Genomic DNA, 55,297 nt, shown 5'->3' with positions numbered 1-55,297 from the left:
CTCGATCTTGCGGGTATTGGTGACGATGGTGGCGCCCAGCGCCAGGCAGGCGGCGGGATAATCCGCGGCCGGGTCGTTATTGGCGACGGAGCCGCCGATCGTGCCGCGATGCCGGACATGCGGGTCGCCGATATGCGAGGCGAGCCAGGCGAGGCCCGGAATCGCCTCCCGCACCTCGGCCGAGGCCGCGACTTCGGCATGGGTCGTCATGGCGCCGATGACGATGGTCCGGCCCTTGCGGGTGATGCCCTTGAGGTCGGCGCAGCCGGCGAGATCGACCAGATGCGCCGGCGAGGCGAGCCGCTGCTTCATCGTCGGCAGCAGGGTATGGCCGCCCGCCAGCAGCTTGGCGTCCTCCTTCTTCGACAGGAGTCCGGCCGCCTGACGGGCCGTGGCGGGGCGATGGTAGTTGAAGGCGTACATGACTTGTCTCCCTGAACCTCGTCTGCAACAGGCATTCGGCAGTCGGAGCGGGCGCGGGCCAAAACGGCTCCCGACCCTCGGCTCCGGGCAGCGCTTCCAGCGGAAGCGCGCCTCGGAGCCTGTTCCGCAGCGGGCCGGATCATCCTTCGGGACGGCGCGGCGCCCCGGGGATGGCCGGCCTCCTCACTCCGCCGCCTGCCTCCTCACACTCTTCTGCGCCGCCCGCCACACGGCCTGCGGCGTCGCCGGCATGGCGATGTCCTCATGGCCGAGCGCGTCGGTGATGGCGTTGATCACGGCGGGCGGCGCGGCGATGGCGCCGGCCTCCCCGCAGCCCTTGATGCCGAGCGGATTGGACGGGCATGGCGTCACGGTCATGCCGACGTCGAATGACGGCAGGTCGTCGGCGCGCGGCATGCAGTAATCCATGAAGCTCGCCGTCACCAGCTGGCCGTCAGAATTGTATTTGGCGCCTTCAAGCAGCGCCTGCCCGACCCCCTGGGCGATGCCGCCATGGACCTGGCCCTCGACGATCATCGGATTGATCACCACGCCGAAATCATCCACCGCCGCCCAGCGCTGGATTTTTGTGACGCCGGTATCGGGGTCGATCTCGAGCTCGCAGATATGGACGCCGGCCGGGAAGGTGAAATTGGTCGGGTCGTAGAACGCCCCCTCCTTCAGCCCCGGCTCGAGATCCTGGCCGCTGAACTTGTGCGCGACATAGGCCTGCAGCGCGCATGAGCCGAAATCGAGCTTGCGATCGGTGCCCTTCACCGAGAAATGGCCGTCGGCGAAGTCGATATCCGCCTCGTCGGCCTCCAGCACATAGGCCGCGACCTTCTTGCCCTTGGCGATCACCTTGTCGACCGCCTTGAAGATCGCCGACATGCCGACCGCACCCGAGCGCGAGCCATAGGTGCCCATGCCCATCTGCACCTTGTCGGTGTCGCCATGGACGATCGAGACGTTCTCGATCGGGATGCCGAGCCGGTCGGAGACCAGCTGGGCGAAGGTCGTCTCATGGCCCTGGCCATGGCTGTGCGAACCGGTCAGCACCTCGACCGTACCGACCGGATTGACCCGGACCTCCGCCGATTCCCACAGCCCGACACCGGCCCCGAGCGAGCCGACCGCCGCCGAGGGCGCGATGCCGCAGGCCTCGATATAGGAGGAGAAGCCGATGCCGCGCAGCTTGCCGTTGCGGGCGGATTCGCGCTTGCGCTTGCCGAAGCCCTTATAGTCGATGATCTCCAGCGCCTTCTTCATCGAGGCCGCATAGTTGCCGGTGTCGTACATCATGATCACCGGCGTCTGGTGCGGGAACTTCCGGACGTAGTTCTGCATCCGGAACTTCGCCGGGTCGCGCCCCAGCTCGCGCGCCGCGACCTCGACCAGCCGCTCGACGACGAAGGTCGCTTCCGGCCGCCCGGCGCCGCGATAGGCGTCGACCGGGGCGGTGTTGGTATAGACCGCGTCGACCTCGGCATAGATCGCCGGGATATCGTAGGAGCCGGAGAGCAGCGGCGCGTAGAGATAGGTCGGCACCGAGGAGGAGAAGGTCGAGAGATAGGCGCCGAGATTGGCCGTGGTCTTGACCCTGAGCCCGGTGATCCGGCCCTCGGCATTGGTCGCGAGCTCGGCATGGGTGACGTGGTCGCGCCCATGCGCATCGGCCAGGAAGGCCTCGGTGCGGTCGGAATTCCACTTCACCGGCCGGCCGACCTTCTTCGCCGCCCAGACGCAGACCGTCTCCTCGGCATAGATGAAGATCTTCGAGCCGAAGCCGCCGCCGACATCGGGCGCGATCACGCGCAGCTTGTTCTCCGGCGCGATGCCGATGAAGGCCGAGAGCACCAGCCGCGCGACATGCGGGTTCTGGCTCGTCGTGTAGAGCGTGAAGGCGCCCTCGCCCTGGTCGTAATCGCCGACGGCCGCGCGCGGCTCCATCGGGTTCGGCACCAGCCGGTTGTTGACGATGTCGAGCCTGGTGACATGCGCCGCCTCGCGGAAGGCGCGCTCCGTCTCGTCCTTGTTGCCGAGATGCCAATTGTAGACGGTGTTGTCGGGCGCCTCCGCATGGATCACGGTCTCGGTGCCGGCCGCGCTGGCGGTATAGACCACCGCCGGCAGCACCTCGTAATCGACGATCACCGCCTCGGAGGCGTCGCGCGCCTGCGCCAGCGTCTCGGCGATGATCACCGCGACATGGTCGCCGACATAGCGCACCTTGCCCTGGGCCAGCGCCGGATGCGCGCCGGCGCGCATCGGCGAGCCGTCCTTGTTGTGGATCATCCAGCCGCAGATCAGCCCGCCGACCTTGTCGGCCGCCAGATCATCCCCGGTGAAGATGCCGATGACGCCCGGCATGGCGCGCGCGGCGGCGGTGTCGATGCCGCGGATGGCCGCATGCGCATGCGGCGAGCGCAGGAAATAGGCATGGGCCTGGCCGGGCCGGTTGATGTCGTCGGTGTAGCGTCCCTGGCCGGTGATGTAGCGGTGGTCTTCCTTGCGGCGGACTGGCGCGCCGATGCCTGTTGCGGTCATGTTTCCCCTCCTCGCACGGCGCCTCTCCGGGCGCGTCATGGCTCGAGAAAAAGCCCGCGCGGGATAGCGCGGGCTGAAAACTCATTCGGCGGCCTGGCGGGGCGGTTCGCGATCGGCGGCCGACCCGCCCGCCATGGCCGTCGCACCGGCGGCGATCGCCTTGACGATGTTGTGGTAGCCGGTGCAGCGGCAGATATTGCCGTCGAGATCCTCGCGGATCGTCTTCTCGTCGAGGTCGTTGCCGCGACGGTTCACGATGTCGACGGCGGCCATGATCATGCCGGGCGTGCAATAGCCGCACTGCAGGCCGTGATGCTCGCGGAACGCCTCCTGCATCGGATGCAGCCGGCCATCCGTCGCCAGCCCCTCGATCGTCGTCACCTCGGCGCCCTCGAGCGAGATGGCCAGGGCGGTGCAGGATTTCACGGCGACCCCGTCGACATGGACCACGCAGGCGCCGCATTGGCTGGTGTCGCAGCCGACATGGGTGCCGGTCAGCCGCAGATTCTCGCGCAGGAACTGCACCAGCAGCGTGCGGGGGTCGATGACGCCGGTGACGGCTTTGCCGTTCACCGTCATGGATACGGTGGCCATGGGCATTCCTCCTGTAATCCCCGGGTCTCGCGCCCGGCTTGAGACATCGCGTCGGCCGTTGCGCCCAGGGGCTTCCGCGGAGACGGCTCCGCGCTGGCAGCTTTTCCTTGGAACAGCTCGAAATCCAATGTGGACCTGCATATTTCAGCGGTCAAGCGTCATCTGCTTTGGAAAACAGCGCTGTTTCGACCGGTTTGAGCCCGTTTTTGCAGATGTGATCACGGCCCTGCACGTTCTGCGACGCAAGCCGTTCCGAGGGCAGGGATTTTTAACCGGACCGGCCTACGTTACGGCAGTTTCGCAACATTGGGCGCAGGCACATCGTGGTCGACCTCGGCGAGCAGTTGAAGATGCGTCTGGACGCGCTGGAGTTCGACCAGCACATGCGGGCGGTCCTGCGCAGCCACAAGCCGCTGGTCGCGCGCCTGCTGCCGCCCCTCATCCTGCGCAGCCTGGAGCGCTTGCGGCTCATCGATCCCTCTGCCGATGCCGCGACGCCGGAGCTGATCGCGCAGCTCGCCGCCGCCGAGGAGGCGCATTTCCTCCTGCTCTTCGACGGCGATTTCGCCGACGCCTATATTCGCTCGCACCAGAACCTCCACCTGCTGGAGAAGCAGACCGGCCTCGGCGTTCGCGCGCGTGTGGCCGTGGCGGCGGCACTCATCCCCGCGATCGCGATCCGGACCCGTCTCCGGCACCTGCTCCGGCCCCGCCGCTTCGCGCAGGATCTGGAGCTGATCCACGAGGTGCTGGCGCTGGAAGGCGGCCTCGCGCTCGCCCATGTCAATTATGCCCTGCTGCGCGAGCACAGGCAGCACGGCGCGGCCCTCGACCAGGCGACGGTCACGCTGAAAACGCGGATCGGCTCGCTCGACCAGGCGATCAGCGGCGCCGTGGAGCAGTTCATCGAAACCGCCGACGAGACCACCCGCGCCACCACCTTCATCGGCGAGCAGATCGCCGGCATGACGCGGGCGGCGGGGCTGATGCAGGAGCGGGCCATCCAGACGGCTTCCGCGACGGAGCAGATGTCGGCCAATATCGCCGAGATCGAGCAGCGGGCGCGCCAGAGCCTCGGCATCGCCACCCGCGCCGTCGACGATGCCGAGGCGATGAACGCCGCGATCACGCAGCTGCGCGACAGCACCACCAAGATCGGCACGGTGCTGGGGCTGATCGCAGACATAGCGGCGCAGACCAATCTCCTGGCGCTGAACGCGACCATCGAGGCCGCCCGCGCCGGCGAGGCCGGGCGCGGCTTCGCAGTCGTCGCCTCGGAGGTGAAGAGCCTCGCGACCCAGACCGCTCACGCCACGCATGACATCTCGACGCAGATGGCGGAATTCGCCGCCAGCGCCGAGGATTGCAGCCAGCACGCCGCCTCGATCGCGCGGACCGTCGGCGAGATCCGCCTCGATTCCGAGGCGATCTCGGCAGCCGTCGCCCAGCAGAGCCAGGTGACCTCGGCGATCGCCCATGACGCGTCCGATGTCGCGGGCTTCGCGGAACAGGCGCTGTCCAGCGCCCGCGCCGTCGATGACAGCCTGGAGCGCACCGCCAAGGCGCTGAACCACGCCAACCGCGTGGCGTCGCAGATGGCGCTCAGGGTCGGCGAGGCGGAGGCGACCGTCAGCTCGACGCTATCGGCGCTGCGCAACGCCTCCTGAGCGGCGAGAGGCCGATCAGCCGGCGCTGACGGCCTTGGCGAAATTGGCGAAGAACTCGTCGGCGAGCTTCTTCGAGACGGAATCGATCAGGCGCGAACCTAGCTGCATCAGCTTGCCGCCGACCTGCGCCTCGACATCGTAGCGCAGCACCGTCTGGCCCTCGGCGGCGTCGCTGAGCGCCACCTTGGCGCCGCCCTTGGCGAAACCGGCGATCCCGCCCTCGCCTTCGCCCTGGATGCGGTAGCCGTTCGGCGGATCGAGATCGACGAGCTCGACCTTGCCGCGGAACGTCGCCTTCACCGGCCCGAGCTTGACCTTCACCACCGCGGAGAAATGCGTCTCGTCATCCTTGTTGAGCTGGTCGCAGCCCGGAATGCAGGCCTTCAGCACCTCGGGATCATTGAGTTTCGCCCAGACCACATCCTTCGAGGCCGGCAGCGTGACCTCGCCGCTCATCGTCATCGCCATGGCTCTTCCTCCGTTCCCAGCCGCAACGCACCGGCTCCTGTTGCAGCCGGACCTGCCTCGGGTCTATCCAAGGCAGGAGCGGCTATCCATGAGCGGAAAGCGCCGGGCGATTCAAGAGGATGAAACGCGATGATGCACCGGAGCAGCCGCATGCCGCCTGCCGGCCAGTGCCGCGCCGGCCGATGAGCGACGCGGCCTGCGGGCTCCATGGCGAACTCTTCGCCGATGCGCAGATGGACAGCCTGTTTTCGGACGGCGCGACGCTGCAGGCGATGCTGGATTTCGAGGCCGCCCTCGCCGCCGCCCAGGCGCGCTGCGGCCTCCTCCCGGCCGAGGCGGCGACGCTCATCGCCGCGCAATGCGACGCCTCCCTCTACGACCCCGGCGCGATCGGCCGCGCCGCGACCTTGGCCGGCAACCCGGCGATCCCGCTCGTCAAGGCGCTGACCGAGAGGGTGGCGGGGCAGGATCGGGAGGCGGCGAAATGGGTGCATTTCGGCGCGACCAGCCAGGACGTCATCGATTCCGGCGCCGCGTTGCAGTACCGCGCCGCGCAGCAGCTGCTGGCGGGCCGCGCCCGGCGCCTGGCCGATGCGCTGGCGGCGCTCGCTTGCGCTCATCGCGACACGCCGATGATCGGGCGCACCTTCCTGCAGCACGCCGTGCCGATCAGCTTCGGCGTCAAGGCGGCGCAATGGCTGGAGCCGGTGCTCGACATCGCGGAGACATGGCGGCGCCAGCCTCCCCTCCCGGTCCAGCTGGGCGGTGCGGCGGGGACGCTGGCCTCGCTCGGAGACGACGCCGCGGCGGTGCGCAGCGCGCTGGGCGCCACCGGCATACCGAGCCATACCAGCCGCGGCGCGCTGGCCCGCAGCGCCGCCGAACTCGGCATACTGACCGGGCATCTCGGCAAGATCGCCCTCGATATCGGGCTGATGGCGCAGACCGAGATCGGCGAGCTGGCGGAGCCGGAGGCGCCTGGCAAGGGCGGCTCCTCTGCCATGCCGCACAAGCGCAACCCGGTGCTGTGCACGCTGATCCTGGCGGCGGCGAAACGCGCTCCGGGCCTGGTCGCCACCATGCTGGCCTGCCTGCCGCAGGAGCATGAGCGCGCGCTCGGCGGCTGGCATCCGGAATGGCGCAGCATGGCGGAGCTGTACAGGATCGGCGGCGCGGCGCTGGCGCAGACGCTGACGCTGATCGAGGGGCTGCAAGTCTTTCCCGAGCGGATGCGCGCCAATCTCGATTTGACCCACGGCCTCGTCATGGCCGAGCGGGTCTCGCTCGCGCTCGCTCCGCGGCTCGGCCGCGAACAGGCGCATCACCTGCTGGAAGAGGCGAGCCGGCGCTGCCTCGCCCAGGGCCGCCATCTCAGGCTGGAGCTGGAAGCGATGCCCGAAATCGCCGCGGCTCTGGGCGCCGCGGAGCTCGAGACGCTGTTCGACCCCGCGAGTTACCGCGGCGCCAGCGATGCGATCATCGACGCGGTGCTCGCCCGCCACCGGCGCCAGGGGAGCCCCGCCGATGCTTGAGCTGACCGCCGAGGAAGCCGCCATCGCGGCGGGCAGCGAGGGGCCGGGTGCCGCGATGGCCATGCGCATCGTCGCCGAGACCGCGCGGCTGATGGGGGCGCCGCGGCTGCTGCCCGTCGCCTCCGCCCATATCGACGGCGCGCTCTACCATGGCGATTCCGGCACGCTCTTCGCCGAGAAACTGGTGGAGGGCGGCGCGCGCGTCGCCATCCGTTCGACCCTGAACGTCGGGGCGCTGAGCCCCGCCGGCTGCGCCGCCATCCGCCTGCCGCCGCATCAGCGCGACATGGCCGCGAGGATGATGCGCGCCTATGAGGCGATGGGTTGCGAACCCTCCTGGACCTGCGCCCCCTATCAGGCCGGCCACCGCCCGGCCCTCGGCAGCGACGTCGCCTGGGGCGAATCCAACGCCGTGGTCTTCTGCAATTCGGTGCTCGGCGCCCGCACCAACCGCTATGGCGATTTCCTCGACATTGCCTGCGCGATCGCCGGGCGCGCCCCCGATTACGGGCTGCATCGCCCGGAGAACCGCGTCGCGACCCTGCTGATCGACGCCAGACCGCTGTCGCAGGCGCTGCGCGCCTCGGATGTGTTCTACCCCGTGCTGGGGACGCTGCTCGGCCGCTTCGCCGGCACCGCCGTCGCCGTGATCGAGGGGCTGCAGGGCTGCACCACCGAGGACCGGCTGAAGGCGCTGGGCGCGGCATCGGCGTCGGCCGGCGGCGTCGGCCTGTTCCACATCGCCGGCGTCACCCCGGAAGCACCGGATGCGCTGACCGCCCTCGCCGGGCTCGCGCCGCGGGAGACTCTGGTGCTGACCCCGGACCGGGTCGGGGATGCGCTCGCCGGGCTCTCCACCGCGGGCGAGACCGACAGGGTCGACGCCGTCGCGATCGGCTCGCCGCATCTCTCTTTGGCCGAAATCACCGAGGTCGAGCAGCGTCTGGCCGGGCGCCGGCTCGCCGTGCCGCTCTACGTCAATACGGGACGGCACGTCGTCGGGCCGCTGGAGCAGCAGGGCCGCCGCGCCGCGCTGGAGCAAGCCGGCATCGTCTTCGTCGTCGACACCTGCGTCGTCGTCACCCCGATCCTGCCCGAGATCGACGGCGCGGTGCTGATGACCAATTCCGGGAAATTCGCGCATTACGCGCCGGGCAACACCGGCTATGCCGTCACCTATGGCTCGCTGGCCGAATGCGTCGAGAGCGCGGCCGCCGGCCGGCTGGTCAGGGAGCCGCGCGCATGGTGCTGAAGGCGGAGATCCTCATCCCCGGCGCAGCCGCGAGCGGGCGCTGCCTGGCGCTGACCGCGCCGATCAGCTTCTGGGGCGGCGTCGATCCGCGCAGCGGCGCGATTATCGACGCCCGTCATCCGGAGCGTGGGCAGAGCATCGCCGGCACGGTGCTGGCCCTGCCCGGCACGATCGGCTCCTCCTCCGCCTCGGCCGTGCTGCTCGAACTCGTCCATGCCGGCCATGCGCCGGCCGCGCTGCTGCTCGATGCGCCGGACGCGATCCTGCTGCTCGGGCTGATCGTCGCGCGCGAGATGGGCTGGCCGGTACCTCCCGCCTTCCGGCTCGCCGCACGAGACCAGATTGCCCTCGCCGGACGCGAGCTCGCTGTCTCCAGCGACGGGCTGATCACCGCAAACTGACATCGGAGCGACCAGGAATGCCGATCGAGACCATCAGGGGCGAGCCCTTCAACATCCGCATCGACGGGCCGGAGGATGCGCCCGCTCTGCTCCTGTCGAACTCGCTCGGCACCAATCTCTCGATGTGGGAGCCGCAGATCCCGGAGTGGTCGCGGCGCTTCCGCGTCATCCGCTACGATTCCCGCGGCCATGGCCAGTCCGTCGCCGACGATACGGCTTTCTCGATCGCGCAGCTCGGCCGCGACGCCCTGGCGATCCTCGACCATCTCGGCATCGAACGCGCCCATTGGTGCGGCCTGTCGAAGGGCGGCATGGTCGGGCAATGCGTCGCGACCCATGCCCGCGAGCGCTTCGACCGCATCGTGCTCGCCAATACGGCCGCGCGCATGGGGCCGCCCGATCTCTGGAACGGTCGCATCCGCACCGTCCGCAGCCAGGGCATGGCCGGGCTGGTGCAGCCGACGCTGGAGCGCTGGTTCAGCACCGGCTTCCGCGAGAGCCGGCCCGACATCGTCGCCCGCGTCTCCGGCATGCTCGAGACGACGCCGGCCATCGGCTACGCCACATGCTGTGCCGCGATCCGCGACATGGACCAGCGCTGGGCGATCCGCGGCATCGCGAACCCGGTGCTGGTGATCATCGGCGCCGGCGATCCCGCGACCCCTCCCGCCGCCGGCCATCTCATCGCCGACGCCATCCCCGGCGCGCGGCGGCTCGAGCTCGACGCCGCCCATCTCTCCAATCTCGAGCAGCCGGAGGCCTTCACCAGGGCCGTGCTCGACTTCCTGACGGGTTGAGGACAGCGTGATGGACGAGACCGAGCGATATCAGAACGGCATGGCGACGCGCCGCGCCGTGCTGGGCGAAGCCTATGTCGACAAAGCGAATGCGGCGGTGACGCCGTTCAACAGCGACTTCCAGGAATTCATCACCCGCATCGCCTGGAACGATATCTGGAACCGGCCGGGGCTCGACCGGCGCGCGCGCTCGATCATCGTGCTCTCGATCGCCACCGCGCTCGGTGCCTGGGGCGAGTTCCGCATCCATGTCCGCGGCGCCCTCAATAACGGGCTCTCGCGCGACGAGATCAAGGAGGTGCTGATCCAGGCCGGCGTCTATGCCGGCGTGCCGGCCGCCAACCACGCCTTCAAGGAAGCCGCCGGCGTCTTCGCCGAGATCGACGCGGAAGGCTGAACGGATCAGACGCTTTCGAAGCGGCGCCGCCGATAGATCAGCCCGGAGCTGCCGGCCCGGCCGCGCATGCCCACCACCTCGCCGATCAGGATGCGGTGCGTGGCGGCCTGATGCACGCCCTGAAGCCGGCAATCGAAGCAGGCGACCGCGCCCTGCAACGCGGGCGCACCCGTCGTCAACGCGTCCCAGCCGGCGCTGGCGAAGCGCGCCTCGCCGTCGATGCCGCGGCGGCTGGCGAAGATCTCGGCCAGCTCCTGCTGCTCGCCGGTCAGCGTGTTGATGCAGAACACGCCATTGGCGACGATCGCGGCCAAGGTCCGGCTCGCCCCCTCGATGCAGACCAGCACGGTCGGCGGCGCGTCGGAGACCGAGGCCACGGCCGTGGCGGTGAGGCCGGCGCGGCCCTTTTCGCCGATCGTCGTGACGACATGGACGGCGCTGGCGACCTCCGCCATCCTGTCGCGAAAGGCTGGGCCCTCGGGCGCGGCCTGAACGGCCGGCGTGGCGTTGTCTGTCATCTCAGCCTATCGGTCGTCATCTGGGAAGGGATCGGGCCGCCGCCTGCACGCGGCGCTCCCGAACCCGGCCGGCCATCGGGAACACCCCTATCTAGGGGCCCCCGCGGCTCCTGACCAGAAGCAGCCCTCCTCCCGGATCGATCGCGCAGCCCCCGCGAGGAGCCGGCAAAGCGCGTTGATATATCAATATCTCAGTCCCGCCCCAGGGTGGCGAGCAGGCCTTCGCGCAGATGCACCATCAGCGCGTCGCTGGCGGCCATCGCCGAGGGCGGATCGGCGCTGGCGATGGCATGCGCCAGCGCCATGTGGAAATTGCCGGAGGGGATCAGATCGTCATTGCGCTCGAAATAGAACCAGGCGCGCCGGATCAGCGCCTGGAGAGGCTCCAGCGCCCTTGTGGCATAGGGGCTGCGCGCCGCCGTCGCCACGGCGGTATCGAGCTCCTTGTCGAGTCGCATGAAAGCGTTCGCATCGCCGCGATCCGCCGCCGCCCGCATCGCCCGCGCCTTGTCGAGGATGACGATGCGGTCGCTGGGGCCGGCCCGCTTGGCGGCTTCGGAGGCGACGAGTCGCTCCAGCACCTCCCGCGCATCCAGCGCCGCCATGATCTCGATGGCGTTGACATCGGCGACCGCCAGCCCCTTGCGCGGAAGCACTTCCACCAGCCCCTGCTGCGCCAGCCGGATCAAAGCCTCGCGCACCGGCGTCCGCCCCACGCCGACGAGGTCGATCAGCTGGGCCTCCGTCAGAAACGCCCCGGGGCGCAGCGACAGCGTGACGATCGCCTCCTCCAGCCGCCGATAGGCGATCTCGGTCAGGCTGAGCGGGGATTGCGACGGCGCCGCCGCGCCGACCTCCAGGGCGGTCTGGAACGCATCCGCGGCGCTCATGCTGCGCCCGCCCGGATGCAACGCGCGATTGACGAAGGAGGCTGCATTGATATATCACCAAAGGTAACGGGCTGAATGCGGTCGCGAATAATCTGCCGGCATACGAGACCCGTGCGCAAGGAGGTTCTTCAATGTCCTACTGGTCCGGCGTGCTGCCCGCGGTCACCACCAAATTCACGGCCGATGATCGGCTCGACATCGCGGAGATGGAACGCTGCTTCGCCTTCCAGCTCGACGCCGGCGTCCATGGGCTGATCGTCGCCGGCTCGCTGGGCGAAGCCTCGACGCTCGACCCCGAGGAGAAGATCGCGGTGCTCGAAGTCGCGCTGCGCGTCGCCGCCGGCAAGGTGCCGGTGCTGCTGACCGTCGCGCAGGGCTCGACGCGCCAGGCCTGCAGACTGGCCGAGGCCGGGGCCAGAGCCGGGGCGGCGGGCTTCATGGTGCTGCCAGGCATTCCCTATAAATCCGAGCCGCACGAGACGGCTGCCCATTACCGCGCGGTCGCCAAGGCCGGCGGCCTGCCGGTGATGATCTACAACAACCCGCCCGCCTATGGCGTCGACATCCCGCCCCGGATGCTGCTCGAGCTGGCGGACGAGCCGCTCTTCACCGCGATCAAGGAATCATCCGACGACATCCGGCGCATCAGCGAGATCAAGACGCTCTGCGGCGACCGTTTCAAGGTGCTGACCGGCGTCGACAATCTCGCGCTGGAGAGCCTGGCGATGGGGGCCGATGGCTGGGTCGCCGGGCTGGTGGTCGCCTATCCCCGCGAGACAGTGGCGATCTACGAGCTGGCCCGCGCCGGCCGGATGGCGGAGGCGATCGCGATCTATCGCTGGTTCCGCCCGCTGCTCGACCTCGACGTCTCGGCCCGGCTCGTCCAGAACATCAAGCTTGTGGAGGCGCTGGCGATCGGCTCCAATGACCGCTGCCGCGCGCCCCGCATGGCCCTGAGCGGCCCGGAACGGGCGCGTATCGAGGCGGTCGTCAAGGCGGCGGAAGCCGGGCGCCCGACCCTGCCCTCCTTCTGACGGGAACCGCGATGGCCTTCGCCTGCACCACGCCCGCCATCCCGACCGTCCAGCAGGATGACGAGGCCATCCGCATCACGCGCTGGGATTTCGAGCCCGGCGCCGTCACCGGCTGGCACAGCCATGGCTGGCCCTATTTCGTGGTGATGCTCACGGCCGGCACGCTGCGCATCCATGACGGCAAGGCCGAGAACGACGTCCCTCTCGCCGAGGGCCAGGCCTATATGCGCCCGGCCGGCGTCGAGCACGACGTGATGAACGGCTCGCCCCACCCGATCGCCTTCGTCGAGATCGAGGTGAAGCAGCCCGGCGCGCTGAAGACCCTGTCCCTGCCATGAGCGTAGACGGGCCGGAGCGCGCATCATGAAGATCGCGATCATCGGGGCCGGCATCGTCGGCTGCGCCATCGCCCATGCCCTGCTGGACGAGGGCCACGAGGTGCTGATCCTCGATCGGGAAGGACCGGCCTTCGGCCCCTCCCGCGGCAATGCCGGCTGGATGGCGCATACCGACATCCTGCCGATCGCCAGCCCCAAGATCCTGCGGCAGGTGCCGAAATTCCTGCTCGATCCGCTCGGCCCGCTCTCGATCCGCCCCGCCTATCTGCCGCGGCTTTTGCCCTGGCTGGTCCGCTTCGTGCTCGCGGCGCGGCCGCAGGCCTATGAGGCTTCGATCCGGGGGATCGGCGCCCTGCAGCAGCGCGCCTTGCCGGCCTGGCTCGCGCGGGCCGAGCGCAGCGGGCTGACGCGGCACATCCACCGCAAGGGCGGGCTCTACGCCTTCACCGATGCGGGCGCCATGGACGAAGCCGCGCGGATCGCCCGCCGCCAGGCCGAGTTCGGCATCCGGGTCGAGATGATCGGTCCCGAGGCGCTGCGCCAATTCGAGCCGGCGCTCAAGGGGGGCTTCGCCGGTGCGGCCTTCCATCCCGATACCGCCCATATCAGCGATCCGCTGCAGCTGACGATGGCGCTGTTCGAAACGGCGCTGGCGCGCGGCGCCACTTTCGAGAAGGCCGAGATCACCGGGATCTCGACCGGCGAGCGCCCTGCCCTGATCGGACGCGACGGCTGGCAGCGCGTGGTCGACCGCGCGGTGATCGCCGCCGGCGCCTGGTCGAAGCCGCTCGCCGCCGCGCTGGGCGACAGCGTCCCGCTCGACACCGAGCGCGGCTATAATGTCAGCTTTCCCGGCATGACCGGGCTGACCAGCCGGCCGATCGGCTTCGAGGGACATGGTTTCGTGGTGACGCCGCTGGATAGCGGCCTGCGCATCGGCGGCGCCGTGGAATTCGGCGGGCTCGCCGCCGCGCCCAATCACGCCCGCACCAAGACGCTCTACGACAAGGCCGCCGGTTTCCTGGATGGGCTGCCGCCTTTCGAGAGCGGCACGCTCTGGATGGGTTTTCGCCCGTCGATGCCCGATTCGCTGCCGGTGATCGGCGCGGCCAGCCGCAATCCGCGGGTGGTCTACGCCTTCGGCCACGGCCATTACGGGATGACGCAGGCGACGGTGACGGCGGAGATCACCGCCGCGCTCCTGGCCGGGCGCGCGCCGGAGCTCGACATCGCGGCCTTCAGCCCGCGGCGCTTCTGATGCGCGCCAGCCACCGGCCCTGCCGCATCCCGCTTGAATCAAACCGCCAACCGACCGAGCCAAGCCCATGACCACTCACACCTTCTTCTGCGTCGACGGCCATACCTGCGGCAATCCTGTGCGCCTGGTCGCCGGCGGGGCCCCGCCGCTGAAGGGCGCGAATATGGTCGAGAAGCGGGCGCATTTCCTGGCCGAGTTCGACTGGATCCGCACCGGCCTGTGCTTCGAGCCGCGCGGCCACGACATGATGTCGGGCGCGATCCTCTACCCGCCGACGCGCGAGGACGCCGACATCGCCTTCCTCTTCATCGAGACCTCGGGCTGCCTGCCGATGTGCGGCCACGGCACCATCGGCACGGTGACCATGGCGCTGGAGCGCGGCCTGGTCATGCCGCGCACGCCCGGAACGCTCAGGATCGACACGCCGGCCGGGCTGGTGACCGCGACGTATGTCCAGAACGGCCCCCATATCGACAGCGTCCGCATCACCAACATCGCCTCCTATCTCCACGCCACCGGGCTGACCGCGGAGGTGGAGGGGCTGGGCGAGGTGACGGTCGACGTCGCCTATGGCGGCAATTTCTATGCGATCGTCGATCCCCAGCCGGCGATCGGCGACATCGCCGCGGTCAACCCCTCCGACCTGCTGCGCTGGAGCCCGAAGCTGCGCGCGGCGCTGAATGCGAAATACCAGTTCGTCCACCCCGAGAACGCGGCGATCAACGGCCTCAGCCACATCCTCTGGACCGGCGCGCCGACCAAGCCGGAGGCCCATGCCCGCAACGCGGTGTTCTATGGCGACAAGGCGCTGGATCGCTCGCCCTGCGGCACCGGCACCTCCTCGCGCATGGCGCAATGGGCGGCGCAGGGCCGGCTGAAGGTGGGCGATGATTTCGTCCATGAGAGCATCATCGGCACGCTGTTCCGCGGCCGGGTCGAGGCCGCCGCCAAGGTCGGGCCGCATGACGCCATCATTCCCTCGATCGAGGGCTGGGCCCGCATGACCGGCTACAACACCATCTTCATCGATGATCGCGATCCGCTCGCCCATGGCTTCCAGCTGGCGGACAAGGCCTGAGGGGCGAGAGAATGCGCGTGGATCGGGCTCGGTCGCCAGGAGTGCGCTTCGCGCAATCATCTTGCGCGAAAAGGCGACATGGCCGTCAAGCCCGCTGCTCAATTCTGCGGCAGGCGATGCCAGATTGCTTTTGACAGAAATATGGCCCGGGGCGATTGTCGGGACCGCAAGCCATTGGTAGCTCTGCAAGCAGCTCGCATCCCGCATGCGCCGGCGTCATGCCGGCGAAAAGAACGGGAGCGGATCAGAGGGGTTAGGCGTCGGCAATGGAAGTGTTTCTCCAGCAGCTCATCAACGGGCTGACCCTGGGGTCGATCTACGGCCTCATCGCCATCGGCTACACGATGGTCTTCGGGATCATCGGCATGGTGAACTTCGCCCATGGCGACGTCTTCATGCTGTCGGCCTTCATCGCCCTGATCTTCTTCATGCTGATCGCCTCCTGGTTCGGCGCGGGGCTGATCGTGCTGGCGCTGATCGTGGTGCTGGTCCTCGCGATGTTCTTCACCTCGCTGTGGAGCTGGACGATCGAGCGGGTCGCCTATCGCCCCCTGCGCGGCTCCTTCCGCCTGGCGCCGCTCATCTCGGCGATCGGCATGTCGATCTTCCTGATGAACTTCGTGCAGGTGGTGCAGGGCCCGCGCAACAAATCGACGCCGCCCATGCTCAACAAGTCGATCACGCTGATCGAGAGCACGACCTACGCGGTGCAGATCTCCTACAAGCAGATCGTCATCATCGCCACCACGGCGGTTCTGCTGGCGATCTTCTGGTACATCGTCCAGAAGACCTCGCTCGGCCGCGCGCAGCGCGCCTGCGAGCAGGACCGCAAGATGGCGGCGCTGCTCGGCATCGACGTCGACCGGACGATCTCTATCACCTTCGTCATGGGCGCCGCGCTCGCCGCCGTCGCCGGCGTGATGTATCTCGTGCTCTACGGCGTGGTCAGCTTCCACGACGGCTTCATCCCCGGGGTCAAGGCCTTCACGGCGGCGGTGCTCGGCGGCATCGGCTCGCTGCCCGGAGCCGTGATCGGCGGCCTGCTGATCGGCCTGATCGAGGTGATGTGGTCGGCCTATTTCACCATCGACTACAAGGATGTCGCGGCCTTCTGCATCCTCGCCATCGTGCTCGTGTTCATGCCCTCCGGCCTGCTCGGTCGGCCTGAAGTCGAGAAGGTCTGACGCCGATGACAGCGCCTCTCGCCAACACGCCGGCCGCCCGCGAACGCGATCTCGTGGCCGCCTTGAAGGAGGCCGCCTTCGCCGGCCTCGTCACCTTCGGCCTGTGCATCCCGATCATCGCCTGGGGCACCCGCCAGAACATGGACAATGTCCTGGTGCTCGATCCGCGCTGGGACGCGGTGGCCTGGGCGGTCGCCATCGTCTTCGTCGGCCGCTTCCTGGTCGCGCTGCGCCAGCAGGGTGCGGCCGACCGGAAATCGCTGGTGCGCTTCCTGCCGCACGGCACCTTCGCCTTCTTCCAGCGGCATTCGCGGACGTTCTCGGCGATCGGACTGGGCTTCCTCGTCACCTTCCCGATCATCGCGATCAACCTCGCGGGCTGGGGCGGCGCGCTGAAATGGATCGATAATTTCGGCATCCAGATCCTGATTTACGTGATGCTCGGCTGGGGGCTGAACATCGTCGTTGGCCTCGCCGGCCTGCTCGACCTCGGCTATGTCGCCTTCTACGCCGTCGGCGCCTATTCCTACGCGCTGCTCGCCAAGAATTTCGGCCTGTCCTTCTGGATCCTGCTGCCGCTCTCGGGGATCCTCGCCGCCTTCTGGGGCATGCTGCTCGGCTTTCCCGTGCTGCGCCTGCGCGGCGACTACCTCGCCATCGTGACGCTCGCCTTCGGCGAGATCATCCGGCTCGTCCTGATCAACTGGGTGGATTTCTCCGGCGGCTATGCCGGCATCTCCGGCATCCCGCGGCCGAGCTTCTTCGGCATCCCGTTCAACGCCAATGACGATGGTTTCGCCGCGGTGTTCGGGCTGGAATTCTCGCCGCTCTACCGGACCATCTTCCTCTACTACCTGATCCTGGCGCTCGCCCTGCTCACCGCCTTCGTCACGCTCAGGCTGCGCCGCCTGCCGGTCGGGCGGGCCTGGGAGGCGCTGCGCGAGGACGAGATCGCCTGCCGCTCGCTCGGCATCAACACCACCAACACCAAGCTCACCGCCTTCTCGATCGGGGCGATGTTCGGCGGCTTCGCCGGCGCCTTCTTCTCGGCGCGGCAGGGCTTCATCTCGCCGGAATCCTTCGTCTTCATGGAATCGGCGATCATCCTGGCGATCGTCGTGCTGGGCGGCATGGGCTCGCTCTGGGGCTGCGCCATCGCGGCCGTGGCGATGATCGGCGGCACCGAGCTGCTGCGCGAGCTGGACTGGCTGAAGCAGGTCTTCGGCAATGATTTCGACCCGACGAAATACCGCATGCTGATCTTCGGCCTGGCGATGGTCGTGATCATGATCTGGAAGCCGCGCGGGCTGATCTCGACCCGCGAGCCGACCGCCTTCCTGAAGGAGAAGAAGGCGATCTCCTCCGACATGGTCCAGGAGGGTCACGGCTGATGACCAGCGTCCCGCACCAGACCCCTCTGCTCCAGGTCGAGCATCTGACGATGCGCTTCGGCGGCCTCACCGCCGTCAACGACCTGTCCTTCGAGGCGCATAAGGGCCAGATCACCGCGCTGATCGGCCCCAACGGCGCCGGCAAGACCACGGTGTTCAACTGCATCACCGGCTTCTACAAGCCGACCGAAGGCATGATGACGCTGACCCAGGACAGCGGCGCCAGCTATCTGCTGGAGCGCATGCCTGATTTCAGCATCTCCTGGAAAGCCCGCGTCGCCCGCACCTTCCAGAACATCCGCCTGTTCGGCGGCATGACGGTGCTGGAGAACCTGCTCGTCGCCCAGCACAATCCGCTGATGGAAGCCTCCGGCTACACCTTCCTGGGCGTGCTCGGCATAGGCGGCTATGCGGCGCGCGAGAAACAGGCGATCGAGAAGGCCAAATTCTGGCTGGAGAAGATCAACCTGATCCACCGCGCCGACGATCCCGCCGCCGACCTGCCCTATGGCGACCAGCGCCGGCTCGAAATCGCGCGCGCCATGTGCACCGACCCGGTGCTGCTCTGCCTCGACGAGCCGGCGGCCGGCCTCAACCCGCGCGAAAGCCTGGAGCTCAACACGCTGCTTTTGTCGATCCGCCGGGACATCGGCACGGCGCTGCTGCTGATCGAGCACGACATGTCGGTGGTGATGGAGATCTCGGACCATGTCGTGGTGCTGGATTACGGCACCAAGATCGCCGACGGCACCCCGGCCGAGATCCAGGCCGATCCGCGGGTGATCGCCGCCTATCTCGGCGTCGATGACGACGAAGTCGAAGCGGCCGAGGCGGAGGTGGGCCTGTGACCATGGAAGCCCCGATCCTCTCGCAGCCCCCCGCAACCCAGCCGCAGGCCGAGCCGGTGCTGACGGTGCGCGGCGTGAAGACCTATTACGGCAAGATCATCGCCCTCAAGGGTGTCGACCTCGATGTCCGCGCCGGGGAGATCGTCACCATGATCGGCGCCAACGGCGCCGGCAAATCCACCCTGATGATGACGATCTTCGGCAATCCGCAGGCGCGCGAGGGCACGATCACCTATGAGGGGCGCGACATCACCAAGATGCCGAGCCACGAGATCGCGCGGCTGGGCATCGCCCAATCGCCGGAAGGCCGGCGCATCTTCCCGCGGATGAGCGTGTTCGAGAATCTGCAGATGGGCGCCTCGGTGCGCGGGCTCGAGCATTTCGACGAGGACCTCGAAAAGATCTGCGTGCTGTTCCCGCGCATCAAGGAGCGGCTGCAGCAGCGCGGCGGCACGCTATCGGGCGGCGAGCAGCAGATGGTGGCGATCGCCCGGGCGCTGATGGCGCGGCCCAAGCTGCTGCTGCTCGACGAGCCCTCGCTCGGGCTGGCCCCGCTGATCGTCAAGCAGATCTTCGAGGCGATCCGCGAGCTCAACCGCACCCAGGGGCTGACCGTCTTCCTGGTCGAGCAGAACGCCTTCCACGCGTTGAAGCTCGCCCATCGCGGCTATGTCATGGTCAATGGCCTGATCACGATGAGCGGGACCGGCCAGGAGCTCCTGGCCAACCCGCAGGTGCGGGCGGCCTATCTCGAAGGCGGGCGGCATTGATGCAAACCCGCCTCCCCCGCGCCCGCATCGGCGAGCCGCGCGCCGGCCGCGTGCAACCGCCGCACAACCAGGGAGCCTGACCGATGCAGGGGATACTCTACGAGGAGCCGACGGTCTGGCTTTTCCTGCTCGTCACCGTCGTCATGGGCGGCTGGCTCGCCTGGATGACCGGGCGCGCCATCGCCGTGACCTGGAAGCCGACCTATCAGCTCGTGATCTACACGCTGGTCCTCGGCCTCGTCGTGCGCTTCATCCATTTCGCCCTGTTCCAGGCGAGCCTGCTGACGCTGCATTACTACATCGTCGACACGATCATCCTGCTCGGCTTCGCCCTGGCGGGCTGGCGCTATCACCGCGCGCGGCAGATGACGACGCAATATCGCTGGCTCTTCGAGCGCACCGGCCCCTTCGGCTGGAAGCCGCGCGAAGGTGTCGAAATCAAGCGTGAACTCGCCTGAAAGGGCACTGAGCTTGACGCGTGACAGAGCGTGGAAAAAGCGCGAGACTGGCTTCCACGGCATCATCACGCGCCGAGACGGGCGGATCATCCAGCCCGTTCAAATGTAAAGACAGGGGAGTCTGATCTCATGAAGAAACTGCTGTTGAGCGGCATTGCGCTCGGCGCGGTCCTCGCCTTCTCCGGCGTGGCCAATGCACAGATCAAGCTCGGCGTCGCCGGGCCGATCACCGGCCCCAACGCGGCCTTCGGCGCGCAGCTGAAGAACGGCGTCGAGCAGGCGGTGGAAGACATCAACGCCGCCGGCGGCGTGCTCGGGCAGAAGATCGCGGTCTCCGTCGGCGACGACGTGTCCGATCCCAAGCAGGGCGTCTCGGTCGCCAATAAATTCGTCGGCGACGGGGTCAAATGGGTCGTCGGCCACTTCAACTCCGGCGTGACCATGCCGGCTTCGGAAGTCTATGCCGAGAACGGCATGCTGATGATCTCGCCCTCGGCCACCAACCCGAAGATCACCGAGCGCGGCCTCTGGAACGTCTTCCGCACCTGCGGCCGTGACGACCAGCAGGGCGACGTCGCGGCGGCCTACATCGCCAAGAACCTCAAGGACAAGAAGATCGCGGTGGTCCATGACAAGACCACCTATGGGCAGGGCCTCGCCGACGAGACCCGCAAGGGCCTCACCAAGGCCGGCGTGAAGGATGTGCTGTATGAGGGCGTGAACGCCGGCGAGAAGGATTTCTCGGCGCTCATCTCCAAGCTGAAATCCGTCGGCGCCGACTACCTCTATTGGGGCGGCCTGCACACCGAAGGCGGCCTGATCGTGCGCCAGATGCGCGACCAGGGCCTGAAGACCGTGCTGATCTCCGGCGACGGCATCACCACCGACGAGTTCGCCACGATCGGCGGCCCCGGTGTCGAAGGCACGCTGATGACCTTCCCGCCCGATCCGCAGAAGCGCCCCGAGGCGGCCGCGGTGATCAAGAAGTTCGAGGCCAAGAAGTTCAAGCCGGAAGCCTATACCCTGTACAGCTACGCGGCCGTCCAGGTCATGGCCGAAGGTGCCAAGCGCGCCAACTCGACCGATCCGAAGAAGGTCGCGGCCGCGCTCCGTGGCGGCGCGCCGGTCGACACCGTGATCGGCAAGCTCGGCTTCGACCAGAAGGGCGACATCACCCGTCCCGACTACACCATGTACACCTGGAAGAAGGGCGCCGACGGCAAGATCACCTATGTCGAGAATTGATCTCGGCTGAGCCGTCGCGCTGAAGCGATCCGCCCCGGTGAAAGCCGGGGCGGTTTTCGTTTGAGCCCGCCGCATCTACCGGCGAAAGCGGGCCGCAGCCCGCGACTTGAGACCGATCCGGCCGGCCCACCCTCACCTCGGGCGAGCTTCAGCCGGCCCGGCCGTCCTGAATCGGTTTCGCAGGGACCGCGGTCAAGCTCCTGAGGAATCCCGCGAAACGCAGCAGCCCATCGGGCCAGGGGCCGTGCCCGGACTGGCTGTTGATATGGCCGCTCTCGCCGGCATCGACGAAATCCGAGCCCCAGGCCTGCGCCAGCTCGCGCGCTTCCTCCAGCGTGCAATAGGGGTCGTCGGCGCTGGCGACGAGCACGCTCGGGAAAGGCAGGCGCTCGCGCCGATGCGCGATGAAATCGGCCTCCATGCCCGGCAGGCTGCGCTTGGCGCGCTCGGCCGCCGGCGCCACCAGAAAGGCCCCCGCCACCTCGCCGGGCTTGAGCAGCGCACCCGCATGGGCGATCGCGCTGACGCCGCAGGAATGCCCGACCAGCACCACCGGCCGCGTCGCCGCCCGCACCGCCTCGACGATGCGGGGCGCCCATAACTGGCGGGACGGCTTGTACCAATCCTCCTGCTCGACCACGCGCGCCGTGGACAGTTTCGCCGCCCAGCGGCTCTGCCAATGATCGGGCCCGGAGCCCGACCAGCCGGGGATGATGAGGATGTCGGTATCGGAGGATTTCATGAGGATCAGGGAACCGTGAGGGCTTTGCGCGGGGGGCGGCGATCAGCCGCCGGGCGACTGCGGCGTTCGGCGCGGCATCACGGCCGCTCCCCCCGCCTGCAATCCGGCCGGACACTTCTCCGAGCCAGGGCTCGCCGCGCCTGCGCCGCCAGGGATCATCCCGTCAATCTGGACCCGTTGCCGAGCCGGTTCAACCCTCCCCGAACACCCGCGCGAAAATCGTCTCGACATGTTTGAAATGGTAGCCCTCGTCGAACATCGCCTCGAGATCGGCGGCCGACAGCCGCGCCGTCACCTCGCGATCCGCCTTGAGGTTGGTGAGGAAATCCTCGCCATGTTCCCAGGTCCGCATCGCATTGCGCTGGACCAGAGCGTAGCTCTCCTCGCGGCTGGCGCCGGCCTGGGTCAGGGCCAGCAGGACGCGCTGCGAATTATGCAGCCCGCCGAGCCGGTCGAGGTTCTTGCGCATGTTGTCGGGGTAGATCAGCAGCTTGTCGATGACGCCCGTCAGCCGCGCCAGCGCGAAATCCAGCGTCACGGTGGCATCGGGGCCGATCATCCGCTCGACCGAGGAATGCGAGATGTCGCGCTCGTGCCAGAGCGCGACGTTCTCCAGCGCCGGCGTCACCATGCCCCGCACCAGCCGCGACAGGCCGGTGAGGTTCTCGGTCAGCACCGGGTTGCGCTTGTGCGGCATCGCCGAGGAGCCCTTCTGGCCGGGCGAGAAGAATTCTTCCGCCTCATAGACCTCGGTGCGCTGCAGATGCCGGATCTCGGTCGCCAGCCGCTCGACACAGGAGGCGACGACGCCGAGCGTGGCGAAATACATCGCATGGCGGTCGCGCGGGATCACCTGGGTCGAGACCGGCTCCACCACGAGGCCCATCTTCTCCGCGACATGGGCCTCCACCGCCGGGTCGATATTGGCGAAGGTGCCGACCGCGCCGGAGATCGCGCAGGTCGCGATCTCGGCCCGCGCCGCGACGAGCCTGTGCCTGCAGCGGTCGAATTCGGCATAGGCCTGCGCCAGCTTCAGCCCGAAGGTCACCGGCTCGGCATGGATGCCATGCGAGCGGCCGATGGTCGGGGTGAATTTGTGCTCGAAGGCCCGGCGCTTGATCGCCGCGAGCAGCGCGTCGACATCGGCGATGAGGATGTCGGTCGCCCGCGCCAGCTGCACCGAGAGCGTGGTGTCCAGAATGTCGGAGGAGGTCATGCCCTGGTGGACGAAGCGCGCCTCCGGACCGACGATCTCGGCGAGATGGGTCAGGAAGGCGATGACGTCGTGCTTGGTGACGCGCTCGATCTCGTCGATGCGGGCGACGTCGAACACCGCGTCGCGCGCCTTGGCCCAGATCGTGGCGGCGGCCTCCTTCGGCACGACGCCGAGCTCCGCCAGCTTGTCGGTGGCGTGCGCCTCGATCTCGAACCAGATCCGGAAGCGCGTCTGCGGCTCCCAGATGGCGACCATGTCGGGGCGGGAATAGCGCGGGATCATCGTCTCGTCCTTGTCACCATACGATCCCCCGGCCCGAGGCGCCGCGAGGCGGCGTCCCGGAGCATGAGGGCGGAATCAAACATCTCACACCCAGTCGCCGCGCGCGGCTTCCGCCGCCTTGCGGATCGCCGCGATATTGCCGGCATAGGCGGATGGCCCGCCCTTGAACACCGCCGAACCGGCGACGAGCACATCGGCCCCCGCCTGCACGGCGAGCGGCGCGGTCTCGGCCGTGGCGCCGCCATCGATCTCCAGCGCGATCGGCCGCTCGCCGATCAGGGCCCTGACCTGCGCGATCTTGGGCAGGACGGAGCGGATGAAGCTCTGGCCGCCGAAACCCGGATTGACCGTCATCAGCAGGATCAGGTCGACGGAGTCCAGCAGGGGCTCGACCAGGCTCGCCGGCGTCCCCGGATTGAGCACGATCCCGGCCTGCTTGCCCTGGGCCCTGATCGCCTGGAGCGTCCGATGCGGATGCCGCCCCGCCTCGACATGGAAGGAGATCAGGTCGGCGCCCGCCTTGGCGAAGGCCTCGACATAGGCGTCGACCGGCGAAATCATCAGATGCACGTCGAAGAACTTGGCGCTGTGCGGGCGGATCGCCTTCAGCACATCCGGGCCGAAGGTGATGTTGGGCACGAAATGCCCGTCCATCACGTCGCAATGGATCCAGTCGGCTCCGGCTTCGTCGATGGCGCGCACCTCCTCCCCGAGTTTCGAGAAATCGGCGGAGAGGATCGAGGGGGCGATGCGGATGGGTGCGGACATGGCGGAGGGTTTAGCCCGCCGCCTTGATCCGGGCAATCGCCTCTCGCGGATCCTGCACGGCCCCGTCCTCGGGGACCGGCCGCGCAGGCTGCGCTCAGGCCGCTTTCACCGGGCAGGAGAGCCGCCGGTCGGCTTCCGCGATCTCGGCAGCGACGCGGGCGAAGGCCGGCCGTTGGCCGAGCCTCTCATACCAGCCGGCGAGACCCGGGAAACCGGTCAGCGCCGGGCCGCCGAGCCGCAGCGAGAACAGTACGCTCATGAACAGCGCGATATCGGCGACGCTGAGATCCCCCGCGAAGAAGCTGCGGCCGGCCAGCCTCGCCTCCAGCGTTTCGTAATGGCGGGCCAGCAGCCCCTCCGCGATCACCGCATCGGCATCCTGCGCGGCGCGGCGCTCGCGATCGGCGATGCGCGGCCCGGTGCGATGCATCAGCGGGCGCAGCGCCGCGAGCATGATCTCGTCGGCGAACAGCTCCTCGAGCCGGCAGCGCGCCCGCGCGACCGGCGTCTTCGGGAAGAGCGCGGGCTCCGGATGCGCCTCGTCAAGATATTCCAGGATGACCGTGGAATCATAGAGCACGAGGCCTTCATCGGTCAGCACCGGCACCTGCCCCTTCGGGTTCAGCGCCAACACTTCGGGATGTTTGGGATCATAGCCCGTGGCCTGGTTGAACGGCACCATGATCCGGTTGAAGGGCAGGCCCTTCTCGCCGAGCGCGATCTCGACCTTGCGGGCGAACAGGCTGAGCGGCGCGCTGTACAAGGTGATCATGGCAGGCTCCGTGCCGATGCGACAAAGCCATCATGGCGGCCGGTTCTGTCAGGCGGCGGCAGCAGCCGCGCCTTGCGCCTCTACGCCCCTGCACAGTCCTGCCGCCGGATCCGCCCGGCGAGACCGCGCAGCAGCCAGGGCAGGAGATAGATCGGGAACTGCGCCAGCGCGAAGAACAGGAAGGTGGTGGGCGGCACGCCGGCGCCGAGCGCCGCCACCAGCAGCCCCATATTCCGCTGGCCGGTGGCATAGCCGATCATGAAGCGCTCAGCGCCGCGCAGGCCGCCGAGCAGCAGGAACCCCGCCGCCAGCCCGCCGAGCGCGACGAGGAAGGCGCATCCCAGGAACAGCAGGACGCGCAGCGGATCGGCCATCGCGGCCTTCGTCACCCCGTCCATCGCGGCGATCGCGAAGACGAAATACATCAGCACGCCGAACCCATCGAGATTGGGCTTCAGCGCCCTGATCCGCTCCGTGCCGAGCCAGCTGCGGATCAGCGTCGCGAGCGTCACGCCGCCCCCGATGAACAGCACGAGGCGGAGCATCAGCGCCGCTCGGTCGAGCGGCACCGCCGCCCCTGCCAGCAGCTCGACCAGCAGCGGCGCGACCACCGGGGCGCAGACCGTGGTGATGATCACGCCCGCGATCAGCAGCGACGGCTCGAACCCATAGATGATCGCGACGGCCGGAGCCGACATCACCGGCGGCGCCGCCGCGAGCAGGGCAAGGCCGAGCAACAGCCCGGGATCCAGCGCCTCGCGGCCGATCAGCAGCAGCGGGGCGCCGATCAGCAGCACCGGCGCGAGGAACAGCCAGGCCACCGCGACCAGCAGCTTAAGCGGGCGGCGCACCAGCCCGCCGATGATGCCGAGATCGGCCCGCATGAACACGACGGTGGTGAAGCAGAAGATCGTGACCGGCAGCAGCGGGCGCGCCGCGGCCGAGAATTGCGGCAGCGCCAGCCCCAGAAAGATCGAGAGCGCGAAACCCTGCGTGCCATAGCGGCCGAGCCAGGCCAGCCCTGCGGCGAGAGGAGCGGCGATGGAGCGGATCATGGCGGCCGGAATCGAGGATCGGAGGCGCGACACTGGCCGATCCCGCACCCCGCGTCATCACCGGCCGCCGCAGCCCCCTCCTGCGCTGGCAGAAAATTGCTCGCGCCCGCCCCTGCAGCAAGCACTTAGGCGGCTTCAGCTCTGGCAGGCGCAAATTTTGCGAAACTTGAGCCTCAAGGTCGCAAAAACGAGCCGCGTCGCTGACTTTGCGACGTGACCGGCTATTTTGACGGGAAGACAGACGGTGGAGGCGGATATGCAGACGGACACGATCGTTCTCGGCGCGGGCATCGTCGGGATTTCCGTCGCGCTCCACCTGCAGAAGGCCGGCCGCTCCGTGCTGCTGGTCGACAAGCGCGCGCCCGGCGAGGAAACCAGCTACGGCAATGCCGGGCTGATCCAGCGCGAGGGGGTCTATCCCTATGGATTCCCCCATGATTTCGGCGCGCTCATCCGCTATGCGATGAACAACACGATCGACGCGCATTATCACTGGAGCGCGATCCCGAAGCTCGCGCCCTTCCTGTTCAGCTATTGGATGCATTCGCGCGCGTCGCATCACGAAGCGATCGCGCATAAATACGCCAAGCTGATCGAGCATTGCGTCACCGAGCACGACGCCCTCGCCAACGAGGCCGGCGCCGCCAATCTGCTGCGCCGCAATGGCTGGATGAAGGTGTTCCGCACGGCCAGGCAGCAGGATGAGCGCCTGGCCGAGGCCGCCCGCTGGAACCGCGAATTCGGCCTGAACTACCGCCCGCTCGACGTCGCGACCCTGCGCAAGGAGGAGCCGCATCTCGACCAGAGCCTGATCGGCGGGCTGCATTGGACCGATCCGGTCACCGTCGTCGATCCCCATGGCCTGTCGAAAGCCTATGTCGCGCGGTTCGAGGCCTTGGGCGGGCGCACGGCGCTCGGCGATGCCGGCACGCTCGCGCAGGACGGCGCCGACGGCTGGAGCGTCGGCCTCGCAGACGGCACCACCGCACGGGCTCGCGACGTCGTCGTCGCGCTCGGCCCCTGGGCCGATGTGCTGACGCGCCGGCTGGGCTATCGCCTGCCGCTCGCCGTCAAGCGCGGCTATCACATGCATTACAAGCCGCTCGGCAACGCCGTGCTGAACCACCCGGTGCTCGACACCGAGCGCGGCTATTTCCTGGCGCCGATGCTGCAGGGCGTCCGGCTGACCACGGGCGCCGAATTCGCCGATAGCGATGCGCCGCAGACGCCGGTGCAGCTGCAGCGCGCCGAGCCGATCGCCAAGACCCTGTTCCCGCTGGGCGAGCGGCTCGATCCGCAGCCCTGGCTCGGGCGCCGCCCCTGCACGCCGGACATGATGCCGATCATCGGTGCCGCGCATCGGCACAAGAACCTCTGGTTCTCCTTCGGCCATGCCCATCACGGGCTGACCCTGGCCGCGGTCACCGGGCGGATGATCGCCGAAATGGTCACCGGGCAGAAGGTGTTCGTCGATCCCGCGCCCTTCTCCCCGGCCCGCTTCGGCTAGGGCGGCGGCGGCGCGGCGTTGATCCGGCGCCTCCTCTGCTTCATGGCGCCCCTGCACCGGGCGCCCTCGCCTCGCGGGCCGCGACCTGCCACGATCCCGCTCCCGATTCCGACCAGAGACAAGCGCCGATGGCCATCGCACCCGCTCCCGTCCAGGACAATGCCTATGCCGCGGCGCTTGCGCTGCTCGACCGCGCGCCCCTGATCGACGGCCACAACGACCTGCCTTATGTGATCCGCAAGGACCGCATGGCGAAGGGCGATGTCGGCCTCTACGACCTGACGAAGGTGCATGCCGAGGTCGATACCGACATTCCGCGGATGAAGGCGGGCAAGCTCGCCGCGCAGTTCTTCGCGGCCTATGTCCCGCCCAACGAGCCGCGGCCGGCCGGCTTCGCCCTCGCCCAGATCGCGCTGATGCGCGACATCCTGCGCCGCCATGCCGATGCCTTCCGGCCCGGCCTCTCCGCCGACGACGTTATGGCCGCCAAGGCCGAGGGTCGAATGGCGCTGTTCATGACGATCGAGAACGGGTCGGCGCTCGATCACCAGCTCGACGCGCTGGACGCCTATTACGATCTCGGCATCCGGCTGATGACGCTGTGCCACAACGACAGCCATGATTGGTGCGATTCGGCGACGGACGCGCCGCGCAATGACGGGCTGAGCGCCTTCGGCAAGCAGGTGATCGGCCGGATGAACCGGCTCGGAATGGTCGTCGACCTCGCCCATGTCTCGCCCAAGGTGATGCACGACACGCTCGACATCACCGGCGCGCCGGTGGTCTGGTCGCATTCCAACGCCTTCACCCTCTGCGACCATCCGCGCAACGTCCCCGACGACGTGCTCGACCGGGTGCCGGCCAATGGCGGGCTGGTGATGGCGACCTTCGTCTCCGACTTCATCAGCCAGGCCTCGCGAGACTGGCACCGGCCGGCCAAGGACCAATATGGCAAAACGCCGGAGGGGCTCGATTACGCCAAGGTCGAGGCCGAGATCCAGAGCCGCATGGGCCCCCGCCCCAAGGCGACGCTGCCCGAATATTGCGACCATCTCGACTATCTCGCCCGCCGCATCGGCCATGACCATGTCGGCATCGGCTCGGATTTCTTCGGCTGGATCAACCCGGACGGGCTCGAGGATACCAGTGTCTTCCCCGCCGTCTTCGCGGAGCTGATCCGCCGCGGCTGGTCGGAGACCGATCTCGAGAAGCTCGCCGGCGGCAACATGCTGCGGGTGCTGCGGGCGGTGGAATCCGCGCGCGGCTGATCAGCGCCCCTCCGGCATCCGCGTCTGCTCGAAGCTGTCGACCCGCGCCTTGCCGGGCGGGCGCGCCCGCGACCAGAGCGAGATCATCACCAGCCCGACGGGGATGGCCGCCAGCACGATCCACATTACGAGGTTTCCGTCCCCGGTCATCGCAGCCTCCATGCCTCGCATCGGCTTGACGCCGAAGCCCGCAGTGGCGAGAGCAGCAGCGCGGCGCCCGACGCCGTGTTGAGGAGAACGGCGTTATCCATGCCCGGTTCCGGCACCGACCGCACCCGCCCCCCGCTCCAGGCGGCCGCGCCCGTCATCATCCTGGTCGAGCCGCAAATGGCCGAGAACATCGGGATGTGCGCCCGCGCCATGGCGAATTTCGGTCTGTCCGAACTGCGCCTCGTCGCGCCCCGCGATGGGTGGCCGACCGGCGGCGGGCTGAAGAAGGGCGCGACCTCGGCGGCCTCCGGCGCCACCCATATCCTCGACAATGCCAGGCTCTATGCCAGCGCCGCCGAAGCCATCGCCGATCTCAACCATGTGCTGGCGACGACGGCGCGCGAGCGCGGCCAGATGAAGCGCGTCGTTACCCCCGCCGAGGCGATGCCGCCGCTCGCGGCGAGGATCGGCGCCGGCGAGCGTGTCGGCATCCTGTTCGGGCGCGAGCGCATCGGCCTGACCAATGAAGAGATCAGCTTCAGCGACGCGATCCTGACCTTTCCCGTCAATCCCGCCTTCGCCTCGCTGAACCTGGCGCAGGCGGTGCTGCTCGCCGGCTATGAATGGTTCAAGGCCACCGGCGGCGACGCGCCCTTCCGCGAGCAGACCCTGTCACCGCCCGCCACCCGGGCGACGATCCTCTCGATGTTCGATTACGTCGAAAGCGAGCTCGAGCATTGCGGCTTCTTCCCGCCGGGCAAGAAGCCGGTGATGACGGCCAATCTCCGCGACATACTGCACCGGCTGAGCCTGACCGAGCAGGAAGCCCGCACCCTGCGCGGCGTCTTCAAATCGCTTGCCGAGGGGCCCCGCCGCCGCAAGCCCGAGCAGGGCTGACCCCACATCCGTCCCGCCCCGGCCGCGCGCCATCCCGATCTCGTGATCGGCCGCACCGCAATTCCGCCACCACATCCCGCTTGAAAACCATCATCATCGCGACACATCCCACGCGGTAGAACGGTCAGGACGGCGATGGTGAACCGCAGACAGATCGTGATGGGGATGGCAGCCATGGCCGCTGGTCTCGGCGGGACGGCGGGCCGGGCCCGCTCCGCCGATGTCGATGTCGTGGTGGTCGGTGCCGGTGCTTCCGGCATCGCCGCCGCCCGCGCCCTGCGCTCGGCCGGCCGCAGCGTGATCGTGCTCGAGGCCCGCGACCGGATCGGCGGGCGCGCCTTCACCGACACCTCGCTCGGCGTGCCCTATGACGCCGGGGCCATGTACATCCATTGGGCGGAGCGCAACCCTTGGGTCCGCATCGCCAGCGAGCTCGGCGTTCCCACCGCCGGCGAATCCTGGGGCGGTGGCTTCCGCGTCTTCGCCGATGGCAAGCCGATGTCGGAGGAGGATCGGCTGAAACGCCGCGGCGCTTTCGGCCAGATCGACCGCCGGCTCGAAACGGTCGATATCGGCAAGCGCGATCTCTCGATCGCCGAGCTGCTGGGCGATCTCGGACCCGATCTCGCACCGGTCGCCGCCTCGGGTCTGCTCCTCTCCATCGGCGAGGAGAGCGACAGGATTTCGGCGCGCGATTACCAGCGGCTCTGGGCCGGCGACGATCTCGTGGTGCCGAGCGGCTATGGCGCCCTCGTCTCCCGTCATGGCCAGGGGCTCGATATCCGCCGGGGACAGGCGGTCAGCGCCATCGACTGGGATGGCGCCGGGGTCCGCGTCACCACCCCCTCCGGCAGCATGCGGGCCAGGGCCTGCATCGTCACCGTCCCGGTCGGCGTGCTGAAGGCGGGAGCGATCCGCTTCACGCCGGAGCTGCCGGCGCGCACGCGCGACGCGCTGAACGGCATCGGCATGGGGGCGCTGACCAAGATCGCCTTCAAGGTCGCGCCCGGAGCGCGCTTCGGCCTGACGCCCGGCACCACCTTCCTGGAGGCCGGATCGCCGCGCGCGCTGATGAATTTCGAGCTGTTCCCCGATGATCGGGACATCATCATCGGCTATTGCGGCGGCGATCACGCGCGCCAGCTCTCGAAGGCCGGGATCGACGAGGCCCGCGCCTATGGCGTCGATCTCCTCGCGAAAATGGTCGGCGGCGGCGTGAGGCAGGCCGTCACGGCCTGTTCCTTCCCGGCCTGGTGGACAGACCCCTTCTCGCTCGGCTCCTATTCCGTCTGCCTGCCGGGACGCGAGANNGAGCCGATCGGCGGGCGGCTCTGGCTGGCGGGAGAGGCGACCGCCGGCGGCGGCGCCATGACCGTCGGCGGCGCGACCCTGGCCGGACAGGCCGCAGCCGCCGCCGTGGCGCGGCTCAAGGCGTAGCGCCTCGCAGATCGAGCTGCCAGCTCTGGCCGACGAGATCCTGTCCGAAGGACTGGTGCCGCTCCTCCGCGACGAGCCTGAACCCCTCCGCCTGGTAGATCGCGCGGGCCGCATGCAGGATGTCGTTGGTCCAGAGCACCATGCGGCGATAGCCGGCACTGCGCGCGAAAGCGATCGCCTCGCGCACCAGCCTCTTGCCGAGCCCCAGCCCCTGCGCCCGCTTGTCCACGAGCACAAGGCGCAGCCGCGCGGTCTCCTCGTCCTCCCGCACCACGATGCTCGACCCCACCGGCTCGCCGCGCCATTCCGCGATGAAGCCCGCCTCCAGCCCCGGCTTGAAATCGCGCAAGAAGGCGCCGGCGATCTCGGCCACCAGCACCTCGAAACTGGCGTCCCAGCCGAATTCCTCCGCATAGAACCGGGCATGGCTGGCGATGATCCAGCCGATATCGCCGGGCCGATGGCGCCGGATGATCGGCGGCGACGGATCGCGCCGCGCCTCGCCATCGCCGAGCAGCGCCTGGACGCGCCCGAGCGCCTGGACCAGCTCCCGCTTCTCGCCCGGCGCCAGCCGCGCCAGCGCCGTCGCGGCCTGCCGCTGCGAGGCCTGGTCGAGGGGGCGGAAGGCGGCGTGCCCCGCCGGCGTCAGCCGCAGGAGGCGCGCACGCCGGTCCACCGGGGCCGTCTCGCGCGTCAGCCAGCCGGCCTGGAGGAAACGCTTCAGGATGCGTGAGAGATAGGCGGGGTCGAGGTCGAGCTCGCGGGAAAGCACGCTGGCCAGCACGCCGTCGCGCTGCGCCAGCTCGTAGAGCACCCGCGCCTCGCTCAGCGCCAGGCCCGACCCGTGCAGGCTGCCGCCGACGGCCCCGACCCAGCGCGTGTGAAACCGGTTGAAGCCGCGAATGGCGGCGATGGCGTCGAGATCCGCGTCCATCGCGGCAGGAGGCGGCAGATACTGGACGGAGTCAACTAAATTGTCAGGGCCCTGCCGCCCATCCTTGACCTCGCCTTAACCGGCCTCTGGCGCAATCGCGCTTTCCTCGTCGCGGAAGCAGCCATGCAGGTCGATCTTCTGGCCGGAACGGTCTACGGCGCTCTCGTCATGCCGCGCCCCAGCCCGCGCATCCTGGTTTTCGATTCCGGCCTCGGCGGTCTCACCGTCCTGGCCCAGACCATCCGCGCGCGGCCCGATGCCCGCATCGTCTACGCCGCCGACGATGCCGGCTTTCCCTATGGCAGGCTCGACCAAGAGTTGCTGGTGGCGCGCGTCCTGGCGGTGATGGAGCGGCTGATCGCGCGCCACCATCCGGATCTGGTGATCATCGCCTGCAACACCGCCTCGACCCTGGTGCTGCCGGCGCTGCGGGCCCGCTTCGGCATGCCCTTCATCGGCACGGTGCCGGCGATCAAACCCGCGGCGGAAACCACGCGCAGCGGGCTGATCTCGGTGCTCGCGACGCCCGGCACCGTCGCCCGCGACTATACGCGCGGCCTGATCGCGACCTATGCCGGCGCCTGCGCCGTCACCCTCGTCGGCTCGACCCGCCTCGCCGGGCTGGCGGAAGCCGTGCTGCGCGGCGAGGACGCCGACGATGCGGCGATCGGCGAGGAGATCGCGCCTTGCTTCGTCACGGCGGAGGGCCGGCGGACCGATGTCGTCACCCTCTCCTGCACGCATTATCCGCTGCTGCTGGAGCGGATGAAGCAGCTGGCGCCCTGGCCCGTCTCCTGGATCGACCCGGCGCCGGCGATCGCCCGGCGCGTCGCCCAGCTGCTCGGGCCCGATCCCGGTTCTGCGCCTTCCGGCCCGCCCGAGGCGGTCGCAGTCTTCACCGCCGGGACCGGGCTGACCGGCCCGCTGCGCATCGCGCTCGCCGGCTATGGGCTGGCCGACATCGCCATCCTGCCGATGCCGCTGGAGCATTGAGCGCCGCCGTCAGGCCCGGCGGCGCGTCCGGCCTGGGCGAAAAGCGAGCCAGCGAATTGACTTGTGATCCCGCATCGGCCTATAGGACCGGCGTCGCGCGGGCCCGAACACGGCCCGCGTGGCTTTTTCCGCACCCGTGATCCGCTCGCCTGCGAGCCGGATCTGTCGCCCCGCACGGGGACAGGAGGGCGCGGTCCTCACCTCGCGAACTCGAGAGGACACGCGAAATGTCGAAGCGCCATGAGGCGAAATACAAGATTGACCGCCGTCTCGGTCAGAACATCTGGGGCCGTCCGAAGTCACCGGTCAACCGCCGCGAATACGGCCCCGGCCAGCACGGCCAGCGCCGCAAGGGCAAGCCCTCGGATTTCGGCACGCAGCTGCGCGCCAAGCAGAAGCTGAAGGGCTATTACGGCTCGATCTCCGAGAAGCAGTTCCGCCGCTATTACGCCGAGGCGATCCGCCTGAAGGGCGATTCGGGCGAGAACCTGATCGGCCTGCTCGAGCGCCGGCTGGATGCGGTGATCTTCCGCGCCAAATTCGTGCCGACGGTTTTCGCGGCCCGCCAGTTCGTCAATCACGGCCATGTCACCGTGAACGGCAAGCGCGTCAACATCGCCTCCTACCAGGTGAAGCCGGGCGACGTGATCGCGGTCAAGGAGAGCTCCCGCCAGCTCGCTCTGGTCATCGAATCCGCCGCTCTCGCCGAGCGTGACGTGCCCGACTACATCGACGCCGACCACGGCAAGTCGACCGCCACCTTCACCCGCACGCCGACCCTGACGGACGTGCCCTATGCGGTGCAGATGGAACCGAACCTGGTCATCGAGTTCTACTCGCGGTAAGCCGTTCGGCGCGGAAGCAAATACCCGTTTATTTTTAAGAACTTGGGGGATGGCCAGATTTTGCCTTCCCCCACACGCCACCCCCCACGTTTTCCCCCTCACACTTTTGGCGGGGGCATCTCTGGTCCGGCTGTTGAGCGTCCGCTCCGGCCCGCCTACGCCCCGCACGCCAACGCGGGATATGCCTAACTGTGCGACACCAACTCACCGGCAATGCTGGCCTCTACCACGTAGCGCGAGAGCTTTCCCGGCGCGGCTGGCACGTGATGCCGACCGTGCGAAATGCCAGAGGCGCTGACCTTTACGCGGCGAGCGACGATGAAACCCGCGTTCTGGCTATCCAATCCAAGGCGCTTTCAAAGCGAGCCCCCGTCCCGCTAGAGGGCTCTCTCGACACCCTGCGCTCGCCTTGGTGGGTCATCACAATCAACGCCAACTCCGACATGCCAACGTGTTTTGTCCTCACCCTGGACGAGGTAAAGGCCGCTTCGCACAAGGGCGTGAACCCCACCGGCAAGCTGTCGTATTGGGTACAGCCGAAAGCCTATGAGGTGGACGCCTACCGGGAAGCATGGAAGCGGCTAGGAAGCCCATTGCTCTCTTCCACTCCCTAGGGGTGCAGCCGACGTATGGAATCGGATCGCAGAAAAATGGCCAAGAGCTTCACATCATCGGCGACGCTCCTTGACGGACTTAGGCAGGACATTCTCTGGCTGCTCATCTTGATCTACGCGCACCGAGAGCGGGCTGTTCTTCCGACTCTTCGTACAATGAGCTATGAGGCTTTGGCCCTTGAGCTCGTGCTATTGGAGAGCGCCACTCGGGACATAATCGCCCGTCTTACTGCGCTTGATGACGACGGCAAAGGATTGCGGTCCTTCCAGTCAGCCTTTTCCGCGATGAAGCGGGAGGGTCTGGAACCTGAACGCACACGCAGTATCGACAAGACCGTCAAGTCCTACCGGCAGTTAGTCAACGGCCTGAAAGTGGGACATCGAAACACCTATATCGCTCATGTGAAGGAAATCGCCGAGGTAACGCCAAGAATAGTGGACAATCCAGTTGAGTTCACTGCCTCTGCTTCGCTTGCAGTCAATCTGCTTGATGAGATGATCGGCAAGCAAGTGCCCTATATGTTTCGGATCGGCTCGGCGATGCCTCCAATCGACCTACGGGAGAAGCTGGCTGGGTCGCCCTAACAACATGGCTGGCGAGGCATTCGGTAGCTCCGCTTGCCCTTACCGGATGGAGGATTTTGAAGGGCCGGAGGGGCAGAGGCACTCCGGCTGGGGGTTCGATGAGGATTTGCGGAAGGTGCCGCTATCCGGGGATTTGGTGGAGTTTGAGATGGATCTGAAGGGGGCCGAGACGGCGTGGCGCTCACGTTCTGAGAGCGGTGATGGACGCAACTTCGCTCGCCACCCAGGGCACTTTCAGGCGGCGAAGTGGGCGCTGCGAAGGTGGGCAAGTGCCCACTCTTGGCCCCGGCAGGCATCGAGAATGTACAGGATGTCTGAAACGAAGCGAATCAGCTCTCTAAGATCTTCTCCGTCAACGGTCTGTTTGACGCCGTGCGCTACTTGATTTCGCTGAGTCACCCACTTCGTCAGGTATTTTCGTGCAGGTTCCGCTAGCGGCAGGTGTTCTGTCTTGATGCCTGCCTTCGAGTGCAGCTCGGGTATCACCTCGCCTAATAACGTCTGCACCGGTGGAGACGGCAACTTCGCGAGCAAGGTCTCACTACCCTTCAGCAAGTAGGCGACATGGGCCTTTAAACCTGTTTCCAGCGCCGAAAAGGCGATTAGCAGCGCACTGCGCGGCGCGTTAGAAGCCAAATGGCCGGCCTCGCGTATAAGCTCGTGCGCGAACGGCTCCGCAGCATTCGCAGCAATCAGGTCAGCCGTCGCAGCTAGTGCGTCGGGCCGAATATCGAAGCCTCGAGGCTGGCGTGCAAAGACCTGATACTCAGTAGGGACATTGTTCCATGTCACGCTGTCGTCTGACCAATAAAACCCCACCATTGCAAAAGGCCGGTGAGCCCCCGACGCTGCTTGTCGCCAGCGCATTGCCCGGATGTACTCAGTCAGCAAATCGGATGCGTCCTTCTTGAGCTCCCGCAGCCATGGCTTGGCACCTTTTGGAAGAAGGCCGAAAGGCACAATCCAGCTGGGCTTTATGTTGCCCTTTTCATCCACGATTAGATCGCCTCCCGCATGGTAAGGGAGACCGTCCTGTAGTGGATCATCCAGTAGTAGGTTCCCCTTCTTCATCTCTTTCAGCGTCTCCGATACACGCACAGGAGGCTGGCGTAGGGAGATAAGATCGACGCACAAATCACTTGCGGAATGATTGCCCTGCTGTGTTTTACGACTCCAGAAAGTGACGATATTCGCACTATCGAGGCGGCATGTTGCGGGGAGTTCGTCCTGGCGCCGAACGTGCATTCCATGGATTGAATAAGTTAGCTTGAAGTACACTTGTCACCTGTAGGTTGCGGAGCGACAAATGCGCATCCTCATTACGCGCTCCGACCTAATATAGTTGCTTCCAACCCCCATATTTGGGAGCCAAAAGCTCAAAGCCGTCCCCTCTCCGGCCGCTTTCCCATCTCCCCTCCGTGGCCCCCTCGCCTTTCCTGTAGGTGACATCACGCACCTTACCGGGGTCCTGGGCGAGGGAGTTCTACGGGCGGTCAGATCGCAGCGTGGGCCTGACTTCTGGCCGTGAACTCGTCATGCGGGCGAAGTTATCAAACAGTCTTTCAATCTCTGCGCGGTCGAAGGTCCTCTTGAACTCAGTTTCGTCGTACTCGAAGACGAACTCAAAGCCATCGTAGCGGGTCAAGAACTCCTCCTTCGATAGGCCGGCGTCACCGAAGAAAACCTGACAATGATACCACTTGCCCTGCGGCATGAACGCAATCGCATCAGCCTTAACGTAGGGATTTCCGCACTCGATCAGAACGTCAGCACGCTCGCCAGTGCGGGGCGATCAGATTTCTGCCCTGCGCGGCTTTATGCCCTGACCACGTTGATCCGAAAAGCGGGTTGGAAGCACGTGACACGGACAGGAGGTGTACTACCACCTAGAAAGTTGTCGAAGCGCCATGAGAGGCGTCCTAGGGGCAACAGGTAGAACCGGAGGTATCGCGGCGTGAATGTGCCTGTTGCCGGCTGGAAGAGGTAGGCAGTTGGCACGATGATGATTACGAACACCATCGTGAAAAAGCCAAGTCCGGCCAATGCTGCGACCGGCGCGGGCGCTTGATGCAGGTACTCCCAAGCGCCTAGCGCAACTGCGGCCACACCTGCGATGATCGCCGGCTGCTTCCAAGGCAGGGTGCCGATCTTTATGGCCCAACCGATCCCAGTAAGCAGCCGCCACATCTTCTTTTGCTCCTCTCGGCCGTGGCGTCATCAGATACGCGGGTTCCGCCCCATGAGGCGCTCGCTTGAAGCCACAGACCTCGCCTGCCTTTGGCTAACGCTGGCAATCAAAAGCCGCTCAGTCGAGCTCAATCCGCCGCGCGTTCCATTAAGCTCTGCCTTCATGAACCGTTCCGGGTCACGTTCACCCAAATAGTCCTTCGATGTTAGTCGAGAACTCACAGATCTACCGGAACGATAGCCGGTTTTGACAGCGAGAACGCCGCTGATGGCCGAACGCGGCCATTTTCCGAGTGTAAATGTCTTGGGTTATGTACTCGAATCAATCCGCATGACGCAGCGATTTCACGAGTTTTGGAGCGCATCCTGGAACCTCTTGCATTGTCCGAGCTGCGCCACCCGTTGATTCATATGCCGGGTAATGAGAGCTGGCGAAACCTTAAGGACTTCGGCAATGGTCTTGTGAAGCGTGCCGGGGAAGTGATCTTCAATCCACTGGACTTCCGCCGCCGTCCCCAATTCATCTGTCCGAGTGGCGCTGAAGGCGGCCGATGCGTTCCTGATCGGCTGGACCAGCCTCTTCTTTTGACAGTCCGCCTCGTAGTCCTCGACGGTCTCCGACCACACAGAGCTGATCAGGCTTTACCCTCTAGGGCTGATCACATCGAAGGCAAAGGCGGATTTTGGTTTGTCGTGGCGACGGCCGATGCCGGAGACGACAAGTTCGCGGGGCAGCCGGTAGCTCCGCCCTTCCCGGGCCAAAACCCCCGCCCCTGCTCTGGCTCGGGCCGGTCGAGAGCCGCGACCAAAACCACGGCACGAAATTCAGCGCCGATGACTGCTGCAGGAAGACCGCGCTCTTCGACGGCCTGCTGACATTCGCCGTCAGCCTAAGGGATGCGGATGATGTGCGGCAGCGAGGCGCCGCACGGAGCTCACAGGCGGGAGCCGACCTCGTCGCGGAAATAGTGATAGCCCAGCATCAGCACGCCCAGCATGATCGAGATTGCATAGGGCCCGAACAGGCTGGAAACGAAGACCAGCGCGATGAAGCTGCGCATCATCCAGATCGCCCAGGAATTTTTCACGGTTCGCCCTCCGTTGATCAATCCTGCCGAAACGTAAACAGGCAGATATGAATCGAATTTGAACGACTATGGTAAACCGGCGTTTTCCATCCCTTAACGGCGGAGCGCCGCCGGCCGGCCCGCGCCACCGGGCGGACCTGTCTACGATGGCGCGGCCTTGGCACCCTCGCCGCCGCTTTTAGCTCTGACCGGCCCATTCTGGGCAACTGCACCGGCCTATGGCGGCGCGGCGTCTCCGCATCCGTCGTCACACCCGTCACGAGCGGGCGCTGCCGAGGCGGGCACCCTGACAAAATGTCGCGACTCAGCTAGCTCTGGTGACCCTGTCCCGAACGAGGATGACGCCGATGAAGACGCTGATTGCCGCTCTCGCACTCTGCTGCGTGTCGAGCTTCGCCCAGGCCCAGAGCTGCACGATCCAGGCCGGCGAGAAGAAGCTGGCCGGCGCCGCCAAGACCAGCTTCCTGACGAAATGCGAGAAGGACGCCACGGCCGCCTGCGATAAGCAGGCCGCGGACCGCAAGCTCAACGGTGCGGCGAAGACCAGCTTCACCACCAAATGCGTCAAGGATTCCGTCGGCTCCTGAAATTAGGGAGCCCTCGCCTCGCCCGGGCTGCAGCGCTGCTTCAGGCGTAGCCCGGCAGGAGCGATGACAAAAGGGCGGCTCGCAGGAGCCGCCCCTTTTCGTGACTGCGGTCGCGCCGGCTCAGTTGCGCTGGTCGCGCCACTCGCCGCCCCAGCGCCGCTGCCCGTAGCCATCGCCGCCATAGCGACCGCGCTCGCCATCGAAGCCGCGATCATCGTCTCCGCCGGCGTCGCTGCGGCGATAGCCGCCACCCTCGCCATCGCTCCAGAGATCGTTGCGCTCATAGCGGCCATATTGGCCCTGGCGCCAGTCGCCGTCGGAGCCGCCCTGGCGATAGCCCCGGCCCTCGCCATAGCCGCCATGATGGCCGCCTTGGCCGCGCATGCCGTGATGCCCCTCGCTGTCGGACCCGCCGCGCATGCCGTGCCCGCCATGATGCATGCCGTGATGGCGCATCATCATCATGCTGCGCCCCTCGGCCATCACTTCCCGCACCGCACGGCGCACGACCGTCTTCTGCCGGTCGCTCAGCGTCTGCCAGAGCGGCCGCACGGCATCGGCCATGTCCTTGGTGCGGGTGGCGCGCTCGCTCTGGCGGCTCGCCATCATGTCGAGCTTCTCCATGATGTCGGCGTCGCGGAAGCTCTCGCGCATCTCCCGCATCGACCCCATGCGCTCGCGGCGCTGCTGGGCGTTCTGCTTGATCAGCGTCTCGACGCGCTCGAACAGCGGCACCTGCTCCGGCTTCAGATCCATCTCGGTGCGCAGCCGGGCCAGCCGCTCGTTCATGCGGGCCTCCATCCGCTCGGCCATGCGCTCGCGGCGCTCGGCGCGGCGATCCTCCCGCGATTCCTTGCGGACCTCGCTGCTGTCGCGGGTCTCGGAGCCGGAGGCGGCGGGGCGGTCCTGGCTGGTGGTCGCCGGCGGCGTGGCCGGCGGGGTGCTCTGCGTCTGCGCCACCGCCAGCGAGGCGGCGATCAGGGCGGCGGAGGAAGCGGCGATGAGGGCGATGCGTTTCATGGGCAGATCTCCGATGGCTGATCGTTCAGGCGGGGCTCGGTCGCCGCAAGCTGCGCCCCAGGGTCTCACCCGGCGATGGCGCGAGCATGAAAAAAAAGTAATGTGCCGATCTCGGGCAACGCGGCGGCCCGCCCGCCGTTCCCTCGCCTCCCGCCAGCCAGCCTCCAGCCCCTGCCCTCCATGCGCAATCTCATCACCGATGTCGCGGGTCTGCAAATCGGTCAGGCGCACGACATGGCCGCCGCGACGGGCGTGACCGTCGCATTGTTCGACCGTCCGACCGTCGCCTCGGTCGCGATTTTGGGCGGCGCGCCGGGCGCCCGCGAGACGGCGCTGCTCGAGCCGGAGATGACGGTCGGCCATGTCGACGCGATCGTGCTCTCCGGCGGATCGGCGCATGGGCTGGCCGCGGCCGATGGCGCGATGGGCTGGCTCGTTTCGCAGAACCGCGGCTTCCCGGTCGGCGGGCTGCGGGTGCCGATCGTGCCGCAGGCCATTCTGTTCGACCTGCTGAATGGCGGCGACAAGCCCTGGGCCAGGACCGGCGCGCTTTCGCCCTACCGCGCGCTGGGCGCCGCTGCGATCGCGAGCGCCGCGGCCGATTTCGCGCTGGGTACGCAAGGGGCGGGCTTCGGCGCGACGACGCGGAACCTGAAAGGCGGCATCGGCTCGGCCAGCGCCCGCGCCGCCACCGGGCAGATTGTCGGGGCGCTGGTCGCGGTCAACGCCGTCGGCTCCGCCACCATCGGCGAGGGGCCGCATTTCTGGGCGGCGCCCTATGAGCAGGAGGGCGAGTTCGGCGGCCTGGGCTGGCCCGCCAGGATCGACCCGCGGGATCTCGCCATCCGCTTCAAGGGCGGCCCCGGCGAGAACACCACCATCGCGCTCGTCGCCACCGATGCGGTGCTGACCAAGGCGCAATGCAAGCGGCTCGCTCTGGCGGCGCATGACGGCCTCGCGCGCGCCCTGCGCCCGGTCCATGCGCCGCTCGACGGCGACATCGTCTTCGCCGCCGCGACGGGCCGGTCCGGCGCGCCCTCCGATGCGCTGGCGCTGGCGGAGCTCTGCGCCACGGCGGCCGATGTGCTGGCCCGGGCCGTGGCGCGCGGCGTCCACGCCGCCACCGCCCTGCCCTTTCCCGGCGCCCTGCCCGCCTGGCGCGACCGCTTCGGCTAGACCCCGCGACAAGCCGCGCCGGCCCATGCTAAAGCCCCGGCCATGTCGACCGATGATTTTCTCGCCCGTTTCGGCGCTGCCGGGCAGCGCCAGCCGGATCCCGTCGCCGCGGCGCAGAAGGCGATGCGCAACCCGCTGCCCAGGCGCTTCTACGAGCGCGCCGAGGTGCTCGCCCGCGACGGGCTGTATCATGTCGCGCTCGACGGGCGCACCGCCCGCACTCCGGCGCGCAATCCGCTGGCGGTCGGCTCCAGGCCGGTCGCGGACGCGCTGGCCGCGGAATGGCAGGCCATGCAGGAGGTGATCGACCCCGCGCGCATGCCGCTGACCCGGCTGGTGAATGCGGCGCTCGACGGGGTCTCCGAACAGCAGCAGGCCGTGCGGGACGAGATCGTCCGCTATGCCGGCAGCGACGCCCTGTGCTACCGCGCGGCCGAGCCCGAGGCGCTGATCGCCCGCCAGTCCGACGCCTGGGATCCGGTTCTGGACGCGGTCGAGCAGCGGCTGCAGGCCCGCTTCATCCTCGCCCAGGGGGTGATCTTCGCGCCGCAGCCGGAGACGACGCTCGCCGCCGTCGCGCGCCGGGTCGAGGCCTTTCCCGCGCCTTTGGCGCTGGCGGGAGCCCATAACGTGATGACGCTCACCGGCTCCACCATCCTGATGCTGGCGCTGGCCGAGGGGCTGCGCGATGCCGACGCGATTTGGGCTGCCGCGCATTGCGACGAGGATTACCAGATCGGCATCTGGGGCCAGGACGAGGAGGCGGCCGAGCGGCGCGCCATCCGGCGAATCGAATATGACGCGGCCGTCCTGTTGCTGCTCGCCGGCTGAGGCGAAACGCGTCGGCCTATTCCGCTACCAACAGATGATGGACTCGCGCGGCGGCGCTGCTTAATCCGGTTGCAGAAAGTTTTGCCCGGGAGCGCCGCCATGAAAGACATTCTCGAACAGCTCGAGCAGCGCCGGCAGGGCGCGCGCCAGGGCGGCGGCGAGCGGCGCGTCGAGGCGCAGCACAAGCGCGGCAAGCTGACGGCGCGCGAGCGCATCGAGCTCCTGCTCGACCGCGACTCCTTCGAAGAGTTCGACATGTTCGTGCAGCATCGCTGCGTCGATTTCGGCATGGACAAGGCCGAGAAGATCCCCGGCGACGGCGTCGTCACCGGCTGGGGCACGGTCAATGGCCGCACCGTCTTCGTCTTCTCCAAGGATTTCACCGTCTTCGGCGGCTCGCTCTCCGAGACCCACGCCCAGAAGATTATCAAGATCCAGGACATGGCGCTGAAGATGCGCGCGCCCATCGTCGGCCTGTTCGACGCCGGCGGCGCCCGCATCCAGGAGGGCGTCGCGGCGCTCGGCGGCTATGGCGAGGTCTTCAAGCGCAATGTCCAGGCCTCGGGCGTCATCCCGCAGATCTCGGTGATCATGGGCCCCTGCGCCGGCGGCGACGTCTATTCCCCCGCCATGACCGACTTCATCTTCATGGTCCGCGACACCTCCTACATGTTCGTCACCGGCCCCGACGTGGTGAAGACGGTGACCAACGAGACCGTGACCTCCGAGGAGCTGGGCGGGGCGAAGGTCCACACCTCGAAATCCTCGGTCGCCGACGGCTCCTTCGAGAACGATGTCGAGGCGCTGCTGCAGGTGCGCCGGCTGATCGACTTCCTGCCCGCCAACAACACCGCCGGCGTGCCGGAATGGCCGAGCTTCGACGTGCCGGACCGCGTCGACACCAGCCTCGACACGCTCGTCCCGGATAATCCGAACAAGCCCTACGACATCAAGGAGCTGATCCTGAAGACCGTCGACGAGGGCGATTTCTTCGAGATCCAGGCGGCCTATGCCGGCAATATCGTCACCGGCTTCGGCCGCATCGAGGGCCGCACCGTCGGCATCGTCGCCAACCAGCCGATGGTGCTGGCCGGCGTGCTCGATTCCGATGCCTCGCGCAAGGCCGCCCGCTTCGTGCGCTATTGCGACGCCTTCGAGATCCCGATCGTCACCTTCGTCGACGTGCCCGGCTTCCTGCCCGGCACGGCGCAGGAATATGGCGGGCTGATCAAGCACGGCGCCAAGCTGCTCTATGCCTATAGCGAATGCACCGTGCCGCTGGTCACGGTGATCACCCGCAAGGCCTTCGGCGGGGCCTATGACGTGATGGCCTCGAAGCATATCGGCGCCGATGTGAACTATGCCTGGCCGACCGCCCAGATCGCGGTGATGGGCGCCAAGGGCGCGGTCGAGATCATCTTCCGCGGCATGGATACCGACGGCATCGCCGCCAAGACCAAGGAATACGAGGACCGCTTCATGTCGCCCTTCGTCGCCGCCGAACGTGGCTATGTCGACGAGGTGATCATGCCGCATTCGACCCGGCGGCGGATCGCGCGGGCGCTGGCGATGCTCAGGACCAAGAGCGTCGAGCGGCCCTGGCGCAAGCACGACAACATCCCGCTGTGAGGCGACGCGCGGGACTCACCGCCCCGGCCCCGACGGCGCCGGCCGGCGCCTCGGGCACCGCGACATGACAGCCCCCGCATAATCGGCTAATCCGGCGCGTCCCTCGATCCCGCCGGCCCGATGCTCTTCAACTCCTTCGCCTTCCTCCTCGCCTTCCTGCCGCTGGCGCTCGGCCTGCACTGGCTGGCGGAGCGCTTCGCGCCGCAATGGCGGCTGCCCGTGCTGGCGGCCCTGTCCTTCGCCTTCTACGGCTATTGGGACTGGCGCTTCGTGCCGCTGCTGGCGGCCTCGATTCTGGTCAACTGGCTGATCGCCGAGCTCTTCCAGAAAACGCGCTCGGGCGGGCTGATCACGCTCGCCATCGTGCTCAACCTCGTCGTCCTCGCGCTCTTCAAATACTTCAACTTCTTCGCCGATCTCGCGGGGATGATTCCGGGATTGCCGGCGCCGAAGCTCGATCTGGCGCTGCCGCTCGGCATCTCCTTCTTCACCTTCCACCACGTGATGTATCTGACCGATCTCAGGCGGGGCCAGGCGCCGCGCTATGATCTGCTGCGCTATGCACTCTACATCGCGTTTTTCCCGCAGGTGCTGGCCGGGCCGCTGGTGCGCTGGCGCGAGATCATGCACCAGTTCGAGGAGCGCCCCTATCAGCGCCCGGACGCGGCCGAGCGCATCGCCCGCGGACTGATGCTGCTCACCGCCGGCCTCGCCAAGAAGGTGCTGATCGGCGATCCCCTCGCCGAATACGCCAATCCGGTCTTCGCCGCGGCGGCGGCCGGCAAGGTCGTCACCATGGCCGAGGCGTGGCAGGCGACTTTGGCCTTCACCTTCCAGATCTATTTCGACTTCTCCGGCTATACCGACATGGCGCTGGGGCTCGCACTGCTCTTCGGCATCGTGCTGCCGCAGAACTTCGAGATTCCCTACCGCGCCCTCAGCATCCAGGATTTCTGGCGGCGCTGGCACATGACCCTGTCGCGCTTCCTGCGCGACTATCTCTACATCGCGCTCGGCGGCTCGAAACACGGGCTGCCGCGCCAGGTCTGGGCGCTGTTCGCCACCATGGCGCTGGGCGGGCTCTGGCACGGCGCCGGCCTCACCTATGTCGCCTGGGGCGTGGCGCATGGACTGGCCCTGATCGTCGCGCTGTTCTGGCGCCGCGCCGGCTGGCCGATGCCGAAGCCGCTCGGCTGGCTTTTGACCTTCGTCTTCGTGGCCTTGTGCTGGGTGCTGTTCCGCGCCACCAGTTTCGAGGCCGCGATGGCGATCTACAAGGGGTTGTTCGGCCTCGCCCCGGTCGGCCAGGGCTTCAAATGGCGGGCGCTGCTTCCGGCCGCGGCCTTCGCGATGCTCGGCCCCACCGCCTGGGCGCTGGTGCACAGATTGCCGCCCGCGCGCTGGCTCGCCATCCTCGCCGGCATCCTGTTTGTCCTCGTCCTGCTCAAGATCGGCGACGATTCGAACTATGAATTCATCTATTTCCAGTTCTGAGACGGCAGGTCCCGGGCCTGACGCCCGGAACTGGCGCCTCTTCTCGCGGCTGATGCTGCTCACGGCGGCGGGGCTGACGGCGGCCCTGCTCGGGCTGGCGCTGCTGCTCGATCCTTTCGATACCGGCCGCACGCCGCTCGCATTCGAAAGCGGGGTCCGCCCGCAGGGGCCGCGCACCGCCGCCGCCAGCCGCGGCCGCGATCCGGCCTTCCAGGCCGCGATCTTCGGCAACTCCCATGTGCAGCAGCTCTCCCCGGCGGAGCTGACGCGGGCCACCGGCATCCCCTTCGTCTCGCTGATCGCGCCGGCCACCGGCCCGCGCGAGACGCTGACCCTGATCGACTGGTTCCTGCGCCATCACCCGGGCGCCGCGCGGGCCGTGATCGTCGGCGTCGACGCGATGTGGTGCACGGCGGACCCCGCCTTCCCCAATGACAAGCCCTTCCCCTATTGGCTCTTCGCCCGCGGCTGGGGCGAGTATCTCGCCGGTCTCGTCAGCCTGAACGTGGTCGAGGAACTGCCGCGCCGCGTCGCCCTGCTGCTGTCGCGCAAGGCCGAGCGCGCCCGGCCCGACGGCTATTGGGATTATGAGCCGAATTATGTCGGCCTCGGCTACGCCAGCAATCCGGAGATCCGGGCCAGGCTGCAGGCGCGCTCGGATGGCGGCGGCGGCGGTAACGCGACCGGCCCCTTCCCGGCCGCGTCCCGGCTCGAAGCCTTGCTGAGCGCCGCGCCCGACACCGCCCTCGTCCTGCTGCGCCCGCCGCTCTACGCCACCGCTCTGCCGCTGCCCGGCAGCGCCGATGCCGCGGCCAACGAGGCCTGTACGAGAGCCTTCGCGGCGCTCGCCGAACGCCGCCCCAAGACGGTGCTGATCGACTGGCGGCGCGACCGGCCGGAGCTGCGCGATCCGAATCAGTTCTTCGACCATTCGCATTACCGCAGCCCGATCGCCCGGCTGATCGAGGCCGACATCGCGGCGGCCCTGGCCAGGCTGCGCTGAGCCCCGCGCGGGAGGGCCGACCCGCTCTGGCTCGCCCCAGTTTGACGCGCCTGAAATTCAGTATGGATAGCGGCCTGCAATCCGATTGTTCCCACCGATGTCCCTCGCTATAAGGGCGCGAAATCGGCGGGCCACCCTCGGCAAAGTCGGTGGGCGCGACGAGACGACAACTCAGAGAGTGCGCCTATGTCGAAGCAGATCATTCTCGACGCGGACTACAAGCCCACGGATGCCGAACCGTTCATGAACGAGCGGCAGCGCGAATATTTCCGCGGCAAGCTCATGGCCTGGAAGGACGAGATCCTGAAGGAGGCCAAGGAGACGCTCGTGACGCTGCAGAGCGAGAACGAGAACCACCCCGACATCGCCGACCGCGCCTCCTCCGAAACCGACCGCGCGATCGAGCTGCGCGCCCGCGACCGGCAGCGCAAGCTGATCGCCAAGATCGATGCCGCCATCGCCCGGATCGACGATGGCTCCTATGGCTATTGCGAGGAGACGGGCGAGCCGATCTCGCTGAAGCGGCTCGAGGCCCGCCCGATCGCCACCCTGTCGCTGGAGGCGCAGGAGCGGCACGAGCGCAACGAGCGCGTCTTCCGCGACGATTGAAGCAGGACGCCGTCCATCCGGATCGCGAGAGCCCCGCGCCGGGAGAGCGCGGGGCTTTTTGCTGGCCGCCAGCCTGAGAGCTTGGGGAGCGTGGCGTGCGGCCGGGACGAGGGGCGGCTCGGGAGAGACCGCCCGCCGGCGGGCGCGGAGAAAGCGGGGAGCGTTCCGCGCCGGCCGGATCGGGGAAAGCGCGGCTCAGAAGGGCAGCAGGATGTCCATCACCTGCTGGCCGTAGCGCGGCTGCTGCACATCGGTGATCTGCCCGCGCCCGCCATAGGCGATGCGCGCCTGGGCGATCTTGGTGGAATCGACCGTATTGTCGGATTCGATGTCCTCGGGCCTGATCACGCCGGCGACGATTAGCTCACGCACCTCGAAATTGACCCGGATCTCCTGCTTGCCCTCGATCACCAGATTGCCGTTGGGCAGCGTCTGGGTGACGACGGCCGCGACATTGGTCGCCAGCTGTTCGGCGCGCCGCACCGAGCCGGACCCTTCGCTGGAGGCGGCGGAATCGAGCTTGAGCAGCGAATCGGCCTTGGCGCCGTTGGGCAGGAAATTGTCCAGCTTCTTCTCGAAGCCGAAGGCGTTGTCGGCGCCGACATCTTCGCCGTTCTTGCGGCTGCGCTTGGTGGTGTTGTCGAGCTGGGCGCGGTCGGTGACGCGCACCTTCACCGTCACCAGATCGCCGACCATGCGCGCCCGCTGATCCTTGAAGAAGGCGCGCGAGCCGGTGCGCCAGAGCGAATTCGGCGCGAAGGAGGCGTGTTCCATCGCCGGCATCGGCATCTGCACGGGCTTGTAGCCCTTCAGCGCCGTGGGATCCTCGATCGGCGAGAGGGCCGGGGCCGCGCCGACATTGGCGAGGCGGTCGGCGGCGCCGCAGCCGCTGAGGGCGACGCCGAGGGCGAGGAGGCTGGTGATCTGCGTGAAACGGCGCGTGGTCATGGCGTGTCTTTCAACTCGCTGGTGGGTCAGGGGGCGCGGGCCACGCGGCCGGCGGAGGAGGTCTGGACGGAGACCCGGCCGGAGCCGCTGACGGTGCCCTGCAGGGTCCGCTTGGATTGAAGATTGACGATGCTGATGACATCGCCCATCGCGCCGGCCTCCTCGGCCTTGCCGCGCATGGTGATCAGCAGGCCGGGCGACTGGTAGACGATGGTGACGAGCTCGCCCTTGCCGACGATCTCCTCGCGCTGCACGTCGCCGGCGCGCAGCGGCATGCCGGGGGTCAGCGTCCGCTTCGCCACCTTGGCGATGGCGGCGCGCGCATCGGCCAGCAGCTCGGTCGGCAGCCCGTCGCGGGGGCGCCGCTCGACCAGGATGTCGGCGGCCGTCAGCGTCTCGCCGCGGGCGATCGAGCGGCGCGGCACCACGACATCGACCGTCTCGACCAGCTGGCCGCTGATCCGCACCGGCTTCAGCCGCATCGCGGCGCTGCCGGGAACGGCGAGCCGCGCCTGCAGGCGGCGGGTGCGCGGATCATAGCTCAGCTCCTGGATGGCGAGGTCGCCGGTCAGCTCCGGCTCCACCACGATCGCCGGCGCGCCGCCGTCGATCGACAGGCCATAGGGCCGGGCGTCGAAGCCGTAGCGATCCTGCAGGCCGGTCTTCACCGCGTCTTCGAGATCCGCCGCCATCAGCCGGCGGGCGGCACGGGTCACCACGACCTGCGCGAAACCGTCGCTGCGGGGCTCCGCGGCCTCCGGCAGCACGCCGGCCGCGCGCGCCGCCTGGATGATGCGGCTGACCTGGATGGTGCCGGTTTCGCCGAGGGCGGGGGCGCGGAAAGCGGCCTGGGAGGCGAGGTCGCCGCTAAGCCCGGCGAAGAGATCGCCGAAGCGGACGAGATCGGTGGACAGCGTGATTTCCGGGCGCAGCTGCAGCCGCGCCTGCGGCTTGGAGGGCTCCTGCGCGGTCGAGGCCAGCGTCACCGGCGCCGGGGATGGCTGCGCCGCGGCCGCGGAGGCGGCGAAGGCGAGAGCGAGAAGGCTGGCGATGGGGCGGATCATGATGCGTCCTCAGGCCTAGCCGCGGAACATCTGGCTCGTCGCCGACATCATCTGGTCGGCGGCGGTGATGACCTTGGAGTTCATTTCATAGGCGCGCTGCGCGGCGATCAGCGAGGACAGCTCCGTCACCGCCTGCACATTGCCTTCCTCGAGATAGTTCTGCTGCAGCGTGCCGAAGCCCTCGCCGCCGCCGAACCCGTCGATCGCCGCGCCGGAGGCCCCGGTCTCGACGAAGAGGTTGTCGCCGATCGATTCCAGCCCGACCTTGTTGACGAAGCGCGAGAGCTGGATCTGCCCCACCGCCTGCGCCGCCGTCTGCCCCGGGATCTGGACCTCGACCGTGCCCTGGGCGTTGATGCTGACGCTGGTGGCGTTGTTCGGGATGGTGATGCCGGGCTCCACCTGATAGCCGTCGCGGGTCACGAGCTGGCCCTGGGCATCGAGGTCGAAGGACCCGTCGCGGGAATAGGTGGTGCGGCCATCCGGCATGCGGACCTTGAAGAAGCCGTCGCCGCGGATCGCCACGTCGAACTGCTTTTCGGTCGGGGTCAGGTTGCCCTGGGTCATCACCCGGCCGGTCGAGACGGTCTTGACGCCCGAGCCGATCGCGATGCCGGCCGGCACCTGCGTGTTCTGGTCGGAGGTGGCGGACCCGGCGCGGCGGTAATTCTCGTAGAGCAGGTCCTGGAAATGCGCCCGCTGGCGCTTGTAGCCGGTGGTGCGGACGTTGGCGATGTTGTTGGAGATGACCTGGACGTTGAGTTCCTGGGCCATCATGCCGGTCGCGGCGGTCTGAAGGGCGCGCATTCTCTGGGTTCCGTTCCGGATCAGGCCTGCTGGTCGGCAAGGCGGCTGATCGCCCTGCTGCGCAGCTCGTCGGATTTCGACATGATGTTGGCGAGGCTCTGATAGGAGCGCTGCACCTCCATCAGCCGGGTCAGCTCGACCACGGCCTTGACGTTGGAGGCTTCGACCGCGCCGGTTTCGAGCCGCGCCTGCGGGCCGGCCGGCAGAGCCGGTGTCGGCGAGGAGAACAGATTGGCCCCGTCATTGACGAGCGCCTGGGCATTGGCGAAGCGCACCTGGCGCAGCTTGCCGCGAATGCCCTGATCGCTGGAGACGGTGCCGTCTGCGGCGATCTTGGCGTCGGCCTCGCCGGGCCCGAAGACGATCGGGCCGCCCTCCCCCAGCACCCGCATCCCGGATTGCGTCACGAGCTCGCCGCGCTGGTTGACCTGCAGCGAGCCGGCGCGGGTGTAGCGTTCGCCATTGGGCGACTGCACGACGAGGTAGTTGTCGTCCCGCAGCGCGACATCCAGCGGATTGCCGGTACGCTGCACCGGGCCTTGGCTCAGATCGAGCGGGGTGCCCTTGTCGACGACATAGGAGACCGGGCGGTCCGGGCGCAGAAAGGCCTCGGCGCTCGCCACCGGCATGATGAATTCGTTGAACCGCGACGAACGCGCCTTGAAGCCGTTCGTGCCGGTATTGGCGATGTTGTTGGCGATGACGTCCAGCTCCCGCGTCAGTGCCATCTGACGCGACAGGCCGACGAGAAGAGCATTCTCCACGGCTGGTCTCCCGAATTGTCCCGCAACCGCTTCGACGCTCCCCAGCGCAGTGGTTGCCCCCGCTGCTCCGCAAGCGCCGTGCCAACATGGTTAAAGCCGGACAAGTCTTTGAGGCAGTTCGGAAAATGCCAAAATCGAGGCTCGCGCCCAGACCGGCAGCGGCCGTCCTCCCGGCACGAATGACCCGGCAGGAATTGCCGGGTTTAACGGGACGTTAACCGTGATTGCGCAGGGTGACCGCAAGGGCAGCCCGATGATGCGGCCGCCCGCGAAGGCGAGTGCGATGGCCAAGAAGCCCCAGACCGAGGATGCGGAAGGCACGGCCGGCGACGCCGCGCCCAAGAGCGGCAAGAAGAAACTGATCATGATCGTCGGCGGCGTGGTCGCGCTGGCGGCGCTCGGCGGCGGCGGCTGGTTCTTCTTCCTGAAGCCTCCCTCGGCCGAGCAGATCGAGGCGGCGGAGAAGGCCAAGGCGGCGAAGAAGCCGATCACCTTCGTCGAGATGAAGGAGATGGTCATCGGCATCTCGCCGGCCCCGCAGCAGGAGCGCGCCCCCTTCATCAAGGTCAAGGTCGTGCTGGAGGTCGCCGATCCGAAGATTTCCGACGGCATCAAGCCGCTGCTGCCGCGCGTCGAGGACGCGTTCCAGGTGTTCATGCGCGAGCTGCGCCCCTCCGATCTCGAAGGCTCCGCCGGCATGTTCCGCCTGAAGGAGGAGCTGCTGCGCAGGGTCAACGTCACGGTCTATCCCGCCAAGGTCGACGCCGTTCTGTTCAAGGAGCTGCTGCTGCAGTGAGGCAAGGAACCCCACGGCGCATCTCTCCCTTCCGACGATAGCAAGATGGCATCATGAGCAGCGACGATCTCGACAAGACCGGCAAGCCCAAGGACGAGCCGCTGACCCCCGAGGGGATGGCGGCCGAATGGGCGGCAATGCCGGACATCGTGGACGAAGACGGCGAACAGGAAGGCGGTACCGACCGCCTGATGTCGCAGGAAGAAATCGACACGATGCTCGGTTTCTCCACCGGCGAGGACAAGGACGCCCGCAACGGCATCCAGGCCATCGTCGATTCCGGATCGGTCGCCTATGAGCGGCTGCCGATGCTCGAGATCATCTTCGAGCGCATGGTGCGGCTGCTCTCGACCAGCCTGCGCAATTTCTTCACCGACAATGTCGAGGTCTCGCTCGAAAGCATCCGCTCGGTGCGCTTCGGCGACTACATCAACTCGATCTCGCTGCCCTCGATGCTCTCGGTGTTCAAGGCCGAGGAATGGGATAATTTCGGCCTCATCACCATCGAATCCTCGCTGATCTATTCGGTGCTGGACACGATGTTCGGCGGCAAGCGCGGCCAGCCCGCCCCGCGCATCGACGGCCGCCCCTTCACCTCGATCGAGATCAATCTGCTGAAGCGCGTGATCGCGCTGATCCTGAGCGATGCCGAGGCGGCCTTCCAGCCGCTCTCGCCGGTGACCTTCACGGTCGACCGCATCGAATCGAACCCGCGCTTCGTCTCGATCTCCCGCCCGGCCAATGCCGCCATCAGGGTCGAGCTGCGCTTCGACATGGAAGGGCGCGGCGGCGCGGTGCATCTGCTGCTGCCCTATGCGACGATCGAGCCCATTCGCGAGCTTCTGCTCGAAAGCTTCATGGGCGAGAAGCTGGGGCGCGACCCGATCTGGGAGAACCACCTCGCCACCGAAGTCTGGCAGACCGACGTCAACGTGACCTGCGTGCTGCATGAGACGCAGATGCCGCTGAAGCGGGTGATGAAGCTCGAAATCGGCGACACGCTGATGTTCGATGCCCGCCCCGACACCACCGTCGCGCTTCGCTGCGGCGACTTCATGGTCAGCGACGGCCGCATCGGCCGGGTCGACGGCAAGATCGCGGTGCAGGTCGTCAGCCCGCTGCGGCGCTCCAAGACCACCATCGCCGCCTTCGACAGCGCCACCAGCCATCTCGGCAGCCCCATCTAGACCGGATCGAGCCCATCCCATGACCCTCACTCTGTTCGCCGATGCCCTGGTCGCCTCCCTCCTCGTCGCGACGATCGTGACCTGCTACGTCCTGTCGAAGCGAATCGAGCGCCTGAAGGCGGATGAGGGGGCCATGCGGCAGACGATCGGCGCCTTGATCGCCGCGACCGACACCGCCGAGCGCGCCATCGCCGGGCTGAAGTCGACGCTGCATGATTGCGACCGCACCCTCGCCGACCGCCTGCGCACCGCCGAGCGCTACGCCGCCGATCTCGCGGCGCAGGTCGAGGCCGGGCAGGCGGTCATGGACCGCATCACCCAGATCGTCAGCGCCGCCTCGCTAGTCGCTCCCAAAGCCGCGGAGCCGGCCGCCCCTGCTCCGGCGCCGATCTCGCGTCTGGCCAATGCGGCCGAGGCCGCCGCCGCCATCCGCCAGCGCGCGGCCCGCCGCCTCGACGGGCAGGCCGCATGATCGAGAGGCCCCGCCTCATCCCCGCAGTCATCCTCGGCGCCATGGCTCTGCTGGCGCTGCGGCTGATGGCGTGGACGGCGGAGCCTCACCCCGGCAAGGTCCCGGCCAGCGACGTCGCCTTCCCGATCTCGGCCCCCGCCAGGCCGGAGCTCCAGGCCGCGCCCCGGACCGTCGCCAGCGCCTCCCCCCTGCCCGACCTCGTGCTGCGCGATCCCGAGACCACCGGCTCGGTGGACAAGCCCGAGGGCAAGGACAAGCCCAAGGCCGAAGCGGCCCCGCCCCACCCGCAGGACAAATCCGGCCTCGCCAACGGCACCGCGCAGCCGATGTCGCCGGCCGAGCGCGCCGTGCTCGAGAAGCTCTCCGCCCGCCGCGACGAGATCGAGGCGCGGATGCGAGAGCTCGAAATGCGCGAGCGCCTGCTCGGCACCGCCGAAAAGAAGCTCGACGGCCGCGTCGACGAATTGAAGGCGATGGAAGACAAGGTCGAGGGGCCGCGCGGCAAGGGCAGCGAGGAAGAGGCCAAGGCGATCAAGAACCTCGTCATCATGTATGAGGCGATGAAGCCCAAGGACGCCGCGCGCGTCTTCGACCGGCTGGGGCTCGACGTCCTCGTCCCGGTGGTCCAGCAGATGAACCCGCGCAAGATGTCGGAGGTCCTGGCGGCGATGGCGCCGGAGCGGGCCGAGAAATTGACCGTGGCGCTCGCCGGCAGCGGGCGCGCCGCCAGCGTCGAGCGCGTGGTGACCGAGCTGGCGAGCCCCGGCGGAAACGAACTCCCCGCCATCGCCCCGCCCCGACGCCGCTGACCTTAACCCGGCATTATCCTTGCCGCGCTAGGCTGCGTCTCGGCCTGCGCTGACCTTCCGGTGGCGCAGTCGCCCAGGCTGCGTTGCGTGAGTTTGCCGGTTTGCGTGTCCCGCGTTCCCTTCTCCTCGGTATCGGCCTCTCGGCGCTGGCGCTGGGGGCGCAGCTGCAGGCTCCGGCTCTGGCTGCCGGCGCGACCCTGCAGGGGCAGCCGATGCAGCAGGGTTTCGGCCGGCTCGCCATCAGCTTCGACGGCCCCACGACCACCCGGGTGCGCGTCTCCAACAGCGTGCTGATCGTCGCCTTCTCGGAGCCGGTCACCGTCGATGTCGCGAAAATCGCCGACGAGCTGCCGGGCTATCTCACGGTCACGCGGCTGGATCCCGATCGCCGTGGGCTGCGCTTCGCCCTGACCAGGCCCTTCCGCGCCAATCTGATCGAGGCGGGGGACAAGGCCTTCATCGATCTCCTGCCGGTCAATTGGACCGGCGTGCTTCCCGGGCCGCCGCCCGAGGTTCTGGCCGAGATGGCCGAGCGGCTGCGGCTGGCGGAGGCGCGGGCCCGGGAATCGCGTCGCCCGGCGCCGCAGCCGCGGCAGCTGACCGTGAGGGGCGCCGTGCTGCCGACGCTCGAGCGCCTGACCTTCGGCACGGTGGAGGACGCCGCCGTCAAGCCGGAGCTGGCGGATGGCAGGCTGACCCTGACCTTCGACAAGCCGATGCCGGTCGACCCGGCGAAGATCCGCACGGGGCTGCCGTCGGATTTGTCCCTCGTCGGTCACGAGACCACCGACACCGCCACGCGCCTCACCCTGACCGTCCCGAAACAGCGCCAGATCCGCAGTTTCCGCGACGAGGACGGGCTGATCGTCGATCTCCTGCACCCGCCGAGCCCGGACGCGCTGACGCTCGCGGCGCTGGAGGCGAAGGCCGCCGCCGCCCCGCCGGAGCCTGCGCCCCAGCCTCCGGCACAACTTCAGGCCGCCCCGCCCGCCGCGCCGGTGGCGAAGCCCCAGCAAGCTGTCGCGGCGCCCACCCCCGCCCCCGCACCGGCTCCGGTCGTGGCGCCGGCGGCGACGGTCGATCCGGCGCCGCAGCCCGTGAGGATCGAGGCCTCCTCGGCGGCGCCCGGGCCGCGCATCGATTTCCGCTTCCCGCGCCCCACCGGCGCCGCCGCCTTCATCGAGGCCGGTGTCCTGACCTTGGCCTTCGACACGCGTGACACGATCGATCCCGAGGATCTGAAGGCCGTGCTGCCGGAGCTCGTCGAGAGCACCGCCGTGACGCGCGAGGGCCGCCTGACGCTGCTGCGCCTGTCGCTGAAGAGCCAGCAGATCATGCGGCTGGTCGATGACGGCAACCGCTGGTCCCTGCGCTTCGGCGACCAACCCGGCAAGGCGGCGGAGCCGGTGGCCCCGCGCCGCGCGCTGGACGAACGCGGCCAGACCATCCTGTCGATCCCGCTGCCCGGCCTCACGGGGGTTCACTGGCTGGATGCCGGCCTCTCCGGCACGCCGCTGGCGATCGCCACGGCGACCGGGCCGGTGCGCAACCTGCCCAAGCCCTATCACTATGTCGAATTCGGCCTGCCGCAGACGGCGCATGGCATCGCCGTCGGCGCACGTGCCGACGATGTCGTGGTCCATGCCGGCGCCGACGAGCTGCGCATCAGCC

The 55,297-nt window shown here is 68.0% G+C and carries 56 protein-coding genes and 2 pseudogenes (2 of these 58 only partly in view); 36 read left to right on the top strand and 22 right to left on the bottom strand.

The genetic code is table 11. The annotated features are described in order from the left end of the window. The 3 genes from ASG72_RS11570 to ASG72_RS11560 all read right to left on the bottom strand — a co-directional run. Window positions 1-423, bottom strand: the 5' portion of a protein-coding gene (locus ASG72_RS11570; protein WP_056712374.1) for a xanthine dehydrogenase family protein subunit M. The gene continues 381 nt to the left of window position 1, outside the view; the window shows 423 of its 804 coding nt (coding positions 1-423); the start codon lies at window positions 421-423; its stop codon lies beyond the left edge, outside the window. Window positions 424-606: 183 nt separating this feature from the next. Continuing rightward, window positions 607-2,970, bottom strand: a complete 2,364-nt coding sequence (locus tag ASG72_RS11565; protein WP_056712372.1) for a xanthine dehydrogenase family protein molybdopterin-binding subunit — start codon at window positions 2,968-2,970, stop codon at window positions 607-609. 81 nt (window positions 2,971-3,051) lie between these two features. Then, window positions 3,052-3,564: a (2Fe-2S)-binding protein gene (locus tag ASG72_RS11560; protein ID WP_056712370.1), complete on the bottom strand. Its 513-nt coding sequence runs from the start codon at window positions 3,562-3,564 to the stop codon at window positions 3,052-3,054. Window positions 3,565-3,887: 323 nt separating this feature from the next. Here ASG72_RS11560 and ASG72_RS11555 point away from each other — a divergent pair, with 323 nt between their 5' ends. Next, window positions 3,888-5,231 (top strand): methyl-accepting chemotaxis protein, encoded by a 1,344-nt coding sequence (locus tag ASG72_RS11555; RefSeq protein ID WP_056712369.1) that lies wholly within the window; start codon window positions 3,888-3,890, stop codon window positions 5,229-5,231. 15 nt (window positions 5,232-5,246) lie between these two features. Here ASG72_RS11555 and ASG72_RS11550 read toward each other — a convergent pair whose 3' ends face one another. After that, window positions 5,247-5,699 (bottom strand): carbon monoxide dehydrogenase subunit G, encoded by a 453-nt coding sequence (locus ASG72_RS11550; protein ID WP_056712367.1) that lies wholly within the window; start codon window positions 5,697-5,699, stop codon window positions 5,247-5,249. Between the two features lie 119 nt (window positions 5,700-5,818). On the opposite strand from ASG72_RS11550, the gene pcaB reads away from it, so the two are divergent. The 5 genes from pcaB to ASG72_RS11525 are packed head-to-tail and all read left to right on the top strand — an operon-like array spanning window position 5,819 to window position 10,078. After that, on the top strand, window positions 5,819-7,231 hold the full coding sequence (gene pcaB / locus ASG72_RS11545; protein WP_200939926.1) for a 3-carboxy-cis,cis-muconate cycloisomerase: 1,413 nt from the start codon (window positions 5,819-5,821) through the stop codon (window positions 7,229-7,231). Further along, complete coding sequence (locus tag ASG72_RS11540; protein WP_082540275.1) at window positions 7,224-8,483, top strand: aconitase X catalytic domain-containing protein; 1,260 nt, start codon at window positions 7,224-7,226, stop codon at window positions 8,481-8,483. The genes pcaB and ASG72_RS11540 overlap by 8 nt, the downstream gene beginning before the upstream one ends. Next, window positions 8,474-8,884 (top strand): DUF126 domain-containing protein, encoded by a 411-nt coding sequence (locus ASG72_RS11535; RefSeq protein ID WP_056712365.1) that lies wholly within the window; start codon window positions 8,474-8,476, stop codon window positions 8,882-8,884. Before ASG72_RS11540 ends, ASG72_RS11535 begins: the two co-directional genes overlap by 10 nt. A 17-nt stretch (window positions 8,885-8,901) precedes the next feature. Further along, window positions 8,902-9,681, top strand: coding sequence for a 3-oxoadipate enol-lactonase (gene pcaD / locus ASG72_RS11530; protein ID WP_056712362.1), 780 nt, complete (start codon window positions 8,902-8,904; stop codon window positions 9,679-9,681). A gap of 10 nt (window positions 9,682-9,691) precedes the next feature. Further along, window positions 9,692-10,078, top strand: coding sequence for a carboxymuconolactone decarboxylase family protein (locus ASG72_RS11525; RefSeq protein ID WP_056712360.1), 387 nt, complete (start codon window positions 9,692-9,694; stop codon window positions 10,076-10,078). A gap of 5 nt (window positions 10,079-10,083) precedes the next feature. Here the strand turns inward: ASG72_RS11525 and ASG72_RS11520 are convergent, their stop codons facing one another. Both ASG72_RS11520 and ASG72_RS11515 read right to left on the bottom strand, forming a co-directional pair. Next, window positions 10,084-10,596 carry a flavin reductase family protein gene (locus ASG72_RS11520; protein WP_056712358.1) on the bottom strand — a complete coding sequence of 171 codons (513 nt, stop codon included), beginning with the start codon at window positions 10,594-10,596 and terminating at the stop codon, window positions 10,084-10,086. Window positions 10,597-10,787: 191 nt separating this feature from the next. Then, a complete protein-coding gene (locus tag ASG72_RS11515) occupies window positions 10,788-11,486 on the bottom strand; it encodes a GntR family transcriptional regulator (protein ID WP_056712356.1) in 699 nt (232 codons plus the stop codon). Between the two features lie 131 nt (window positions 11,487-11,617). Between ASG72_RS11515 and ASG72_RS11510 the strand changes: the two genes are divergently transcribed. From ASG72_RS11510 to ASG72_RS11465, 10 genes and pseudogenes are all read left to right on the top strand, one after another. Next, entirely contained in the window at window positions 11,618-12,520 is a 903-nt protein-coding gene (locus ASG72_RS11510; protein WP_056712353.1) for a dihydrodipicolinate synthase family protein, read from the top strand. A gap of 11 nt (window positions 12,521-12,531) precedes the next feature. Beyond that, a complete protein-coding gene (locus tag ASG72_RS11505) occupies window positions 12,532-12,858 on the top strand; it encodes a cupin domain-containing protein (protein WP_056712351.1) in 327 nt (108 codons plus the stop codon). Window positions 12,859-12,883: 25 nt separating this feature from the next. Beyond that, window positions 12,884-14,116 (top strand): FAD-dependent oxidoreductase, encoded by a 1,233-nt coding sequence (locus ASG72_RS11500; protein WP_056712350.1) that lies wholly within the window; start codon window positions 12,884-12,886, stop codon window positions 14,114-14,116. Between the two features lie 67 nt (window positions 14,117-14,183). Then, a complete protein-coding gene (locus ASG72_RS11495; RefSeq protein WP_056712348.1) occupies window positions 14,184-15,194 on the top strand; it encodes a 4-hydroxyproline epimerase in 1,011 nt (336 codons plus the stop codon). Window positions 15,195-15,460: 266 nt separating this feature from the next. Beyond that, on the top strand, window positions 15,461-16,378 hold the full coding sequence (locus ASG72_RS11490) for a branched-chain amino acid ABC transporter permease (RefSeq protein WP_056712346.1): 918 nt from the start codon (window positions 15,461-15,463) through the stop codon (window positions 16,376-16,378). 5 nt (window positions 16,379-16,383) lie between these two features. Beyond that, window positions 16,384-17,769 carry a high-affinity branched-chain amino acid ABC transporter permease LivM gene (livM, locus tag ASG72_RS11485; RefSeq protein WP_056712344.1) on the top strand — a complete coding sequence of 462 codons (1,386 nt, stop codon included), beginning with the start codon at window positions 16,384-16,386 and terminating at the stop codon, window positions 17,767-17,769. Continuing rightward, window positions 17,769-18,584: pseudogene (locus tag ASG72_RS11480) on the top strand (ABC transporter ATP-binding protein); the annotation flags it as partial. The gene livM and the pseudogene ASG72_RS11480, both read left to right, overlap by 1 nt. Before the next feature lie 35 nt (window positions 18,585-18,619). After that, window positions 18,620-19,387 (top strand): ABC transporter ATP-binding protein, encoded by a 768-nt coding sequence (locus ASG72_RS11475; RefSeq protein ID WP_056712341.1) that lies wholly within the window; start codon window positions 18,620-18,622, stop codon window positions 19,385-19,387. An 83-nt stretch (window positions 19,388-19,470) separates the two neighbouring features. Then, complete coding sequence (locus tag ASG72_RS11470) at window positions 19,471-19,845, top strand: DUF6867 family protein (protein ID WP_056712340.1); 375 nt, start codon at window positions 19,471-19,473, stop codon at window positions 19,843-19,845. Between the two features lie 129 nt (window positions 19,846-19,974). Beyond that, window positions 19,975-21,090, top strand: coding sequence for a branched-chain amino acid ABC transporter substrate-binding protein (locus tag ASG72_RS11465; protein WP_056712339.1), 1,116 nt, complete (start codon window positions 19,975-19,977; stop codon window positions 21,088-21,090). A gap of 148 nt (window positions 21,091-21,238) precedes the next feature. Here the strand turns inward: ASG72_RS11465 and ASG72_RS11460 are convergent, their stop codons facing one another. The 5 genes from ASG72_RS11460 to ASG72_RS11440 form a co-directional block, all read right to left on the bottom strand. Then, window positions 21,239-21,832: an alpha/beta hydrolase gene (locus ASG72_RS11460; protein ID WP_056712338.1), complete on the bottom strand. Its 594-nt coding sequence runs from the start codon at window positions 21,830-21,832 to the stop codon at window positions 21,239-21,241. Window positions 21,833-22,022: 190 nt separating this feature from the next. After that, window positions 22,023-23,330 carry an adenylosuccinate lyase gene (gene purB / locus ASG72_RS11455; RefSeq protein ID WP_056712337.1) on the bottom strand — a complete coding sequence of 436 codons (1,308 nt, stop codon included), beginning with the start codon at window positions 23,328-23,330 and terminating at the stop codon, window positions 22,023-22,025. An 84-nt stretch (window positions 23,331-23,414) separates the two neighbouring features. Beyond that, window positions 23,415-24,098: a ribulose-phosphate 3-epimerase gene (rpe, locus tag ASG72_RS11450; RefSeq protein WP_056712336.1), complete on the bottom strand. Its 684-nt coding sequence runs from the start codon at window positions 24,096-24,098 to the stop codon at window positions 23,415-23,417. Between the two features lie 94 nt (window positions 24,099-24,192). Beyond that, complete coding sequence (locus ASG72_RS11445) at window positions 24,193-24,870, bottom strand: glutathione S-transferase family protein (protein WP_244488770.1); 678 nt, start codon at window positions 24,868-24,870, stop codon at window positions 24,193-24,195. Between the two features lie 80 nt (window positions 24,871-24,950). Then, on the bottom strand, window positions 24,951-25,958 hold the full coding sequence (locus tag ASG72_RS11440; protein ID WP_156395909.1) for a hypothetical protein: 1,008 nt from the start codon (window positions 25,956-25,958) through the stop codon (window positions 24,951-24,953). 223 nt (window positions 25,959-26,181) lie between these two features. Between ASG72_RS11440 and ASG72_RS11435 the strand changes: the two genes are divergently transcribed. Both ASG72_RS11435 and ASG72_RS11430 read left to right on the top strand, forming a co-directional pair. Next, the gene (locus ASG72_RS11435) at window positions 26,182-27,432 is read left to right on the top strand and encodes an FAD-binding oxidoreductase (protein ID WP_056712610.1); all 1,251 of its coding nucleotides are present in this window, start codon (window positions 26,182-26,184) and stop codon (window positions 27,430-27,432) included. Between the two features lie 128 nt (window positions 27,433-27,560). Further along, complete coding sequence (locus ASG72_RS11430) at window positions 27,561-28,700, top strand: dipeptidase (RefSeq protein ID WP_056712334.1); 1,140 nt, start codon at window positions 27,561-27,563, stop codon at window positions 28,698-28,700. On the opposite strand, the gene ASG72_RS20750 is transcribed toward ASG72_RS11430, so the two are convergent. Beyond that, window positions 28,701-28,850, bottom strand: coding sequence for a hypothetical protein (locus tag ASG72_RS20750; protein WP_156395908.1), 150 nt, complete (start codon window positions 28,848-28,850; stop codon window positions 28,701-28,703). Between the two features lie 99 nt (window positions 28,851-28,949). Between ASG72_RS20750 and ASG72_RS11425 the strand changes: the two genes are divergently transcribed. The 3 genes and pseudogenes from ASG72_RS11425 to ASG72_RS21265 form a co-directional block, all read left to right on the top strand. Next, complete coding sequence (locus ASG72_RS11425; RefSeq protein WP_056712333.1) at window positions 28,950-29,747, top strand: RNA methyltransferase; 798 nt, start codon at window positions 28,950-28,952, stop codon at window positions 29,745-29,747. Window positions 29,748-29,882: 135 nt separating this feature from the next. Next, a pseudogene (locus tag ASG72_RS11420) lies at window positions 29,883-31,056 on the top strand (NAD(P)/FAD-dependent oxidoreductase); the annotation flags it as partial. Window positions 31,057-31,058: 2 nt separating this feature from the next. Next, a partial coding sequence (locus ASG72_RS21265; protein WP_244488783.1) for a hypothetical protein occupies window positions 31,059-31,184 on the top strand: 126 nt, incomplete at its 5' end. Here the strand turns inward: ASG72_RS21265 and ASG72_RS11415 are convergent. Beyond that, a complete protein-coding gene (locus tag ASG72_RS11415) occupies window positions 31,174-32,118 on the bottom strand; it encodes a helix-turn-helix domain-containing GNAT family N-acetyltransferase (RefSeq protein WP_056712331.1) in 945 nt (314 codons plus the stop codon). The genes ASG72_RS21265 and ASG72_RS11415 overlap by 11 nt on opposite strands. Window positions 32,119-32,241: 123 nt before the next feature. Between ASG72_RS11415 and murI the strand changes: the two genes are divergently transcribed. From murI to ASG72_RS11400, 3 genes are all read left to right on the top strand, one after another. Then, complete coding sequence (murI, locus tag ASG72_RS11410; protein WP_056712329.1) at window positions 32,242-33,111, top strand: glutamate racemase; 870 nt, start codon at window positions 32,242-32,244, stop codon at window positions 33,109-33,111. 227 nt (window positions 33,112-33,338) lie between these two features. Beyond that, window positions 33,339-33,956: a 30S ribosomal protein S4 gene (rpsD, locus tag ASG72_RS11405; RefSeq protein WP_056712327.1), complete on the top strand. Its 618-nt coding sequence runs from the start codon at window positions 33,339-33,341 to the stop codon at window positions 33,954-33,956. A 650-nt stretch (window positions 33,957-34,606) separates the two neighbouring features. Further along, complete coding sequence (locus ASG72_RS11400) at window positions 34,607-35,155, top strand: hypothetical protein (protein WP_056712325.1); 549 nt, start codon at window positions 34,607-34,609, stop codon at window positions 35,153-35,155. Between the two features lie 234 nt (window positions 35,156-35,389). On the opposite strand, the gene ASG72_RS20745 is transcribed toward ASG72_RS11400, so the two are convergent. The 4 genes from ASG72_RS20745 to ASG72_RS20740 all read right to left on the bottom strand — a co-directional run bounded on the left by ASG72_RS20745 (window position 35,390) and on the right by ASG72_RS20740 (window position 38,430). Beyond that, a complete protein-coding gene (locus tag ASG72_RS20745; RefSeq protein ID WP_156395907.1) occupies window positions 35,390-36,433 on the bottom strand; it encodes a hypothetical protein in 1,044 nt (347 codons plus the stop codon). Between the two features lie 205 nt (window positions 36,434-36,638). Further along, window positions 36,639-36,800 (bottom strand): hypothetical protein, encoded by a 162-nt coding sequence (locus ASG72_RS11390; protein ID WP_156395906.1) that lies wholly within the window; start codon window positions 36,798-36,800, stop codon window positions 36,639-36,641. 887 nt (window positions 36,801-37,687) lie between these two features. Beyond that, window positions 37,688-37,969 (bottom strand): hypothetical protein, encoded by a 282-nt coding sequence (locus ASG72_RS11385; RefSeq protein ID WP_056712320.1) that lies wholly within the window; start codon window positions 37,967-37,969, stop codon window positions 37,688-37,690. A 308-nt stretch (window positions 37,970-38,277) separates the two neighbouring features. Then, window positions 38,278-38,430: a hypothetical protein gene (locus tag ASG72_RS20740; protein WP_156395905.1), complete on the bottom strand. Its 153-nt coding sequence runs from the start codon at window positions 38,428-38,430 to the stop codon at window positions 38,278-38,280. A gap of 347 nt (window positions 38,431-38,777) precedes the next feature. Here ASG72_RS20740 and ASG72_RS11380 point away from each other — a divergent pair, with 347 nt between their 5' ends. Further along, window positions 38,778-39,017: a hypothetical protein gene (locus ASG72_RS11380; RefSeq protein ID WP_056712318.1), complete on the top strand. Its 240-nt coding sequence runs from the start codon at window positions 38,778-38,780 to the stop codon at window positions 39,015-39,017. A 120-nt stretch (window positions 39,018-39,137) separates the two neighbouring features. Here the strand turns inward: ASG72_RS11380 and ASG72_RS11375 are convergent, their stop codons facing one another. Then, window positions 39,138-40,037, bottom strand: a complete 900-nt coding sequence (locus ASG72_RS11375) for a Spy/CpxP family protein refolding chaperone (RefSeq protein WP_056712316.1) — start codon at window positions 40,035-40,037, stop codon at window positions 39,138-39,140. Window positions 40,038-40,217: 180 nt separating this feature from the next. Between ASG72_RS11375 and ASG72_RS11370 the strand changes: the two genes are divergently transcribed. The 6 genes from ASG72_RS11370 (at window position 40,218) to dksA (ending at window position 46,779) form a co-directional block, all read left to right on the top strand. Then, window positions 40,218-41,213 carry a P1 family peptidase gene (locus ASG72_RS11370; RefSeq protein WP_056712314.1) on the top strand — a complete coding sequence of 332 codons (996 nt, stop codon included), beginning with the start codon at window positions 40,218-40,220 and terminating at the stop codon, window positions 41,211-41,213. Between the two features lie 42 nt (window positions 41,214-41,255). Further along, window positions 41,256-42,044: an ATP12 family protein gene (locus ASG72_RS11365; RefSeq protein ID WP_056712313.1), complete on the top strand. Its 789-nt coding sequence runs from the start codon at window positions 41,256-41,258 to the stop codon at window positions 42,042-42,044. A 99-nt stretch (window positions 42,045-42,143) separates the two neighbouring features. Further along, entirely contained in the window at window positions 42,144-43,673 is a 1,530-nt protein-coding gene (locus tag ASG72_RS11360; RefSeq protein WP_056712312.1) for an acyl-CoA carboxylase subunit beta, read from the top strand. Window positions 43,674-43,793: 120 nt separating this feature from the next. Further along, complete coding sequence (locus ASG72_RS11355; protein WP_056712311.1) at window positions 43,794-45,167, top strand: MBOAT family O-acyltransferase; 1,374 nt, start codon at window positions 43,794-43,796, stop codon at window positions 45,165-45,167. Window positions 45,168-45,219: 52 nt separating this feature from the next. Further along, window positions 45,220-46,170, top strand: a complete 951-nt coding sequence (locus tag ASG72_RS11350) for a hypothetical protein (protein ID WP_244488769.1) — start codon at window positions 45,220-45,222, stop codon at window positions 46,168-46,170. 186 nt (window positions 46,171-46,356) lie between these two features. Further along, window positions 46,357-46,779, top strand: coding sequence for an RNA polymerase-binding protein DksA (gene dksA, locus ASG72_RS11345; RefSeq protein ID WP_056712308.1), 423 nt, complete (start codon window positions 46,357-46,359; stop codon window positions 46,777-46,779). Between the two features lie 195 nt (window positions 46,780-46,974). Here the strand turns inward: dksA and flgH are convergent, their stop codons facing one another. From flgH to flgF, 4 genes are read right to left on the bottom strand one after another with little or no spacing between them, the layout of a single operon-like run. Beyond that, on the bottom strand, window positions 46,975-47,727 hold the full coding sequence (gene flgH / locus ASG72_RS11340) for a flagellar basal body L-ring protein FlgH (RefSeq protein WP_056712306.1): 753 nt from the start codon (window positions 47,725-47,727) through the stop codon (window positions 46,975-46,977). Window positions 47,728-47,753: 26 nt separating this feature from the next. Further along, complete coding sequence (flgA, locus tag ASG72_RS11335) at window positions 47,754-48,791, bottom strand: flagellar basal body P-ring formation chaperone FlgA (RefSeq protein ID WP_056712304.1); 1,038 nt, start codon at window positions 48,789-48,791, stop codon at window positions 47,754-47,756. A 15-nt stretch (window positions 48,792-48,806) separates the two neighbouring features. Next, window positions 48,807-49,598, bottom strand: a complete 792-nt coding sequence (gene flgG, locus ASG72_RS11330) for a flagellar basal-body rod protein FlgG (RefSeq protein ID WP_056712303.1) — start codon at window positions 49,596-49,598, stop codon at window positions 48,807-48,809. A gap of 20 nt (window positions 49,599-49,618) precedes the next feature. Continuing rightward, window positions 49,619-50,362 (bottom strand): flagellar basal-body rod protein FlgF, encoded by a 744-nt coding sequence (gene flgF, locus ASG72_RS11325; RefSeq protein ID WP_056712300.1) that lies wholly within the window; start codon window positions 50,360-50,362, stop codon window positions 49,619-49,621. Window positions 50,363-50,645: 283 nt separating this feature from the next. On the opposite strand from flgF, the gene fliL reads away from it, so the two are divergent. The 5 genes from fliL to ASG72_RS11300 all read left to right on the top strand — a co-directional run. Beyond that, window positions 50,646-51,158 carry a flagellar basal body-associated protein FliL gene (gene fliL, locus ASG72_RS11320; RefSeq protein WP_056712609.1) on the top strand — a complete coding sequence of 171 codons (513 nt, stop codon included), beginning with the start codon at window positions 50,646-50,648 and terminating at the stop codon, window positions 51,156-51,158. Between the two features lie 53 nt (window positions 51,159-51,211). Further along, window positions 51,212-52,345, top strand: a complete 1,134-nt coding sequence (gene fliM / locus ASG72_RS11315) for a flagellar motor switch protein FliM (protein ID WP_056712297.1) — start codon at window positions 51,212-51,214, stop codon at window positions 52,343-52,345. Window positions 52,346-52,364: 19 nt separating this feature from the next. Further along, window positions 52,365-52,817: a DUF6468 domain-containing protein gene (locus ASG72_RS11310; RefSeq protein WP_056712293.1), complete on the top strand. Its 453-nt coding sequence runs from the start codon at window positions 52,365-52,367 to the stop codon at window positions 52,815-52,817. Then, window positions 52,814-53,626: a hypothetical protein gene (locus ASG72_RS11305; protein ID WP_056712290.1), complete on the top strand. Its 813-nt coding sequence runs from the start codon at window positions 52,814-52,816 to the stop codon at window positions 53,624-53,626. The genes ASG72_RS11310 and ASG72_RS11305 overlap by 4 nt, the downstream gene beginning before the upstream one ends. A gap of 101 nt (window positions 53,627-53,727) precedes the next feature. After that, window positions 53,728-55,297, top strand: partial view of a hypothetical protein gene (locus tag ASG72_RS11300; protein ID WP_056712287.1) — the start only. The gene runs 1,865 nt beyond the window's last position; 1,570 of the gene's 3,435 nt are visible here — the first part of the coding sequence; it begins with the start codon at window positions 53,728-53,730; its stop codon lies beyond the right edge, outside the window.

This window comes from Allobosea sp. Leaf344 (assembly GCF_001426225.1).
Taxonomy (GTDB): Bacteria; Pseudomonadota; Alphaproteobacteria; order Rhizobiales; family Beijerinckiaceae; genus Allobosea.
The sequence above is the reverse complement of the archived record's forward strand: the minus strand, read 5'-3'. Positions and strand labels throughout refer to the sequence as shown.

What these genes read in the sequence shown, in the direction of transcription:
- flgH (WP_056712306.1), bottom strand. Translation starts at nt 47,727, where the DNA reads ATGACCACGCGCCGTTTCACGCAGATCACCAGCCTCCTCGCCCTCGGC.
- ASG72_RS11355 (WP_056712311.1), top strand. Translation starts at nt 43,794, where the DNA reads ATGCTCTTCAACTCCTTCGCCTTCCTCCTCGCCTTCCTGCCGCTGGCG.
- fliL (WP_056712609.1), top strand. Translation starts at nt 50,646, where the DNA reads ATGGCCAAGAAGCCCCAGACCGAGGATGCGGAAGGCACGGCCGGCGAC.
- ASG72_RS11430 (WP_056712334.1), top strand. Translation starts at nt 27,561, where the DNA reads ATGGCCATCGCACCCGCTCCCGTCCAGGACAATGCCTATGCCGCGGCG.
- ASG72_RS11425 (WP_056712333.1), top strand. Translation starts at nt 28,950, where the DNA reads ATGCCCGGTTCCGGCACCGACCGCACCCGCCCCCCGCTCCAGGCGGCC.
- ASG72_RS11535 (WP_056712365.1), top strand. Translation starts at nt 8,474, where the DNA reads ATGGTGCTGAAGGCGGAGATCCTCATCCCCGGCGCAGCCGCGAGCGGG.
- dksA (WP_056712308.1), top strand. Translation starts at nt 46,357, where the DNA reads ATGTCGAAGCAGATCATTCTCGACGCGGACTACAAGCCCACGGATGCC.
- murI (WP_056712329.1), top strand. Translation starts at nt 32,242, where the DNA reads ATGCAGGTCGATCTTCTGGCCGGAACGGTCTACGGCGCTCTCGTCATG.
- ASG72_RS11505 (WP_056712351.1), top strand. Translation starts at nt 12,532, where the DNA reads ATGGCCTTCGCCTGCACCACGCCCGCCATCCCGACCGTCCAGCAGGAT.
- ASG72_RS11360 (WP_056712312.1), top strand. Translation starts at nt 42,144, where the DNA reads ATGAAAGACATTCTCGAACAGCTCGAGCAGCGCCGGCAGGGCGCGCGC.
- ASG72_RS11495 (WP_056712348.1), top strand. Translation starts at nt 14,184, where the DNA reads ATGACCACTCACACCTTCTTCTGCGTCGACGGCCATACCTGCGGCAAT.
- ASG72_RS11490 (WP_056712346.1), top strand. Translation starts at nt 15,461, where the DNA reads ATGGAAGTGTTTCTCCAGCAGCTCATCAACGGGCTGACCCTGGGGTCG.
- ASG72_RS11380 (WP_056712318.1), top strand. Translation starts at nt 38,778, where the DNA reads ATGAAGACGCTGATTGCCGCTCTCGCACTCTGCTGCGTGTCGAGCTTC.
- ASG72_RS11475 (WP_056712341.1), top strand. Translation starts at nt 18,620, where the DNA reads ATGGAAGCCCCGATCCTCTCGCAGCCCCCCGCAACCCAGCCGCAGGCC.
- ASG72_RS11560 (WP_056712370.1), bottom strand. Translation starts at nt 3,564, where the DNA reads ATGGCCACCGTATCCATGACGGTGAACGGCAAAGCCGTCACCGGCGTC.
- ASG72_RS11350 (WP_244488769.1), top strand. Translation starts at nt 45,220, where the DNA reads ATGCTGCTCACGGCGGCGGGGCTGACGGCGGCCCTGCTCGGGCTGGCG.
- ASG72_RS11435 (WP_056712610.1), top strand. Translation starts at nt 26,182, where the DNA reads ATGCAGACGGACACGATCGTTCTCGGCGCGGGCATCGTCGGGATTTCC.
- ASG72_RS11415 (WP_056712331.1), bottom strand. Translation starts at nt 32,118, where the DNA reads ATGGACGCGGATCTCGACGCCATCGCCGCCATTCGCGGCTTCAACCGG.
- ASG72_RS11365 (WP_056712313.1), top strand. Translation starts at nt 41,256, where the DNA reads ATGTCGACCGATGATTTTCTCGCCCGTTTCGGCGCTGCCGGGCAGCGC.
- ASG72_RS11540 (WP_082540275.1), top strand. Translation starts at nt 7,224, where the DNA reads ATGCTTGAGCTGACCGCCGAGGAAGCCGCCATCGCGGCGGGCAGCGAG.
- ASG72_RS11370 (WP_056712314.1), top strand. Translation starts at nt 40,218, where the DNA reads ATGCGCAATCTCATCACCGATGTCGCGGGTCTGCAAATCGGTCAGGCG.
- rpsD (WP_056712327.1), top strand. Translation starts at nt 33,339, where the DNA reads ATGTCGAAGCGCCATGAGGCGAAATACAAGATTGACCGCCGTCTCGGT.
- flgG (WP_056712303.1), bottom strand. Translation starts at nt 49,598, where the DNA reads ATGCGCGCCCTTCAGACCGCCGCGACCGGCATGATGGCCCAGGAACTC.
- purB (WP_056712337.1), bottom strand. Translation starts at nt 23,330, where the DNA reads ATGATCCCGCGCTATTCCCGCCCCGACATGGTCGCCATCTGGGAGCCG.
- ASG72_RS11550 (WP_056712367.1), bottom strand. Translation starts at nt 5,699, where the DNA reads ATGGCGATGACGATGAGCGGCGAGGTCACGCTGCCGGCCTCGAAGGAT.
- ASG72_RS11515 (WP_056712356.1), bottom strand. Translation starts at nt 11,486, where the DNA reads ATGAGCGCCGCGGATGCGTTCCAGACCGCCCTGGAGGTCGGCGCGGCG.
- ASG72_RS11460 (WP_056712338.1), bottom strand. Translation starts at nt 21,832, where the DNA reads ATGAAATCCTCCGATACCGACATCCTCATCATCCCCGGCTGGTCGGGC.
- pcaD (WP_056712362.1), top strand. Translation starts at nt 8,902, where the DNA reads ATGCCGATCGAGACCATCAGGGGCGAGCCCTTCAACATCCGCATCGAC.
- livM (WP_056712344.1), top strand. Translation starts at nt 16,384, where the DNA reads ATGACAGCGCCTCTCGCCAACACGCCGGCCGCCCGCGAACGCGATCTC.
- ASG72_RS11520 (WP_056712358.1), bottom strand. Translation starts at nt 10,596, where the DNA reads ATGACAGACAACGCCACGCCGGCCGTTCAGGCCGCGCCCGAGGGCCCA.
- fliM (WP_056712297.1), top strand. Translation starts at nt 51,212, where the DNA reads ATGAGCAGCGACGATCTCGACAAGACCGGCAAGCCCAAGGACGAGCCG.
- ASG72_RS11445 (WP_244488770.1), bottom strand. Translation starts at nt 24,870, where the DNA reads ATGATCACCTTGTACAGCGCGCCGCTCAGCCTGTTCGCCCGCAAGGTC.
- pcaB (WP_200939926.1), top strand. Translation starts at nt 5,819, where the DNA reads ATGAAACGCGATGATGCACCGGAGCAGCCGCATGCCGCCTGCCGGCCA.
- ASG72_RS11305 (WP_056712290.1), top strand. Translation starts at nt 52,814, where the DNA reads ATGATCGAGAGGCCCCGCCTCATCCCCGCAGTCATCCTCGGCGCCATG.
- ASG72_RS11310 (WP_056712293.1), top strand. Translation starts at nt 52,365, where the DNA reads ATGACCCTCACTCTGTTCGCCGATGCCCTGGTCGCCTCCCTCCTCGTC.
- ASG72_RS20750 (WP_156395908.1), bottom strand. Translation starts at nt 28,850, where the DNA reads ATGACCGGGGACGGAAACCTCGTAATGTGGATCGTGCTGGCGGCCATC.
- ASG72_RS11500 (WP_056712350.1), top strand. Translation starts at nt 12,884, where the DNA reads ATGAAGATCGCGATCATCGGGGCCGGCATCGTCGGCTGCGCCATCGCC.
- ASG72_RS11375 (WP_056712316.1), bottom strand. Translation starts at nt 40,037, where the DNA reads ATGAAACGCATCGCCCTCATCGCCGCTTCCTCCGCCGCCCTGATCGCC.
- ASG72_RS11470 (WP_056712340.1), top strand. Translation starts at nt 19,471, where the DNA reads ATGCAGGGGATACTCTACGAGGAGCCGACGGTCTGGCTTTTCCTGCTC.
- ASG72_RS11565 (WP_056712372.1), bottom strand. Translation starts at nt 2,970, where the DNA reads ATGACCGCAACAGGCATCGGCGCGCCAGTCCGCCGCAAGGAAGACCAC.
- ASG72_RS11400 (WP_056712325.1), top strand. Translation starts at nt 34,607, where the DNA reads ATGGCCAAGAGCTTCACATCATCGGCGACGCTCCTTGACGGACTTAGG.
- ASG72_RS11525 (WP_056712360.1), top strand. Translation starts at nt 9,692, where the DNA reads ATGGACGAGACCGAGCGATATCAGAACGGCATGGCGACGCGCCGCGCC.
- rpe (WP_056712336.1), bottom strand. Translation starts at nt 24,098, where the DNA reads ATGTCCGCACCCATCCGCATCGCCCCCTCGATCCTCTCCGCCGATTTC.
- flgA (WP_056712304.1), bottom strand. Translation starts at nt 48,791, where the DNA reads ATGATCCGCCCCATCGCCAGCCTTCTCGCTCTCGCCTTCGCCGCCTCC.
- ASG72_RS11465 (WP_056712339.1), top strand. Translation starts at nt 19,975, where the DNA reads ATGAAGAAACTGCTGTTGAGCGGCATTGCGCTCGGCGCGGTCCTCGCC.
- ASG72_RS11510 (WP_056712353.1), top strand. Translation starts at nt 11,618, where the DNA reads ATGTCCTACTGGTCCGGCGTGCTGCCCGCGGTCACCACCAAATTCACG.